Annotated in this window: 56 protein-coding genes, 1 tRNA gene and 2 pseudogenes (2 of these 59 running past the window's edge); 34 read left to right on the top strand and 25 right to left on the bottom strand. The window is 49.0% G+C overall.

The window, feature by feature from the left end; genetic code table 11:
- The 4 genes from EKO24_RS06145 to rsmA all read left to right on the top strand — a co-directional run.
- Window positions 1-774, top strand: partial view of a CobW family GTP-binding protein gene (locus EKO24_RS06145; RefSeq protein ID WP_127027153.1) — the 3' portion only. The gene continues 201 nt to the left of window position 1, outside the view; only the last 774 of its 975 coding nucleotides appear in the window; its start codon lies beyond the left edge, outside the window; it ends in the stop codon at window positions 772-774.
- 236 nt (window positions 775-1010) lie between these two features.
- Window positions 1011-1087, top strand: a tRNA-Asp gene (locus EKO24_RS06140).
- Window positions 1088-1308: 221 nt separating this feature from the next.
- On the top strand, window positions 1309-2298 hold the full coding sequence (pdxA, locus tag EKO24_RS06135) for a 4-hydroxythreonine-4-phosphate dehydrogenase PdxA (protein ID WP_127027154.1): 990 nt from the start codon (window positions 1309-1311) through the stop codon (window positions 2296-2298).
- Window positions 2299-3078 carry a 16S rRNA (adenine(1518)-N(6)/adenine(1519)-N(6))-dimethyltransferase RsmA gene (rsmA, locus tag EKO24_RS06130; protein WP_127027155.1) on the top strand — a complete coding sequence of 260 codons (780 nt, stop codon included), beginning with the start codon at window positions 2299-2301 and terminating at the stop codon, window positions 3076-3078.
- A 122-nt stretch (window positions 3079-3200) separates the two neighbouring features.
- Here the strand turns inward: rsmA and EKO24_RS06125 are convergent, their stop codons facing one another.
- The 5 genes from EKO24_RS06125 to EKO24_RS06105 form a co-directional block, all read right to left on the bottom strand.
- Window positions 3201-3524, bottom strand: a complete 324-nt coding sequence (locus EKO24_RS06125) for a HesB/IscA family protein (RefSeq protein ID WP_127027156.1) — start codon at window positions 3522-3524, stop codon at window positions 3201-3203.
- Between the two features lie 10 nt (window positions 3525-3534).
- Window positions 3535-4644: a cysteine desulfurase family protein gene (locus EKO24_RS06120; RefSeq protein ID WP_127027157.1), complete on the bottom strand. Its 1110-nt coding sequence runs from the start codon at window positions 4642-4644 to the stop codon at window positions 3535-3537.
- Between the two features lie 12 nt (window positions 4645-4656).
- Window positions 4657-5130, bottom strand: a complete 474-nt coding sequence (gene iscR / locus EKO24_RS06115; RefSeq protein WP_127027158.1) for a Fe-S cluster assembly transcriptional regulator IscR — start codon at window positions 5128-5130, stop codon at window positions 4657-4659.
- A gap of 188 nt (window positions 5131-5318) precedes the next feature.
- Window positions 5319-6074: a serine O-acetyltransferase gene (gene cysE / locus EKO24_RS06110; protein ID WP_127027159.1), complete on the bottom strand. Its 756-nt coding sequence runs from the start codon at window positions 6072-6074 to the stop codon at window positions 5319-5321.
- Window positions 6067-6807 carry an RNA methyltransferase gene (locus EKO24_RS06105; RefSeq protein WP_127027160.1) on the bottom strand — a complete coding sequence of 247 codons (741 nt, stop codon included), beginning with the start codon at window positions 6805-6807 and terminating at the stop codon, window positions 6067-6069. Before EKO24_RS06105 ends, cysE begins: the two co-directional genes overlap by 8 nt.
- A 342-nt stretch (window positions 6808-7149) precedes the next feature.
- Between EKO24_RS06105 and EKO24_RS06100 the strand changes: the two genes are divergently transcribed.
- Complete coding sequence (locus tag EKO24_RS06100) at window positions 7150-7944, top strand: inositol monophosphatase family protein (RefSeq protein WP_127027161.1); 795 nt, start codon at window positions 7150-7152, stop codon at window positions 7942-7944.
- 86 nt (window positions 7945-8030) lie between these two features.
- Here EKO24_RS06100 and rimI read toward each other — a convergent pair whose 3' ends face one another.
- The 5 genes from rimI to arfB form a co-directional block, all read right to left on the bottom strand.
- Window positions 8031-8561, bottom strand: a complete 531-nt coding sequence (gene rimI, locus EKO24_RS06095; RefSeq protein ID WP_421743901.1) for a ribosomal protein S18-alanine N-acetyltransferase — start codon at window positions 8559-8561, stop codon at window positions 8031-8033.
- 14 nt (window positions 8562-8575) lie between these two features.
- Window positions 8576-9364: a uracil-DNA glycosylase gene (locus tag EKO24_RS06090; RefSeq protein ID WP_196239997.1), complete on the bottom strand. Its 789-nt coding sequence runs from the start codon at window positions 9362-9364 to the stop codon at window positions 8576-8578.
- A gap of 117 nt (window positions 9365-9481) precedes the next feature.
- Window positions 9482-11026 carry a 2-isopropylmalate synthase gene (locus EKO24_RS06085; protein ID WP_127027163.1) on the bottom strand — a complete coding sequence of 515 codons (1545 nt, stop codon included), beginning with the start codon at window positions 11024-11026 and terminating at the stop codon, window positions 9482-9484.
- A 335-nt stretch (window positions 11027-11361) separates the two neighbouring features.
- Window positions 11362-12102 (bottom strand): CDP-diacylglycerol--serine O-phosphatidyltransferase, encoded by a 741-nt coding sequence (gene pssA, locus EKO24_RS06080; protein WP_127027164.1) that lies wholly within the window; start codon window positions 12100-12102, stop codon window positions 11362-11364.
- 397 nt (window positions 12103-12499) lie between these two features.
- Complete coding sequence (gene arfB / locus EKO24_RS06075) at window positions 12500-12907, bottom strand: alternative ribosome rescue aminoacyl-tRNA hydrolase ArfB (RefSeq protein WP_127027165.1); 408 nt, start codon at window positions 12905-12907, stop codon at window positions 12500-12502.
- A gap of 178 nt (window positions 12908-13085) precedes the next feature.
- On the opposite strand from arfB, the gene EKO24_RS06070 reads away from it, so the two are divergent.
- From EKO24_RS06070 to dtd, 4 genes are all read left to right on the top strand, one after another.
- On the top strand, window positions 13086-14099 hold the full coding sequence (locus EKO24_RS06070; protein WP_127027166.1) for a class 1 fructose-bisphosphatase: 1014 nt from the start codon (window positions 13086-13088) through the stop codon (window positions 14097-14099).
- Window positions 14100-14214: 115 nt separating this feature from the next.
- A complete protein-coding gene (locus tag EKO24_RS06065) occupies window positions 14215-15444 on the top strand; it encodes a pyrophosphate--fructose-6-phosphate 1-phosphotransferase (protein ID WP_127027167.1) in 1230 nt (409 codons plus the stop codon).
- Window positions 15445-15816: 372 nt separating this feature from the next.
- Window positions 15817-16215, top strand: a complete 399-nt coding sequence (locus EKO24_RS06060) for a gamma-glutamylcyclotransferase family protein (RefSeq protein WP_127027168.1) — start codon at window positions 15817-15819, stop codon at window positions 16213-16215.
- 7 nt (window positions 16216-16222) lie between these two features.
- A complete protein-coding gene (gene dtd / locus EKO24_RS06055) occupies window positions 16223-16666 on the top strand; it encodes a D-aminoacyl-tRNA deacylase (protein WP_127027169.1) in 444 nt (147 codons plus the stop codon).
- Window positions 16667-16803: 137 nt separating this feature from the next.
- Here the strand turns inward: dtd and EKO24_RS06050 are convergent, their stop codons facing one another.
- A complete protein-coding gene (locus EKO24_RS06050) occupies window positions 16804-17679 on the bottom strand; it encodes a LysR family transcriptional regulator (RefSeq protein WP_241674412.1) in 876 nt (291 codons plus the stop codon).
- Window positions 17680-17809: 130 nt separating this feature from the next.
- Here EKO24_RS06050 and EKO24_RS06045 point away from each other — a divergent pair, with 130 nt between their 5' ends.
- The 5 genes from EKO24_RS06045 to EKO24_RS06025 all read left to right on the top strand — a co-directional run bounded on the left by EKO24_RS06045 (window position 17810) and on the right by EKO24_RS06025 (window position 23760).
- A complete protein-coding gene (locus EKO24_RS06045) occupies window positions 17810-18694 on the top strand; it encodes a hypothetical protein (RefSeq protein ID WP_127027170.1) in 885 nt (294 codons plus the stop codon).
- Window positions 18691-20286, top strand: coding sequence for a DHA2 family efflux MFS transporter permease subunit (locus tag EKO24_RS06040; RefSeq protein ID WP_127027171.1), 1596 nt, complete (start codon window positions 18691-18693; stop codon window positions 20284-20286). Before EKO24_RS06045 ends, EKO24_RS06040 begins: the two co-directional genes overlap by 4 nt.
- Before the next feature lie 152 nt (window positions 20287-20438).
- Entirely contained in the window at window positions 20439-20849 is a 411-nt protein-coding gene (locus EKO24_RS06035) for a hemerythrin domain-containing protein (RefSeq protein ID WP_127027172.1), read from the top strand.
- Between the two features lie 60 nt (window positions 20850-20909).
- A complete protein-coding gene (locus tag EKO24_RS06030; protein ID WP_127027173.1) occupies window positions 20910-22454 on the top strand; it encodes an efflux transporter outer membrane subunit in 1545 nt (514 codons plus the stop codon).
- A 94-nt stretch (window positions 22455-22548) separates the two neighbouring features.
- Entirely contained in the window at window positions 22549-23760 is a 1212-nt protein-coding gene (locus EKO24_RS06025; RefSeq protein ID WP_127027174.1) for an HlyD family secretion protein, read from the top strand.
- A gap of 58 nt (window positions 23761-23818) precedes the next feature.
- On the opposite strand, the gene EKO24_RS06020 is transcribed toward EKO24_RS06025, so the two are convergent.
- A complete protein-coding gene (locus tag EKO24_RS06020; protein ID WP_127027175.1) occupies window positions 23819-24274 on the bottom strand; it encodes an Rrf2 family transcriptional regulator in 456 nt (151 codons plus the stop codon).
- 207 nt (window positions 24275-24481) lie between these two features.
- Here EKO24_RS06020 and EKO24_RS06015 point away from each other — a divergent pair, with 207 nt between their 5' ends.
- The 3 genes from EKO24_RS06015 (at window position 24482) to EKO24_RS06005 (ending at window position 26476) form a co-directional block, all read left to right on the top strand.
- Complete coding sequence (locus EKO24_RS06015; RefSeq protein ID WP_127027176.1) at window positions 24482-24853, top strand: group I truncated hemoglobin; 372 nt, start codon at window positions 24482-24484, stop codon at window positions 24851-24853.
- Window positions 24854-25102: 249 nt separating this feature from the next.
- Window positions 25103-25273 (top strand): rubredoxin, encoded by a 171-nt coding sequence (locus tag EKO24_RS06010; protein WP_127027177.1) that lies wholly within the window; start codon window positions 25103-25105, stop codon window positions 25271-25273.
- Window positions 25274-25684: 411 nt separating this feature from the next.
- Window positions 25685-26476, top strand: coding sequence for an MOSC domain-containing protein (locus EKO24_RS06005; RefSeq protein ID WP_127027178.1), 792 nt, complete (start codon window positions 25685-25687; stop codon window positions 26474-26476).
- Window positions 26477-26836: 360 nt separating this feature from the next.
- Here EKO24_RS06005 and EKO24_RS23385 read toward each other — a convergent pair whose 3' ends face one another.
- Window positions 26837-26968, bottom strand: coding sequence for a hypothetical protein (locus tag EKO24_RS23385; RefSeq protein WP_277752495.1), 132 nt, complete (start codon window positions 26966-26968; stop codon window positions 26837-26839).
- A gap of 78 nt (window positions 26969-27046) precedes the next feature.
- On the opposite strand from EKO24_RS23385, the gene trhP reads away from it, so the two are divergent.
- From trhP to EKO24_RS05980, 5 genes are all read left to right on the top strand, one after another.
- Window positions 27047-28390 carry a prephenate-dependent tRNA uridine(34) hydroxylase TrhP gene (trhP, locus tag EKO24_RS06000; RefSeq protein WP_127027179.1) on the top strand — a complete coding sequence of 448 codons (1344 nt, stop codon included), beginning with the start codon at window positions 27047-27049 and terminating at the stop codon, window positions 28388-28390.
- 64 nt (window positions 28391-28454) lie between these two features.
- A complete protein-coding gene (rraA, locus tag EKO24_RS05995) occupies window positions 28455-28940 on the top strand; it encodes a ribonuclease E activity regulator RraA (protein ID WP_127027180.1) in 486 nt (161 codons plus the stop codon).
- A 36-nt stretch (window positions 28941-28976) separates the two neighbouring features.
- The gene (gene ispH, locus EKO24_RS05990) at window positions 28977-29924 is read left to right on the top strand and encodes a 4-hydroxy-3-methylbut-2-enyl diphosphate reductase (RefSeq protein ID WP_127027181.1); all 948 of its coding nucleotides are present in this window, start codon (window positions 28977-28979) and stop codon (window positions 29922-29924) included.
- A gap of 225 nt (window positions 29925-30149) precedes the next feature.
- Entirely contained in the window at window positions 30150-30509 is a 360-nt protein-coding gene (locus EKO24_RS05985; RefSeq protein WP_127027182.1) for a rhodanese-like domain-containing protein, read from the top strand.
- A complete protein-coding gene (locus tag EKO24_RS05980; RefSeq protein WP_127027183.1) occupies window positions 30510-30902 on the top strand; it encodes an RNA-binding S4 domain-containing protein in 393 nt (130 codons plus the stop codon).
- A gap of 4 nt (window positions 30903-30906) precedes the next feature.
- Here EKO24_RS05980 and EKO24_RS05975 read toward each other — a convergent pair whose 3' ends face one another.
- From EKO24_RS05975 to EKO24_RS05965, 3 genes are read right to left on the bottom strand one after another with little or no spacing between them, the layout of a single operon-like run.
- Window positions 30907-31239 carry a TusE/DsrC/DsvC family sulfur relay protein gene (locus tag EKO24_RS05975; RefSeq protein ID WP_127027184.1) on the bottom strand — a complete coding sequence of 111 codons (333 nt, stop codon included), beginning with the start codon at window positions 31237-31239 and terminating at the stop codon, window positions 30907-30909.
- Entirely contained in the window at window positions 31230-31520 is a 291-nt protein-coding gene (gene tusB / locus EKO24_RS05970) for a sulfurtransferase complex subunit TusB (RefSeq protein WP_127027185.1), read from the bottom strand. The genes EKO24_RS05975 and tusB overlap by 10 nt, the downstream gene beginning before the upstream one ends.
- 1 nt (window position 31521) lies before the next feature.
- Window positions 31522-31842 carry a DMT family transporter gene (locus tag EKO24_RS05965; RefSeq protein ID WP_127027186.1) on the bottom strand — a complete coding sequence of 107 codons (321 nt, stop codon included), beginning with the start codon at window positions 31840-31842 and terminating at the stop codon, window positions 31522-31524.
- A 267-nt stretch (window positions 31843-32109) separates the two neighbouring features.
- Here EKO24_RS05965 and EKO24_RS05960 point away from each other — a divergent pair, with 267 nt between their 5' ends.
- The 3 genes from EKO24_RS05960 to xseA are packed head-to-tail and all read left to right on the top strand — an operon-like array spanning window position 32110 to window position 35097.
- Window positions 32110-32829: a flagellar brake protein gene (locus EKO24_RS05960; RefSeq protein WP_127027187.1), complete on the top strand. Its 720-nt coding sequence runs from the start codon at window positions 32110-32112 to the stop codon at window positions 32827-32829.
- On the top strand, window positions 32768-33691 hold the full coding sequence (locus EKO24_RS05955) for a flagellar brake protein (RefSeq protein ID WP_241674411.1): 924 nt from the start codon (window positions 32768-32770) through the stop codon (window positions 33689-33691). Before EKO24_RS05960 ends, EKO24_RS05955 begins: the two co-directional genes overlap by 62 nt.
- A 41-nt stretch (window positions 33692-33732) precedes the next feature.
- Window positions 33733-35097, top strand: a complete 1365-nt coding sequence (gene xseA / locus EKO24_RS05950; protein ID WP_162853330.1) for an exodeoxyribonuclease VII large subunit — start codon at window positions 33733-33735, stop codon at window positions 35095-35097.
- Here xseA and thpR read toward each other — a convergent pair.
- The 4 genes from thpR to EKO24_RS05930 all read right to left on the bottom strand — a co-directional run bounded on the left by thpR (window position 35075) and on the right by EKO24_RS05930 (window position 39194).
- Window positions 35075-35626, bottom strand: a complete 552-nt coding sequence (thpR, locus tag EKO24_RS05945; protein ID WP_127027188.1) for an RNA 2',3'-cyclic phosphodiesterase — start codon at window positions 35624-35626, stop codon at window positions 35075-35077. The two genes, xseA and thpR, sit on opposite strands and share 23 nt — an antisense overlap.
- A gap of 125 nt (window positions 35627-35751) precedes the next feature.
- On the bottom strand, window positions 35752-37368 hold the full coding sequence (locus EKO24_RS05940) for a multicopper oxidase family protein (protein WP_127027189.1): 1617 nt from the start codon (window positions 37366-37368) through the stop codon (window positions 35752-35754).
- Window positions 37369-37610: 242 nt separating this feature from the next.
- Window positions 37611-38078 carry a hypothetical protein gene (locus EKO24_RS05935; protein WP_127027190.1) on the bottom strand — a complete coding sequence of 156 codons (468 nt, stop codon included), beginning with the start codon at window positions 38076-38078 and terminating at the stop codon, window positions 37611-37613.
- Window positions 38079-38138: 60 nt separating this feature from the next.
- Window positions 38139-39194, bottom strand: coding sequence for a GGDEF domain-containing protein (locus EKO24_RS05930; protein ID WP_127027191.1), 1056 nt, complete (start codon window positions 39192-39194; stop codon window positions 38139-38141).
- Window positions 39195-39658: 464 nt separating this feature from the next.
- Here EKO24_RS05930 and EKO24_RS05925 point away from each other — a divergent pair, with 464 nt between their 5' ends.
- The 3 genes from EKO24_RS05925 to EKO24_RS05915 all read left to right on the top strand — a co-directional run bounded on the left by EKO24_RS05925 (window position 39659) and on the right by EKO24_RS05915 (window position 44257).
- Window positions 39659-41572, top strand: coding sequence for a DNA repair helicase YoaA (locus EKO24_RS05925; RefSeq protein ID WP_127027192.1), 1914 nt, complete (start codon window positions 39659-39661; stop codon window positions 41570-41572).
- A gap of 193 nt (window positions 41573-41765) precedes the next feature.
- On the top strand, window positions 41766-42452 hold the full coding sequence (tsaB, locus tag EKO24_RS05920; RefSeq protein ID WP_127027193.1) for a tRNA (adenosine(37)-N6)-threonylcarbamoyltransferase complex dimerization subunit type 1 TsaB: 687 nt from the start codon (window positions 41766-41768) through the stop codon (window positions 42450-42452).
- A gap of 35 nt (window positions 42453-42487) precedes the next feature.
- A complete protein-coding gene (locus EKO24_RS05915; protein WP_127027194.1) occupies window positions 42488-44257 on the top strand; it encodes an LTA synthase family protein in 1770 nt (589 codons plus the stop codon).
- An 858-nt stretch (window positions 44258-45115) separates the two neighbouring features.
- Here EKO24_RS05915 and EKO24_RS05905 read toward each other — a convergent pair.
- The 3 genes and pseudogenes from EKO24_RS05905 to EKO24_RS05895 form a co-directional block, all read right to left on the bottom strand.
- Window positions 45116-46555, bottom strand: a pseudogene (locus EKO24_RS05905) (IS1182 family transposase).
- Window positions 46556-47025: 470 nt separating this feature from the next.
- A complete protein-coding gene (locus tag EKO24_RS05900; RefSeq protein WP_127027195.1) occupies window positions 47026-48156 on the bottom strand; it encodes a fatty acid desaturase family protein in 1131 nt (376 codons plus the stop codon).
- A gap of 269 nt (window positions 48157-48425) precedes the next feature.
- Entirely contained in the window at window positions 48426-48794 is a 369-nt protein-coding gene (locus EKO24_RS05895; protein WP_127027196.1) for a hypothetical protein, read from the bottom strand.
- Between the two features lie 174 nt (window positions 48795-48968).
- Between EKO24_RS05895 and EKO24_RS05890 the strand changes: the two genes are divergently transcribed.
- A complete protein-coding gene (locus EKO24_RS05890; RefSeq protein ID WP_127027197.1) occupies window positions 48969-49919 on the top strand; it encodes a LysR family transcriptional regulator in 951 nt (316 codons plus the stop codon).
- Between the two features lie 89 nt (window positions 49920-50008).
- On the opposite strand, the pseudogene EKO24_RS23100 reads toward EKO24_RS05890, so the two are convergent.
- Both EKO24_RS23100 and EKO24_RS05880 read right to left on the bottom strand, forming a co-directional pair.
- Window positions 50009-50116: pseudogene (locus EKO24_RS23100) on the bottom strand (hypothetical protein); the annotation flags it as partial.
- 579 nt (window positions 50117-50695) lie between these two features.
- A complete protein-coding gene (locus EKO24_RS05880) occupies window positions 50696-53260 on the bottom strand; it encodes a chemotaxis protein CheW (RefSeq protein WP_127027198.1) in 2565 nt (854 codons plus the stop codon).
- Window positions 53261-54286: 1026 nt separating this feature from the next.
- Between EKO24_RS05880 and EKO24_RS05875 the strand changes: the two genes are divergently transcribed.
- From EKO24_RS05875 to exaC, 5 genes are all read left to right on the top strand, one after another.
- Window positions 54287-55036, top strand: a complete 750-nt coding sequence (locus tag EKO24_RS05875; RefSeq protein WP_127027199.1) for a hypothetical protein — start codon at window positions 54287-54289, stop codon at window positions 55034-55036.
- 406 nt (window positions 55037-55442) lie between these two features.
- Window positions 55443-56444, top strand: coding sequence for an amidoligase family protein (locus tag EKO24_RS05870; protein ID WP_127027200.1), 1002 nt, complete (start codon window positions 55443-55445; stop codon window positions 56442-56444).
- Window positions 56417-57100 carry a gamma-glutamyl-gamma-aminobutyrate hydrolase family protein gene (locus tag EKO24_RS05865; RefSeq protein ID WP_127027201.1) on the top strand — a complete coding sequence of 228 codons (684 nt, stop codon included), beginning with the start codon at window positions 56417-56419 and terminating at the stop codon, window positions 57098-57100. Before EKO24_RS05870 ends, EKO24_RS05865 begins: the two co-directional genes overlap by 28 nt.
- Window positions 57097-57522 (top strand): YqaA family protein, encoded by a 426-nt coding sequence (locus tag EKO24_RS05860; protein ID WP_127027202.1) that lies wholly within the window; start codon window positions 57097-57099, stop codon window positions 57520-57522. Before EKO24_RS05865 ends, EKO24_RS05860 begins: the two co-directional genes overlap by 4 nt.
- Window positions 57523-57618: 96 nt before the next feature.
- A protein-coding gene (gene exaC / locus EKO24_RS05855) for an acetaldehyde dehydrogenase ExaC (protein ID WP_127027203.1) crosses the window boundary here: on the top strand, window positions 57619-57671 show its 5' end (the start). Its footprint extends 1468 nt past the window's final position; only the first 53 of its 1521 coding nucleotides appear in the window; its start codon is at window positions 57619-57621; its stop codon lies off the right edge, out of view.

Genomic DNA, 57671 nt, shown 5'->3' with positions numbered 1-57671 from the left:
TCCACTTTGGTTGGCGGCTGCTTATGCTGCCAAGTGCGAGGTTCGTTAACGCCGTTGCTTAAAAATCTACGCATGGCTTGGGAGTCCGGTGATAGGGCTTTCGAGCGTGTGATCATCGAAACCAGCGGCATTGCCAATCCCGAACCGGTGCTGGACATTTTGTTAAGGGAACGCTGGCTGGCTGCGCGTTATGGTTTGCAAGGCGTGATTGTCACGGTTTCAGCGGGCATGGGCTCTGATCATTGCGACCGTTTTCCTGAAGCCCTGGCGCAAATTGCTTGGGCGGACACGCTGGTAATGACGCAGACCGATTTGGCAACAGCCGAAGTTATTGCAAATCTGGATGCGCGATTGACGGCTTTGGCTCCTGCCGCAATCCGGCTGACCGCTGTGCAAGGCGAGCTTGATCCCGATGTTCTGCTCAATGTTCCGAAAAAAATCCGGCGGCTGCGAGACGCTGAGTTGCCTGATTTACCCGGTCATCGATTTAACAGCTTCACTTTGCAGTTTGAGCACCCGCTGTCTTCGGACCGGCTATACAAAATGTTGGAATACCTGATTGCCGATTATTCAAAACAACTGGTCCGCTTAAAAGGCATGGTTTATACGCCTGGGCAAAACGAGCCGTTGCTGGTGCAGGGAGTGGCCGGAAAGCTTTATCCGGCGATGCGGCTGCCGGTCAGAGCTACTGATGACGGCGTTGGGCGGCTGGTTATTATTACTCTGGGTGAAGTAAAAGGCTTGGCGGAAGACCTGAAAGCGCAATTACGATAAATAAAAAATAGTTAACATTGCTTGAGCTTTCATATGAACAAGACGGCAATCGCGAATTTCAGGATATTAACGGGTCTTTATTTAACATGGCATTGGATAGTGGATTATTTTCTATAATTTTGATTTTAAAAGTGATTTTTTTATTAGCTGCCGGTGTTGCGGTAAAAAAGTAAAGTTAAGTCATATTTATTCTTGACAGAATAATATGATTTTATAAAATATGCAGCTCGAACTGCGGAGCGGTAGTTCAGTTGGTTAGAATACCGGCCTGTCACGCCGGTGGTCGCGGGTTCGAGCCCCGTCCGCTCCGCCATCCTTACGGCAACATTTTCTGCCGGTATAAAACCCATCTAATAGTTCTGAGCTTGTCCGGTCAATATTTTGAATGTCGGAACGCCTCCGTATCGCTTATTTAATATCCCGACTGCTTTTTGTTCGCGTAGCTTTGATGTTTGCCGCTAAGCCGTGAATATCATTATTTAAGATAATCACCGGAGTTATACGGTAAAATTGTCTTTTTATCTCAATTTCTAAATGACCAACAGGCTACCCGTACCTCGTATTGCATTAACGCCCGGAGAACCCGCAGGCATAGGTCCCGATCTTTGTGTCCAGCTTGCACAGCGGGACTTGCCTTGCGAGATCGTCGTGATAGCCAGTCAGCAATTATTGGAACAGCGCGCAGTTCAATTGGGTTTGCCGATTCAATTTAGAGAGTTTGACGGCGCGTTGCCTGCCAACGCCCAGGTTGCCGGATGTGTGACGATATTACCGGTGGAGCTGGCAGAGCCGGTTCAATCTGGAAAGCTGAACTCGGCCAATAGCCGCTATGTGTTAAAAACCATCACTAAAGCGACCAAAGGCTGTATGGATGCGGTTTTCGATGCGATGGTTACCGGACCTGTCCATAAAGGCATTATTAACGATTCAGGCCTGTCTTTTAGCGGACATACCGAGTTTATCGCGGGCATTACCGGAGGGCATCCGGTAATGATGTTGGCAACGCCGGGTTTGCGTGTGGCGCTGGCGACTACGCATCTGCCGCTGTCGGAGGTCAGCCGGGCCATTACTCATACCCGTTTACGGACGGTTATTCGAATTCTGGATCATGATTTGCGTTCCCGCTTCGGCATTGCCCATCCGAAAATACTTGTGTGCGGGCTTAATCCTCATGCCGGTGAAAACGGTCATTTGGGTAAAGAAGAAATCGATATTATCGAGCCGGTGCTCGACAGTTTTCGCAAGCAGGGCGTGATTTTGCAAGGCCCGTTGCCGGCGGATACGCTGTTCACAGACAAATACTTGGCTACCGCGGATGCGGTATTGGCGATGTATCACGATCAGGGCTTGCCGGTGCTTAAACATATGGGTTTTGGACAAGCCGTCAACATTACGCTGGGATTGCCAATTATTCGAACTTCGGTTGATCACGGTACGGCTTTGGATCTTGCCGGTAGCGGCAAGGCGGATTTAGGTAGTTTACAGTTTGCATTGCAAACCGCATTAACAATGGCTGCACAATAAATGGCACATACTCCGCGCAAGCGTTTCGGTCAGAATTTTCTCCATGACCACAATATTATTCAAAATATAATCTCCAGCATTCAGGCCGCGTCCGGTCAGCACTGGGTTGAAATTGGGCCGGGGCAGGGCGCGTTGACCGAGCCGTTGTTAAAAGAGAACGTGCGGCTTGACGTGGTTGAGCTTGACCGGGATTTGGTGGTTTTGCTGAGGGAAAAATTCAAGCAATACCCCGATCTGCAAATTCACAGCGCGGATGCGTTGAGGTTTGATTTTTCATCGCTGGCTGGCGAGGGGCGGAAACTGCGCGTTATCGGTAATCTGCCTTATAACATTTCGACGCCGTTGATGTTTCACTTGCTGGATAACGCTTATTGCATTGAAGACATGCACTTCATGTTGCAAAAGGAGGTCGTTGACCGGATTTGCGCGGTTCCCGGCAGCAAAAAGTACGGCAGGTTAAGCGTAATGATGCAATATTATTGCTCAACCGAGCTGTTATTCGATGTGCCGCCGGAAAGTTTCGACCCGGCGCCGCAGGTGATGTCGGCTATCGTCAGGTTAATTCCGCATCTTCAGCCGCCCGTTATGGTGGATAACGTGGTCAAGCTTAACCGGGTTGTGACTCAGGCGTTTTCACAGCGTCGTAAAACGTTGCGAAATTCGCTGAAAAAATTGATTGAAGAGGAAGCAATTGCCGCTTTGGGAATTGATCCAACACTAAGGGCTGAAAGCATATCGCTGGCTGAATTTGCGCGGTTAAGTAATCTGCTGCAAGATTAACCGCAAGAAGACGGCACGCGGATGATGCGGATTAGACTGATTTAAACGGATTTCTAAAAGTGGCGCCAGTTGGTTGTCATATGCTTTTAGTCCGTGTTTATCCGTCTAGTCCGTGTTCCATATCAAACAGAAAAGCTCTCGCCGCAGCCGCAGGTGCCTTTGGCATTCGGATTGTTGAACTGGAAAGCTTCGTTAATGCCTTCCCGGCGGTAATCCAGTTCTATGCCGTCGATATATTGCAGGTCGTTTGCGGCCACGATGACTTTGACGTCGAAATTTTCAAATACCGCATCGCCTTCATTTAAAGCGTCGGCATAATCGATTGTGTATGCATATCCGGAGCAGCCTGATTGTTTTACCCCGAGCTTCAAGCCCAGGCCTTTGCCGCGCTTTTCCAGTTGTTTTTTGATTTGCCGGGCGGCGCTTTCGGTTAACGATACAGACATAATGACCTCTTTATCCTTTTTCGATTAAGGATTTTAATTGTTTAATAAATTCTGAAATTTCAGTTTCGGTGTTGGCTTTTCCCAAGCTGATGCGAATTGCACTTTTTGCCTTACGAGGGCTAATTCCCATCGCGGCCAAGACCGGACTGGGTTCTCGCTGTCCGCTGGCGCAGGCTGAGCCGCTGGAAACCGCGATATTTTTCTGATCCAGTTGCATCAGCAGCATTTCGCCGTCAATGCCGTCAACGCCCATCTGCACGGTATTCGGTAAACGTTCCGCTTGCCCGGAAAAAATAGTCAGGCCGGGAATAGCGCTTAAGCCATGCTCTAATTGTTTTCTAAGGTTTAGCAGGTGTGCGCGGCGTTCGGCAAGCTCGGTTTTGGCGAGTTCCGTCGCCATGCCAAAGCCAACGATTGCAGCGACATTTTCGGTTCCGGCCCTAAATCCTTGTTCTTGTCCGCCGCCCAGTAAAACAGGTTTGATTTCCACGGATTTGTCGAATACCAGCGCGCCGCAACCTTTCGGGCCGTAGATTTTGTGGCTGGACAGCGACATCAAATCGACGCCGAGCTCGCTGAAAACTACCGGGATTTTACCCAGCGCTTGCACGGCGTCGGTATGAATTTTGATGTCGTGCGCTTTTAGCCGGTCGGCATAGTGAGCAATATTTTGGATTACGCCGGTTTCATTGTTGGCTAGCATGATCGAAACCAGTCCGGGTTTTAACTGAATAACCCTGTCGATCGCATCTTGCGTGATTAAGCCGTTGGTATCGACATCAAGTAGTGTAAGCTCATGCTCCTGAATTTTTAAATGCAGGGCCGGTTCGATAACAGAAGGATGCTCAATGGCCGATACGGCAAGCCCCGCCCGAGGGGCGAGCGTTGCCAATGCCAAATTATTGGCTTCCGTGCCGCCGCTGGTAAAAACAATTTGCCCCGGCTGAACGCCAAGCAGTGCCGCAAGCTGCTCGCGAGCTGCATTTACGGCGCTGGCGGCGACTCTGCCGTGACGATATAGGCTGGAAGGATTGCCGTAAAATGTTTTTAGAAACGGGAGCATCGCGTCCAGGACGCGATCGTCTATCGGCGTGGTTGCATTATGATCAAAATAGATCATTCAAACCGGGTGCTAGTCTGGATGGCGATAAATTTCAATGGCTTGTTGTGCATCGTGATGCTGTCTCATCGCAACCTCCTGAACTTGGTTTCTTTCTAACAGGTCGGCTAAAGAAATGCCCTTCAAATAATCTTTGATCTGCTCACTCAAGCCCATCCACAGATCATGGGTCAAACAAGCCTGATCTTTTTGGCAATTGGCTTCTCCGCGGCATTTGGTTGAATCAAGCGGTTCGTTGACGGCAGCGATAATATCGGCGATATTGATATCGCTGGCTTTACGGCACAGTTTGTAACCGCCGCCGGGGCCTCGCACGCCTTTTACCATACCTGCACGGCGTAACCGGGCAAATAGTTGCTCCAAATAAGATAAGGAAATGGTTTGGCGAGCCGCGATATCGGTCAGGGTTACCGGCGTGGTCTGACTGTGAAAAGCCAAATCCAGCATTGCAGTAACCGCATAGCGGCCTTTAGTTGTTAAGCGCACAGTAATGTCCTCTATAAATACCGTTAAAGCTGAGTTGAGCGGCTCGTCCGCTCAAACGAAACTTATGCCCTTTGGGTATAAGATAGTGTTACTATACTTAACCTAGCAAAATAGTCAACTATTAAACCCTTAATGGATGCAGGTTTTTATTCAAACGAGGCTATTTTTCTTTATAGAGGTTTCCGGCGTTATTCGTAACTATCCTCAATTTCGCAGCCGTCCAGTTTTGAGATAGGGGATTCCGTATACTTTATGCCGGCGTCGTTAAGCGCTTTTTGCATAGTTTCAATCTGCCTATCCATCGCATGGATATGATCCAGCATGTGATTAATCGCGTAGGCGATCGGATCGGGCATGTCGGTGGTTGCGCCATAAGCATGAAACCCCATCTTGTAGGCAATCTTGTCGCGTTCTGCAGCGGCGGCTTTGCTTTTCGGATCGACGATATGGCCGGGAATGCCAACTACGGTCGCACCGGCGGGCACCGGTTTTAAAACGACCGAGTTTGAACCCACGCGGGCATTCTCACCGATATCGATAGGGCCTAAAACTTTTGCTCCCGCACCTATTACCACGCCGTTATGCAGGGTTGGGTGGCGCTTGCCTTTATCCCAGCTGGTCCCGCCTAAAGTCACGCCGTGATACAACGTGCAATCGTCGCCGATCACCGCTGTCTCGCCGATCACCACGCCCATGCCGTGGTCGATGAAAAAGCGTCGGCCAATGACGGCGCCGGGGTGAATTTCAATGCCGGTCAGCCAACGGCCGGTATGGGCAATAAAACGGGCCAGCCATCTGAATCCTGCCGTCCAGCAAATATGGCTGAGCCGGTGAATGAGGATTGCATGAAAGCCAGGGTAGGTGGTAATTACTTCAAAGACAGATTGTGCTGCCGGGTCGCGATCAAAAACGCAGGCAATATCTTCTTTCAGTCGGTTAAACATCGTTATTCCTCTTGTGGCCTTGGGACATCCGCAAGATGCCCCGAAGTATGTCCAGTTCCTTAGTATCCAGTTGTATCCGGTTATATATTCTGCGCAAGCGCCGCATGATGGATTTTGATTTGGCCGGATGCATGAAGCCAATATCGGATAATGCTTCAGCCATATGGGTATAAAAAGATTCCATTTGCGCGGCCGTGGCCAAAGCTTGCTCACCTTTATCGCCGACAAAAATTTCTTCTTGCGGCGCCAAGCCGGATGTTACAAATAATTCATAACAAACAACTTGTACGGCCGCGGCAATATTCAGCGAGCTGTATTCGCTGTTGCAGGGAATGCGCAGTAAAAAATGGCACAGATCCAACTCATGATTTTTTAAGCCCGAATTTTCCCGGCCGAAAAGAATGGCTACTTTATTGCCGGGCTCACGGATCAGTATTTTCTCCGCGCATTCCCGGGGCGTAATTTCCGGCCAGCTAATCGTTCGGCCCCGGGCGCTGGCGCCAATAACCAATTGGCAATCGGCAACGGCTTCTTGCAAAGTTTCGCAAACGGTTGCGCCCGATAATACGTCGTCAGCCCCGGATGCCCTGGAGGTCGCGTCGGCGCTGGGAAATATTTTAGGCGCCACCAGGCAGAGGTTATGCATCTTCATGTTTTTCATTGCCCGGGCAACGGCGCCGATATTTCCCGGATGCGTTGTTTCGACCAATACGATTTTTATAGTAGACAGCAAAGCGTTGTCCTTGGGTAAAAAAAGAGCCTAAGTTTAGCAAAAGATTTGCTATTATATGCGCTTTTCGGCAATTGCTTGGTTACATGGATGTAATTGAACGCAGAAAATGCACGAGCATTTTCTGTCCTGCATTGCTAGGCCGTAGGGACGTGGTGGCCGCGATTGCTCCATGCAATCTTGCGGCATTCCACCATCCCTGGTAGTCAGCCGCGATTGCTCTATGCAATTTCGCGGCATTTCCTCCTTCTCTGGAGGTCAATGTAGAAAAGGGCTTGGAGCAGTTTTCTACCAACATCCTGCTCTGATGCAGTCGTCCGTGTTTATATATATCGAAATCCGCCTATGCAACCCATGTTAAATATTGCCGTCCGCGCCGCTAGAAGCGCCGGCGACTTGATACTCCGCTCATCTGAAAATATCGATCGTCTGCATGTCGACCAGAAAGGTAAAAACGATTATGCCAGCGAGGTTGACCGTATGGCCGAACGGGAAATCATCAACATTATCAAGACGGCCTATCCCGAGCACAGTATTTTGGCGGAAGAAAGCGGGGCGCAGGAAGGTAATGATTTTGTCTGGGTTATCGATCCTCTGGACGGCACCACCAATTTTCTGCACGGCTTTCCGCAATATGCGGTTTCCATTGCGTTGAAATACAAAGGCAGGATTGAAGTGGGGGTCGTTTACGATCCGCAACGCGATGAATTATTTACCGCCAAACGCGGCGGCGGCGCGATGTTAAACAATCGCCGCCTTCGGGTGACCAAGCAAACCAGCTTGAAAGGCGCATTAATCGGCACCGGTTTTCCGTTTAAAACCGATCTGCATATGGATGCTTATTTGGGAATGTTCCGCGCTATCGCAACCGATTCGGCCGGAATTCGCCGTGCGGGCGCTGCAGCGCTTGATTTGGCTTATGTGGCTGCCGGCCGATTGGACGGTTTTTGGGAAATCGGCCTGATGGAATGGGATATGGCCGCGGGAGTTCTATTGATAAAAGAAGCAGGCGGTGCGGTTACCGACTTTTCTTTTAATGATAAGTATCTGGAATCGGGCAACCTGATCGCCGGTAGTCCTAAAATGCATCAGGTCATGTATCAGCTGATAGAGCCGCATGTTACCGATAATTTGAAATAATTGTTGGGTAGAAAATTCAAGCCCTGGCAACTATAGGCGAAAGGCGAAAGGTGTTTTTCGCCTTTCGCTTTTTCCCCGTGTTCTCTTCAAAAAATTTGCAACGCCAGCATGATGGCGTCTTCGCGGCCGTTTTCGGCTTGATAGTAACCTTTCCTGATGCCGATTTCGTTGAAGCCCATGTCCTGGTAAAGAGCGAGGGCGACGGTATTGGACGGCCTGACTTCAAGAAACATTGTTTCTGCCCGGCCTCGGGCCGTTTCTATAAGATTCTCCAGCATTTTGCGGCCTATGCCTTGTCCCTGTTCGGCCGGCGCCACGCAAATATTTAAAACATGGGCTTCGCCTACAGCCATTGACAGTATGCAGTATCCCAATATGACATCCTGCTCTTCGCAGACCCAGCAGTTATAGTTCGCTCTAAAGCAGTCCCTGAAAATATCCTCGCCCCAGGGAAATTGGTAGCTTGCTCTTTCGATTGCCATCACTTGAGGCAAGTCGGAGCTTCTCATTTTTCTCAAGCGCATTAAGTCTTTTCTACCTACTGAGTCGGGAAATAATTTAGCGTAGAACTCTCTATCGGCATCGTAAGTTATAAAATCTTTTATTTTGTCTAACATTATTCCCAACATGATCAACCTTTAATTTTTTTGTGCCCAAAGGGCATAAGTTTCGTTTGAGCGGACAAGCCGCTCAACTCAGCTTTATATGTTTGCATCGCGAGTTTTAAGTCCGTCCAGGCTTTGCGCTTATCCAGCAATGACCTCAGTAAGTACGCGGGGTGATAGACTACAATAACCGGGGTATCATTTAAAGTATGGATTTTCCCCCTCAATTTGCCGATAGGTTCATCCGTATTCAGCAGCGCTTGCGCGGCAATCCGTCCTAAAACGACAATGATTTTCGGTTTGACCAATGCTATTTGCCGTAATAAATAAGGCTTGCAGGATTCGATCTCGATGGGTTTGGGGTCGCGGTTAGCGGGAGGGCGGCATTTGACAATATTGGCGATAAAGACTTCTTCGCGATCAAGACCGATAGCTCTTAACATTTCCGTTAACAACAGACCCGCCTTGCCGACGAAAGGCAAGCCTTGTTGATCTTCATTTTGTCCGGGGCCTTCGCCGATAATCATCCATTCGGCATTTTTATTGCCCGAACCGAAAACAGTTTGAGTGCGCGTTTTGCACAACTCGCATTTAGTGCATGGGGAGACTTCGGCTTGTAAGGTTTCCCAGTTGTCGGTAGGTTGTTCAGGTTCGGGCGGCGCATTTTCAGCTATAGTGTCAGCTGTTTCTAAGGTCGATTCAATTGTCGCTGAGGGCTCGAATGTCGAGTCTTGCTCTTGAGCAGGGACAGCTCGGGGCAACCAGACATCGATGCCCATGGCTTCCAGGTATTGCAGGCGTGTTGCGTTATCCAAAGCCGACTCAGCCAGTTATTCGCAACGCTGGAGCGTTGCAGGATGCGCTCCCACGCCGGCGCGTGGGAACGATGAGTCTTTTGCCTTGAGCCTTGCGCCTTTCACCTTCCACCTCAATCAGACGTCCCCTTTCTGAGGATGTTGACGTTGATCGGGGCTTTGCAGTTTATTGACGGCATTAATATAGGCTTTGGCCGAGGCGATAACAATGTCGGTATCGGCACCCAAGCCGTTAACAATCCGGCCCGCCTGTTCAAGGCGGATGGTCACCTCGCCTTGGGCATCGGTGCCGTTAGTGATGCTGTTAACCGAATAAAGCTCCAGCGTGGCGTTGGTTTGCACCAGCTTTTCAATGGCTTTTAAACTGGCATCCACCGCACCGCCACCCTCGGCGTTGCCGGTGACTTCTTTGTTTGCCACGCGTAACGTAACGGTTGCGTTAGGTATTTCGCCGGTTTCAGAGCAGACTTTCAGGGCGATCAGTTTAACGTGCTCGTCTTCCGCTTCAAACGAAGCTTCCGAAATCAGCGTTTGCAAGTCTTCATCGAAAATTTCGTGCTTTTTGTCGGCCAATTGTTTAAAGCGGGCAAAAGCTTCGTTCAGTTCTTCTTCGGAAGCGAACTCAAAGCCCAATTCGGTAATGCGGCTCTTGAATGCATTTCTGCCGGAATGTTTGCCCAGCACCATACGGTTAGCGGTCCAGCCCACGTCTTCGGCGCGCATGATTTCGTAGGTTTCGCGGCTTTTCAATACGCCGTCCTGATGGATGCCTGCCTCATGCGCAAACGCATTGGCGCCGACGATGGCTTTGTTGGGTTGCACAGGGAAGCCGGTGATTGACGATACCAATTTTGAACAGGTCAAAATTTCGCGGGTATCAATGCCGGTTTGGCAAGTAAACACATCCTTGCGCGTGCGCACGGCCATGACCACTTCTTCCAGCGACGCGTTACCGGCGCGTTCGCCCAAGCCGTTAATCGTGCATTCAACCTGCCGAGCGCCGTTCATGACCGCCGACAGCGAATTGGCAACCGCAAGGCCCAAGTCGTTATGGCAATGCACCGAGAAAATCGCCTTGTCCGAATTAGGAATGCGGCGGATCAAATTCGCAATCGTCGCGCCGAACTGTTCAGGAACGCTGTAGCCGACGGTATCAGGGATGTTTAGTGTTGTCGCCCCGGCATCGATAACGGCTTCGAGAATCCGGCATAAGAAGTCTTCTTCCGAGCGGCCCGCATCTTCCGGCGAAAACTCGACATTGTCGGTATATTGCCGCGCGCGTTTAACAGCCCTGACCGCATACTCAATGACTTGTTCCGGCTGCATCTGCAATTTCATTTGCATATGGATGGGCGAGGTGGCGATAAAGGTATGAATACGCGATTGGTTGGCGCCTTTTAGCGCTTCGCCGGCACGATCTATATCCTTATCCAGGGCGCGGGCCAGTCCGCAGACCACACTGTCTTTTATGACGTTGGCGACCGATTGAACGGCTTCAAAATCGCCTGGGCTGGCGGCAGGGAAACCGGCCTCAATCACATCGACTCTTAAACGTTCCAAGGCCTTGGCAATCCGTATTTTTTCATCGCGAGTCATTGATGCGCCGGGACTTTGCTCGCCATCGCGCAAGGTTGTATCGAATATAATTAATTTGTCTTTCATAAAAACTCCATTCTCGGCAATTGCTCCCTGCATCGTCTCGGTAATAGCTCCTTGCAGTCGTAAAGCGGCTGTTTTGGGTGCTCTACTTCTTGCCTCCATGCGATCGATGAAGGATTACCAACTGTTAGATTGATATACGGATATAGGGGATTAAATCGTTAATATAGAAAAAGATAGTTGCCCGTCAGGGCAGGAATCTTAAAGGCTGGCATAACCATGTACATAAAGCAGTTCCGGCAAACATTGCGCCGGAAAGATAATTTAGAAATGCATGATTGATTTGAATAAACATGGTCGTGACTATACGCCAATGGCTATGCGGCCTCAAGCAGATTTTACGCTTTACGCCCCTGCAGTTTGCGTTTACGCACGATCAAGGTGATAACCGGGCCTGAAATCGCGTAACCTAAAAATAGCAAGAACAACATCGTTTGCGGTTGCGCCATCACAAAAGCGATGGCCAGCATTGCGGCGATGGCGACAATAAAAGGCACTTTGCCTTTTAAATCGATTTTTTTGAAGCTCCAATAACGGAAATTGCTGACCATCAATAAACCGGTGCTGACGGTTAACGCGAGCGCAAAATATTTGAACAGCTCGATGTCGTATTTATACTCCAGGCAAATCCAGATGAAGCCGGCCAGGATAGCGGCGGCGGCAGGGCTGGGCAGGCCTTGGAAATAATTCTTGTCGGCCGTTGCCAACTGGGTGTTAAAGCGCGCGAGCCTTAACGCGCCGCCCGCCGCATGAACAAATGCGGCAAACAGGCCCAATTTGCCAAGGCTGGAAAATGCCCATGCATACATGACCAACGCCGGAGCCGCGCCGAATGAAACCATATCGGAAAGACTGTCGTATTGGGCGCCGAACTCGCTCTGTGTATTGGTTAGCCGAGCCACGCGCCCGTCCAGGCCATCCAGAATCATCGCTACGAAAATGGCTACGACAGCGGTCTCGTAACGTCCGCCCATCGCCGAAGTAATTGCATAGAAGCCGGAAAACAGGGCTCCCGTGGTAAATAAATTGGGCAGCAAATAAATTCCACGGCGACGAGTTAAGCGTTTTTCTGGAAGCATATTTTAATCAATCCTTTAGGTTTAAGAGGTCGGTAAAGAACATTGCGATGAATTATACAATGAGCCTGCAAACTGCACCTAGCTTAATCAAGGTTAGCGTTAGCCGGAACGGTGAAGGGCTAGCTAAATTTGCGTCAAGGATTGGAATAAAGTCATCTAATCCGGGTACTTCCGGTAGGTTTGAGCGGCTAGTCAAAACGTAATTATTTCAGCGTACCTAATAGAACATGGACGACACGGATTAAACGGATTGTCACTGATTTTAAAAGCGTAATTAAACTGGGCTTGAACTAGAAATCCCTGTTAAATCAGTCTGGCCCGTGCCATCCGTGTGCCGTTTCTCTATGTACTGAATAGTTATGTCAGAACCGGGATGGAGATGCGATGATCAATCGGGTCAATCAAAACTAATATTTTTTCTCAAAGCCTTAAGTCTGCTTTGTTTGGCTTTACTATCCAGGCGTTTTAGTTTCGAGCTCTGGGTCGGCTTTGTTGCTTTGCGCTTTTTGTGTGTAACGGCTACGCTTTGGATCAATGCCTGCAACCGATTTAAGGCATCCTCCTTGTTTTTTTCCTGAGTTCGATGCTGCTGCGCTTTGATAATAATCATGCCCTCTTTAGAGATGTTTAAAGCCAATAGTTTTTCTTTATAAAACTCAGGTAATGAGGATGCGTTAATGTCAAACCGCAAGTGAACGGCGCTTGAAACTTTATTGACATTCTGTCCGCCGGTTCCTTGCGCACGAATTGCGTGAATTTCAATTTTACTATCCGGAATATTGGCCTGATTGGATATTTGCAACATCGATATCAAGTTCTCCGGTTAATTCAGCAGGTTAAATGTAGCGGAACGGCTACTACAAAAATACCAAAGCAATAGCGCTATATGAACGCCATTAATACCGCCTTTTATGATTTGCGATATATTATTACTTTGTAAACTTAAAAGTATTTTTGAATATCTATCATTGGAGCGATAAAGCATGAGCAACCCTGTTACCTTGACCCGGTTCATCATTGAGCAGCAGCGCGAGCTGCCAGGCGCGTCGGGCGCGTTTACGTCGTTATTGAGCGATATTGTGACCGCCTGTAAAAAAATCTCGCATCTGGTCAATCAAGGCAACTTGGTCGGCGTATTGGGCAGTGCCGATTCCGAGAACGTTCAGGGCGAGGTGCAAAAGAAACTGGATATCATCTCCAATGACATCATGATCGATGCGCTGAGTTGGTCCGGACATTTGGCCGGCATGGCGTCCGAAGAAAACGACGAGCTTATTCCGATTCCTCCGCACTATCCGAAAGGCAAATACCTGGCGCTGTTCGATCCGTTGGACGGTTCTTCGAATATCGATCTCAACCTGACGGTCGGCACTATATTTTCAATACTGCGTTGCCGCGAAGGCGCGGAGCCGACGCTGGAAGATTTTCTGCAAAAAGGCAGCGAGCAAGTTTGCGCCGGTTTTGTGTTGTACGGCCCGTCGACGATGATGGTGTTGACGACAGGTCACGGCGTCAACGGTTTCACGTTGGATCAGGACGTCGGCGAATTTATGCTGACGCATCCGAATATGACGATTCCGGCAGACGCAAAAGAATTTGCGATCAACATGTCTAACCATCGTTTCTGGGAGCCGCCGATGCGCCGCTATATCGACGAATGCGTGCAAGGTACGGACGGGCCGCGCGGCAAGAATTTTAACATGCGCTGGATTGCGTCGTTGGTGGCCGAGGTCTACCGGATACTGATGCGCGGCGGCATTTTTATGTATCCGTACGATTTTCGCGATCCGTCGAAGCCCGGCCATCTGCGCCTGTTGTACGAAGCCAATCCGATGGCGTTTATTATCGAACAGGCGGGCGGAGCCTGTTCGACAGGGCGCGAGCGGATTCTCGATCTTAAGCCTAATGCGCTGCACCAGCGCGTTCCGCTGGTCTTGGGGGCTAAGAACGAGGTCGAGCGGGTCGTCGGCTATCATTTGGAAGCGGATAAAAATTAATCGGCAAAGTTTGCTTGGGCGGTTAAATCGTCTCCTTGCCGGAGAACGGGACTAAAAAATAGCTTCCCTGTATGTTAAAATTCCCGTTTTTTAATTTCACTATTTGAGTTTCTCCATGAATAAACCAAAAAAAGTTGCGATTCTCACCGCAGGCGGCTTGGCCCCTTGCTTAAACTCGGCCATCGGCAGCCTGATCGAGCGTTACACTGAAATCGATCCTTCCATTGAAATCATCTGCTACCGTAGCGGCTATAAAGGTTTGTTGTTGGGCGATTCTTATGCCGTGACTCCGGAAGTTCGCGCCAAAGCAAGCCTGTTGCACCGTTTCGGTGGTTCGGTCATCGGCAACAGCCGCGTCAAGCTGACTAACGTTAAAGACTGCGTTAAACGCGGCTTGGTGCAAGAAGGCGAAGATCCGCAAAAAGTTGCTGCCGACCAATTGGTTAAAGACGGCGTTGACGTTCTACACACTATCGGCGGCGACGATACCAACACCGCGGCGGCCGATCTTGCTGCGTTCCTCGCGCAAAACAACTACGGCCTGACTGTTATCGGCCTGCCTAAAACCGTCGATAACGATGTGTTCCCAATCAAACAATCGCTGGGCGCCTGGACTGCTGCCGAGCAAGGCGCGCGTTACTTCTGGAACGTGGTTGCCGAAAACAACGCCAACCCGCGCATGTTGATCGTTCACGAAGTGATGGGCCGCAGCTGCGGTTGGTTGACTGCTGCGACTGCTGTTGAATACCGCAAGATGCTGGACCGTGCCGAATGGCTGCCTGAGCTGGGCTTGAGCCGCGAAAGTTATGAAGTTCACGGCGTATTCATTCCGGAAATGGCTATCGATATTGCTGCCGAAGCGGCCCGTCTGCGCGCAGTGATGGATAAAGTCGATTGCGTCAACATCTTCGTATCGGAAGGCGCCGGCGTTGAGTCTATCGTTGCAGAAATGCAAGCTAAAGGCCAGGAAGTGCCGCGCGATGCGTTCGGCCACGTCAAACTGGATGCGGTTAACCCAGGCAAATGGTTCGGCGACCAGTTCGCGCAAATGCTCGGTGCCGAAAAAACATTGGTGCAAAAATCAGGTTATTTCGCCCGCGCTTCAGCATCTAACGCCGAAGACGTCCGCTTGATCAAATCTTGCGCGGACTTGGCCGTTGAATGCGCGTTACGCCGCGAGGCCGGCGTTATCGGCCACGACGACGATAACAACTTTGTATTGCGCGCGATCGAGTTCCCGCGCATCAAAGGCGGCAAACCGTTCAACATCGATACGCCTTGGTTTACGCAAACGCTGGCGGAAATCGGTCAGCCTAAAGGCGCCAAAGTTTCGGTTGGACATTAAAGCTGAGTTGAGCGGCTTGTCCGCTAACGAAACTTATGCCCTGTGGGTAAAAATCTGATTGCATTGTCCCTACGCTTCGGCGCTGGTCGTTATTACAAGTCTCTATTTCGATAGTCTTGGATCTGGCGTTAGGCGGGCACATGCCGATAGGCAGACCTTCCAGGTTTTTACTGGAGCCGCTCCCGGCGGCTCCAGCACTTCTGACCTCCAGGGATGGAGGAAATGCCGAGAATTGCCGGGAGTAGTCTCGGCCGCCATCCGTGGCAGTCGTAAAACCTGGAAGGTCTAACTGGCCGTATTCTTAACAGGCGGCTGTTATTCCAAGATCAGGGATGCGGACGAGAAACTCCAGGTTCGCGAAAACCACGCATCATGAACTCCGACTATATTTTTGTTTATGGAACGCTCAGGCGCGATACGAACAGCGAAATGCATCGTCTCTTGGTTCGGTATGCCGAATTCGTAAGTGACGCAACATATCGTGGCAAACTTTATAAAATCGATTACTACCCAGGCGCCGTTCCTTCCGATAATCCCGGTGATGTAGTGCAGGGCGAAGTTTATTTGCTTCATCAAGCCGATAGTGTGCTGCCGCTGCTCGACCAATATGAGGAATGTGGTCCCGAGTTTCCCGAACCCAACGAGTACAGCCGCCGTCAGCAATCCGTGCTACTTAAAGACGGACGCCTCGTTAGCGCATGGGTTTATATTTACAACCGTTCCACGGAAGGCCTGAAACCGATTACGCAATACCTTCCTGTTCAGCCTTAATACTTTTATGATTACTATCATTCAACGCGTTACGTCTGCTAAAGTTACCGTCAATAATAAGGACATCGGCAAAATCGATACCGGCATTATGGCGCTGGTCGCAGTGGAAAGGGCCGATACCGAAAAAGACGCCCAGCGTTTGCTGGAGCGTATCCTCAATTACCGGATTTTTGCCGATAGCGATGATCGCATGAACCTGAGTTTGAGGGACATTAACGGCGGTTTGTTGCTGGTGCCGCAATTTACATTGGCTGCGGATACCCAAAAAGGCAATCGGCCCAGTTTTATTTCCGCTGCGCCGCCGGAAAAAGGCAGGGAACTATTCGATTATTTGCAGCAGTTGGCAAAGCAAACGTATTCTAATGTTGCATTCGGCGAGTTCGGCGCCGACATGCAGGTTTCGCTGGTCAATAACGGTCCGGTGACGTTCACTTTAAGAACGCAATATTGACAGGGATAATATAGTGCTCGCGCATTAAATTCGGCATTTCATTCCTTTACCCCATAGCGACTCCAGATTCATATTAAGTTAATAACAGCCGCACGCCACCTGATTGGCAGAAGCTAATTAAGCGGATATTTTCCAGTCTATGCAGACACGGCTTTTTGCTGTTCGGCCAATACGCGTAAGCTATCCAGCACCTGAGGCAACACAATGGAATCGCTATCGCGCGGAAAAACCATATACGTGGGCAATCTAAATTGCGGGCTGCCGGGAACATGAAACAATTTTCCGGCTTTGACTAAAGGTTCAGTCATGCGCATAGGCAGAAAGCATGAGCCGCCGTTGCAGAGGATTAGCTGCACCCCCAGCCAACCGACATTCACCGTTTGGGGAGGGCTTTCCAGGTCGGGGTAACTGCTACTGTGCAACGCATAAAACGCCGGCCCCCAATCCACGTAAATATAATCGTCATTCGGCCAGGGTTTATCGGGATCGGTGGTAAATAGTGCCAGCGTTTCATCGAATAAATGTTCAATCTGGAGGCCGGGGCTATGTTGAGGTGTATACATGATGCCCACGTCCATCCTGCCTTCGATCAAGGATCGCATTAAATCCTCTTCAAAGCCGATTTCGCTGCGAATGGAAATATTCGGAGCCTGCTTTCGCATGGTGCCCACCCATCGCGGTAGCAGTTCTTCCCATAAAGCAATTCGTGTCCCCACTGTAATGCTCGCGCGAAAACGGCTGGGCAAGCCAATGTCATGCCGCGCCTGTTCCAATGTCAATAACAGGGATTTGGCATGGCGTAAGAAACGATGTCCTGAAAGCGTTAACGCGGCGCCGGAGCGATTGCGCACAAACAGGGTCACGCCAAGATAGGATTCCAGCCGCTGTATACGGGTGCTCACTGTCGATTGGGTGACATACAGCCTGCTTGCCGCTTCCAGAAAGCTGCCGTTGGCGACTACGCTCAAAAAAGTTCTGATCTGATCTATATCCATAGCCTTAATATCGGACATATCGATATTAATGTCCAATAAATATCGTTTGTCTAATACACCGATAAATTTCTATAGTAACTGCACCAAAACCGGTCGCCTGAAAAAGCGGCTGTAGGCAAATGATTCCTTTAACCCGTTTGGAGAAAACATGTTTCCTATTCAGCGATCCTTGCCTAATTTAATAAACTGCGGTGTGCTGTCGGTAGTGGTTTTGGCATTGGCCGGCTGTCTGGCTGAACCGATTAACCCGTCAACCGCTAAGCTGCACGAAATTCGCTCGCTTTTGGTGGTGCCCGTGGAACCTCCTCCTCTTGAAGTAATTCCGGACCCGATTGAAGCCCGGTATCCTGTTTACAATCAGTTTGTGTTTCAAATTCTGTCGTCAGACATGATAGTGGAGAAAACAGTCTATAGAAGCCCAGGTGGAGTATTAATCGCCGGTTTAGTTAGCAAGGAAGATACTATGCCCGTGGTGGATCTCCGTTCGACGTCGGATCCAACGCGCCTGGAACCTGTCGCCTCACTCAAGGACAACTGGTCGCCCTCGCTGGTGCTGGCGCAGAAAGCCGTTTCGCAATTGAATGCAAAACAGGTCAAAGCAATTATGAGCGGGCATTATTGTCCTCTGCCTGTCGCGCAAAAAGACCGTAACGCAAATCCCGATAATTGGAATCACGCCATTGTACAGTGGTACAAGCAGGAACTGTCGCCCGTTGATTATCGCCAACCCGGCCTGGAACCCGTCGATGCCGTGTTGGAAGTGGCTATCGGCAACTATAGGATTTTTAACGTGCAAAGCTCGTTGCGGGTACTGGTCAAGCTGATCGATCCCGATACCCGGCAAGTCATCGGGAGAGTCACCGAGAGCACTTATTCTGTTGAAGATTCTCCGCAAACCTTGCTCGCTCATGACGCCGAAAAATTCAAACAGCTCGTGACCCGGATGGGCGCGCAACTGATCAATCGGAATCTCAACGAGCTTGGACTGCCGCTGAATGTAAATATTCAGCTTGCTGAGCCGGAGGATATATGACCGTCGTCTATGCTAAACGCCTGCGCGGTTGGCGCTTCATCCTGTTTAATGCAGCGCTGAGCCTGGGACATATGATCGTGCTGTTCAATGTCGGCTCTTATATTGCGTTGCTGCCGCATGTTGCCGGCGACCTGGGCGGCGTGTTGCCGAGCTTTACCACTTGGGGCCAGACCTATTTCATCATTGCGCTGGGGCTGGCTTTTCCTGTCGCGCGTTGGTTATCCGGCATCATAGGAGGGTATCGTTTGTTTAGCGCGGCATTTGTCGTGTATGCCTTTGCTTCTTATCTGTGCGCGATCAGCCAAAGCCTGGAGCTGTTTGTTCCGGGGCGCATCCTGCTCGGCCTTTCAGGCGGCATTACGCTGTATACAGGACAGGCCCTGTTGTTGAAAGAATATCCGGATCGGCTGAAATTGTTGGGTTTGGGGATATGGGGCTTGGTCACGCTGATGCCTTTTACGATCAGCTTTCCGATAGGCGGCGCGATTGCCGACGAACTGGGCTGGCGCTACCTGTTTTACCTGAATATTCCTCTTGCCCTGGTCATCGCGGCGGTTATCGGTTCATTGCTTGCCGGGCGGGGATTCGAGCCCAGCTACACGCGTTTCGACGAGGTCGGTTTCGTGCTGCTGGTTTTGATTCTCGGCAGCGCGCAGACCATCCTGAACCAGGGCAATGATTTCGACTGGCTGGATTCGCCGTTCCTGGTCTTCATGCTGATCGTTCTGATCGTAGCCTTGCCCTGTTTTATTATCTGGGAGCTTGACGAACCCCATCCGGTATTCAACCTGCATCTTTTCGCCCACCGGAATTTTGCTATAGGCGTGATTTGCCTGTTTACCGGATTCCTGTCGATCCAGGGGCTGCTTTCAGTGTTCATCGTCCAACTGCAAGTATTGCTGGGCTATTCTTCATTCCTGGCCGGCATGGCTTATCTGCCGATGATCCTGCTTGCGGTGCCGGTGACCGTGGCGATGCACAAACTGCTCAAAAACCTGGATGCCCGCCTGCTGGCCTGCATCAATCTGCTGGGATTCTCGTTTACCTTTTATTGGATAGGCCTGTTCGACGAGCCCGGTTCATTCGACCGGATTGCTTGGCCCATGTTACTGCTCGGCTGTTTTCTGGGTTCGTTTTTCATGCCGCTGACCAAGCTGACCCTGCACGGACTGCATGGCATTAAAGAAATACGCGCGGCCGAAGAAGCCGGATTTTTGCGGGTTGTCGCCGGCGCAATCGGCATCACCTTGCAAGGTGTCGTGCTGTTTCGGCAAGCCCCCGTCCATCGGCTTCATCTTGCCGATCATTTCGGGGGGCGGCGCTTTGCTTCCCTCGATGCGCTGCAAGGGTTTTCATCGAAATTAGAGAGCGCAGGGCTTGATACAGCGATGGTCAACGGCAAGCTCCTGGCCGTCATCAAACAACATGCAACCCTGCTGGCATTAAACGACGCCTTCATGCTGACAAGCTACCTGTTCCTCGGATTGGCCGGCCTGGTGTGGCTGGCTTACCCCACCTATCAACCGCTTCATCCAACCGTTAAGGAAGAACTGGCGGATCTTCAGGCGGAAGAGATAGTGGAGGAAATATGATTTGCGTTAGAGCGACTTATAACTGATTGTATTTATGATGAAAAAGTTACGTGGATGCTTATGTTGCAACGGGGGACTGAAATTTATTTTACGGCTTCGCACCGATTGAGACCCGGATTGAATTGCCATCACTTTTATAAAGGAACATGTTTATGAACATCGATAGATTTAAGCAAGACCATGTTGCAATCCTTACAGAGGTAACAGAACTCAGAAAGTTAATCCAAGCCGGCGTTATGCAAAATGCCGACGTGATTGCCAGGAAGATTGTTTCGATAAGTTCGACGATCAAACTGCACTTGGCGGCGGAAGATCGCACGCTCTATCCGAGATTGTTGGACTCGGGAGATCATGATATAGCCCAAATTGGGCAGGTTTATCAAGCCGAAATGGGAGATATTGCGGCCGCTTACATGGAGTTTGCCCGCAACTGGAATATTGAGTCCAAAGTGTCCGCAAATCCTGAGGGGTTTAAAGAAGAGGCCAACAATATTTTCAAGAACCTGCATCAGCGCATCCAACGTGAAAATAGAAGCCTCTATCCCTTGGCTGAGCGTGTCTGACAACACTCGTTGAAAATAAACCGCCTTCACGCCATGCGCAATGACCAAAATGAGGACAGTATGACTCATCGAATTAAGTTATATCGATTGCTGCTTTTTAGCTTCTATGTCGTGTTTATGCTCTTGTTGACGTCCGGTTGCGCCTGGATACCGCCGGGAGATAAGCCCGCCGAGTTCCGGAAAACCCCAGCCATGGAGTACGCGCGGGCTGATAGCGATCCGCATGCTCTTGCCGGACATTGGCCTCATGAAGGCTGGTGGCGGGAATTCGGCAATTCTGAACTCAACGGCCTGATGGATGCCGGGCTAAAGGACAACATCGGCCTTAAGGTCGCTGCCGCCCGGCTACGTCAAGCGCAAGCCCTGATCCGCGTGGAAGGCGCCAGGTTGCTGCCGTTCCTTGATGCCGAGGCGGAATTCGAGAATACCCGTATTTCAGAGCATGGTGTTTTTGCCGTGCTCAACCGTGCGGAGGCGGCGGGAGCAAACATCGTCTTCGGCAGGATTAATCCGTTCAACTTCCGCTACGAATTCGATTTCTGGGGAAAAAATCGCGCCGCGCTGGAAGCGGCAATGGGCGAGGCGGCCGCCGAGGAGGCGGAACAGGCCGAAGTCCTGCTTCAACTGACTGCCGCAATTGCACGGTCCTATATACGTGGATTTGCGCTACGGCAGCAGCTCGACCTGGCTCATACCATGGTTGAGTTGCGGCGCGGCTTGCTCGATATGGACAAGACCCGGTTGAAGTCGGGGCTGGATTCCGCCGATCCGGTGAAGCAGGCGGCTATCGATTTGGAGCAGGCAAACAAGCGCGAAGCGGGTATCCGGGACCAGCTGGATATGCAGCGGAACCTGCTGGCCCGGCTGATCGGTAAAGGCCCCGAGTCAACGCAAAATCTGTTTGCCGGCACAACAATTAACCCGGAACAGATGCGTTTGCCTGAGAAACTTCCGTTGGAGTTGCTTCGTCATCGGCCGGATCTCGCCGCGGCCCTCTACCGGGCCGAAGCGGCGGCGCAACGGGTCAAGGTAGCTAAAGCCGGCTTCCTGCCTACCATCGACCTGACCGCGTTTGCCGGCGTGAATGCCCTCAGGTTGACGAAGGGCGCAAGTTCCCTGGCTAACCTGCTGTTTTCAGGTTCCAGTTTTTCCTACGGGATCGCACCCGGCCTGCGGCTCCCGTGGTTCGAGGGCGGGCGTTTGCGCGGCGAGCTCTCGGCGCAACGGGCGGAGTACGACGGCGCAGTGGAGCTTTACAACGACACCTTGCTGCATGCCGTGCAGGAGGTGGCCGATAGCCTGAGCCGTTGGCGGGAGACGCAAGCGATCCTTGAAGCGCACGGCCGCCTGCTGTCTGCGCAACACGAAAACCTGGGACTCGTTGATCGGCGTTATCGCAGCGGCCTGGATGACCGTAGGGCGTTGCTGGTACGGGAGCATGCGCTGCTGGATCAGGAATACGTCTCGAAGACGCTGGAAGCGGATCGGCGGGTTGCCGTCGTCGATTTGGTGGAAGCGTTAGGCGGCGGGTATGTGAACGATCTTAAGACGAGCGGGCAGAATCCCGAACCCAAACAGTTCCGTTGGTTGCCGTGGGAGATTTAAGCGAAGTCTTGGGCGGTTCCCCAACGCAAACAGCAAACGAAAAAACTGAAAACGTATGCATAAATAAAACAAGGTATCGACGATATAAACACTTATGAAAACTCATCCCAAGAATATTCGCATCCGCCGCAACCGTTACCTGTTGTTGGTTGCGCTAGCGCTGGTTGCAGGCGCTTTGATTTATGCCGGTTATTGGTGGCACTACTGCCGTTTCCGGGTTGTAAGCCGTAATGCGTTCATTACCGGCAATCTCATTCCGGTGGAGGCCGATGCGACAGGTATCGTTACGCAGGTCATGGCTGAGGAAAGCCAATACGTGAACAAGGGCGACCTGCTGGTTCGTCTCGATGAACATCGCGCACAGACCGCTTTGGGCCAAAGGCGGGGCGAGCTGGGCCAGGTAGTCCGCGAGATCGGGGCTGTTTTTGCGACGCGCCGGCAAATGTGTCAAAAACTGCTGGCTCATTCGGCCCGCTTAGCCAAGGTGCGCCACGATGTGCTGCGACTGCGGCAGGCGTTGCCGAACGGTTCCGTATCCGAACAGGCCATGCAAAATGCCGAAGACCAGATGACGGCGCTCGAAGCCGAGATGCGCGAGGCCGAGGCGGAGCTTAAATCCGTAGAAGCGAAAGTGGGCGGTACCGACAGAGTCCTGCACCCCGACGTGGAAGCGGCCAAGCATAAATTCATCGCCGCCTATCTCGACTATTCGCGGCAGCAAATCCATGCTCCCGTTTCAGGCTATGTGTCGATGCGCAAGGTTCAGGTCGGAAACCGGGTTCAACCCGGCGACCCGCTAATGACGCTTGTTCCGCTGGACCATCTGTGGGTGGAGGCGAATCTACGGGAGACCGAGATAGCGCAAATACGCCCCGGCCAACCGGCGGAGATTAGCGTCGATCTGTACGGAAAGGACATTGTCTATCATGGTGCGGTGGAAGGTTTGGTGCCGGGTACCGGCAGTGTTTTTGCTCTACTGCCGCCGGATAATGCATCGGGAAATTTCATTCATATCGTGGAGCGTGTTCCGGTGCGCATCGCATTGCGGAAAGACGAGATACTGAAAAACCCGATTCGCCCGGGACTTTCCACCACCACCTCGATCTACGTCAAGGAGTCGGAACACCCCCTGGCTGCTTCGCTTGCCGCGGTTTCGAGCCAGGAATATGGAACGGACATTTTTGTCGATGAACTGGCCGACGCGGAAGCCAAGGCTCAAGCAATTATCAGCGATAATTTGCTTCAAAAAAACGAGCCGATAGAGCCGAATTGTAAGCCTCCCGAGCCGGCAGCCGCTTACCGATGATGTCGATTTTATCCATTAATCGAAGCAAATGCTTTGAGCCGGGCAAATCGATTTTGCGTCAGGTGGACGGCGGTTTATCTACGGACAGCGTTGACAGATCGGCTTTGAAGCCGAAACGGGCCGCATCCGCCAGCGTATATTTGTCCAGCACCGCCATGAATGCGCGTTGCGCCTCATATAAAGTAGCCTTCAGGAAGCAGTCGCGAGTGAGCCGGCACTGGTTGTTCGGGGCATCGAAGCACTCGACCAGGTTCATATTAGGTTCGGTTGCTCGTACCACTTCGCCCACGCCTATCGTGTAGGCGGGGCGGGCCAACTGGATGCCGCCGCCTTTGCCTCGTGTAGTCATAATGAATCCCTGGTTGACCAGGCTATTCGTTACCTTCATTAGATGGTTGCGGGAAATTTCATAATATTCCGCAATCTCTGAAATTGTCGCCATGCCCGGTTCCGGTAAGCGGGCAAGATGAATCAGTAAACGCAGTGAAAGATCGGTAAATTGCGTAAGTTGCATATTCTATACTCCTTTAAATTAAAGGTAATTTTAAATTAATCCTTAAAAAACTAAAGGATAGGCTTGACTGATTTTGAAATCACAAATAAGATGTATTTGAAATGCATCTTATTGTTATGCTTCGTTCGCGCCATCTTCTTCCCCCTCATAGGACGCGGCTCTTTAAGATGCATTCTAAACACCTTTTTAATTATTTGGAGAAATAACATGTCACAAGAGTCTTTGTACGAGAAACTGGGCGGCGAAGCTGCCGTCAATGCCGCTGTCGATATTTTTTACCGCAAGGTGTTGAGCGACGGCCGCATCAGTTCCTTTTTCGAAGGCGTGGATATGGAAACCCAGGCCGCAAAACAAAAGGCATTCCTGACCATGGCTTTCGGCGGGCCGCATAATTACAGCGGCCTCGATATGCGTCGCGGTCATGCCCATTTGGTCGAGCGCGGCCTGAACGACAGCCATGTCGATGCGGTAATCGAAGACCTTGGTGCGACTCTTCGCGAGTTGGGCGTAACAGAGGAGCTGATCGCCCAGGTTGCCGCTATCGCCGAAAGCACGCGAGACGACGTGCTGAGCCGTTAATCTTAAAAAAGCTGTTGAGCAGCTTGCCTGCTCAAACGAAACTTAATGCTTGGGTATAAACACGGAATAGCACGGATGAACGGTATTAGCTTTTCCCGGCATCATGATTTGGTTTTTCGGTATGTTCCCAGCCTGCGGCCGTTTACGGCCTGAGCTTTAGCGGTAAATTTTTTTCCGGCAGCGGATGGTCCTGATTGTTCGTTTGCTGCCGGAAACGTTGCTACAACTGACTTATTCAGGAGAATTATCATGTCCGGTTTTAAAAAATATCAATGCAGAGAATGCGAGCATATCTATGATGAAGCAAAGGGCGACCCCGATAGCGGTCTTGCACCCGGAACCCGCTGGGCCGACATACCGGACGACTGGGCTTGCCCGATCTGTGGCGCGCCTAAAGATTTTTTTAAATTAATGGAATAAGCCGTATTTTTTGTGAAAATAGGCGCCGTTCAATAAATCACCGGTGTTACGCATACAGATGATAAAAAGCGTCGTCCACGAAAAGTACAAAAAGAAAGCACGAAAATTTGTTCCCAAACTCTTGCGGCCATTGTTATAGACAGCTTTACGGCCGTCCCTGATCTAAGGGTAGGCAAGCAGGCCACTAGGCAGACCTTCCAGGTTTTATACGACGGCCAGGGATGGCGGCCGAGACTGCCGGGAGCGGCTCCGGTAAAAAACTGGAAGGTCTGACGGGCAAAGCTCTGGACCGCGGGACCTGTCGAAAGTACGATCTTACATGCCGGCGAAAAACCTACGGCTGGTATTTTTTCGTGCTTTTCATGGATACTGCGCAATATCAGTAAATTAAACTGGAAGATGGAGAAACCGATGCCACGCGTCGTTGCCCTATATCGTTATCCCGTTAAGGGTTTCACGCCCGAAACATGCGATAGTTTAACTGTTCTCGATCAAGGCCGAATCGTTGGCGATAGGGTTCTCGGCTTCCGCTTTGCCAATTCAGGCGTGATCGGCGATGACTGGAGCAACAAGCACCAGTTCATTGCGCTGGTCAACACGCCCGGCATAGCGCGCCTCCAGCTTCGCTTCGACCACGGGACGCGTAGATTATGCATCAGCCGGGAAGGCGTAGTTTTGGTTAGTGAGTTGCTTGACGAGCAAGGCCGCAACAACATTGTCGCTGTAATCGAGAATTATGTGCTCAAGCTGGATGAAAACCCGGTTTCGTCTCATCCGGGCCGGCTCCCGCTACGGCTGGTTGGGGACGGCGTTACGCCCCGGTATCAGGACAATGAGGCTGGCCAAATAACATTGCACAGCCGTGCAAGTCTGGCGGCTGTCGGCGTTGCCGTCGGCGATAACGGGCTCAACGAACTTCGCTTCCGTTCGAATATCGCCATCGACGGACTGGATGCCTGGGAAGAGCAAGGCTGGGTGGGGCGGAAAATTCGCATCGGCCGCGTTAATTTCGACGTTGTCGCACCGAAGAGCAGGTGCCTTGCTACGCACGCAAATCCCGATTCCGGCGAACGGGACTTGCCGATCCTGCAAACGCTGACTCGCACCTTTAGTCAGAAAAAGCCGACTTTCGCGGTCGCGATGGTTACCTGCGGGGCCGGGGGGATGATTCATGTCGGCGATGAAGTCGCTCTGCTCGATTGAAAAAGGCGGATTACGCTATATATCGCTTTGGACAATCGCATTATGGCTGCCTGGCTTTAAACTCAAGTGAGGGTGACGATACGCCGTACAGGGCCGTTTGGCGAGTTTATAAGTCGGTAAACTCAATCTTGGATCGCTGCGCAGCTATCTGCTAAAGTCACCAAACTTATTCCAGTATTAATTGCCCCAAAAGTTTTTGCGCGTTTTTCATTGGAAGATTGGCAAAACTTTCGTGGGCGGTAGAGACGCGGTTTACTGCGTCTTTTGAAGGTGCTCCGTATAATCCTAAGAATACTGCGAATTCAGACGCGATAAATCGCGTCTACAGTTTAGACTAATATTCGTGAATGATCGTTTGGCCTAATCATCATCTTCTTCATAGGATTGAGCTTTAACATTATCGGGAATTTCCGGCATTTTGGCCGACCGCAACAGAATTAACGCGCTGCCCAAAACAAACAGCACCGCGACTATAAACAATACTATCCACATTCAATACGCCCCCATTTTTGGCTTGCTTAAGCCGGTTGCGATAGAATACGCCCACACAGATCATTTACCTACTTCAACATGAAACAAGTCGAACTACTTTCTCCCGCCGGAACCCTTAAAAATATGCGTTATGCTTTTGCATACGGCGCCGATGCCGTTTATGCGGGATTGCCTCGCTACAGCTTGCGGGTGCGCAACAATGATTTTCTTGCCGATAATCTGGCCAAGGGCATAGACGAAGCCCATCGGCTGGGCAAGAAATTTTTCCTGGCGACCAATGTGATTCCGCATAATGCCAAGGTTAAGACCTTTATTAAAGATATTACCCCGATTATCGCGATGCAGCCGGACGCTTTGATCATGGCCGATCCGGGCTTGATCATGATGACCCGGGAAGCCTGGCCGGACATGCCGATACACCTGTCGGTGCAGGCCAATACCGTCAATTATGCCTCGGTCAATTTCTGGAAAAGCATGGGCGTCGAGCGGGTCATTTTGTCCCGCGAGCTGTCCTTGGATGAGATTGAAGAGATTCGCCAGCTTTGTCCCGACATGGAGCTTGAAGTGTTCGTGCACGGCGCATTGTGCATTGCTTATTCAGGCCGCTGCTTGTTATCCGGTTATTTCAACCATCGCGATCCTAACCAAGGTACGTGCACCAATTCCTGCCGCTGGAAATACGATACGCTTCCCGCCGAAGAAAATGCCGAGGGCGATTATCTGCCGGTTGGCGGCGCAACGCTGTCGATGTCCGACATCAGCAACGCCAGCTGCGGCGGTGCGGAAAGGCATCCGTTGGCCGACAAGATATATTTTCTGGAAGAAGAGGGGCGTAAAGGTGAATTATTGCCGGTCATGGAAGACGAAAACGGCACTTACATCATGAACTCGAAAGATTTGCGAGCCATCGAGCATGTGCAGCGTCTGGTCGAAATCGGCGTGGACAGTCTTAAAATCGAGGGCCGTACCAAATCGCATTATTACGTAGCGCGAACTGCGCAGACCTATCGTCAGGCGATTGACGATGCATTGGCCGGGCGCGCGTTCCAGCCGGAGCTGATCGGTGTCCTGGAAAATCTTGCGAACCGCGGATATACAGACGGTTTTTATCAGCGCCACCATACCCATGAGCATCAAAACTACCTGACCGGTTATTCCAAAAGCCATCAGCAGCAATTTTGCGGAGAAATCAGGAGTTATGAGCGGGAGACCGGCTTGGCAACGATTGACGTGAAAAACAAGTTTTCTGTCGGCGACAAACTGGAACTGATATTGCCTGAAGGCAATCAGGACATTACCGTTGAACGCATGGAAGGCATGTACGGGCAAGCGATGGAAGAAGCCTCGGGCGGCGGCTATGAAGTCAAAATACCGTTGCCGGAAATACGCGGCGATCATGGCTTGCTGGCGCGCTATACTTGAGATAGGTACAAGGTTAAAGCTTGCCGCCTTGTGCCTCTACTTTTCTCCTTTTGAGACTTAAATTATGACTTTCACTACTGCCGATCTTTGCGATGCGCATTCGGAAGACAATCACTTCCAGATTGCTGAACCGCTGCTTAAATCATACGGTGGCCGTTCAAGATTTTGCGGCCAAATCACGACAGTTAAAGTTTTTGAAGATAATGTCTTGATCAGGTCCGTGCTGGAACATAAAGTTGAAAACAGGGTGTTAGTGGTCGATGGCGGCGGTTCGCATCGTTGTGCGTTGTTGGGCGCCGATCTGGCAAAACTTGCTATTGCCAATGGCTGGCAGGGGGTCGTGATTCACGGTTGCATCCGCGATTCTGAAATTATCGATCAACTCCCTATAGGGATACGCGCGTTGCATACCCATCCCTTAAAGAGCCATAAAAAAGATCATGGCGACCGCGAGTTGGTGGTCACTTTTGCCGGCGTCAATTTCAAACAAAATCATTTCTTATATGCTGACGGCGATGGAATTATCGTCTCAGAAACAATGTTGAGTTAAAATAACTTCAAATTAACCCAGTGAAGAAGTCAAGATATGCAAATTGTACTCGCTAATCCCCGTGGATTCTGTGCCGGTGTAGACCGGGCTATTGAAATCGTCGATCAGGCCATTCAGGCTTTCGGTGCGCCGATTTATGTTCGCCACGAAGTTGTCCACAATCGCACGGTTGTTGACGGACTTAAAGAAAAAGGCGCTATTTTTATCGAAGATTTAACGGATGTGCCGGTCGGTTCTTATCTGATTTTCAGCGCTCATGGCGTTTCCAAGCAAGTGCAGAAAGAAGCTAAAGAACGTAATTTAACGGTTTTCGATGCGACTTGTCCGCTGGTTACCAAAGTTCATTTGCAAGTTGCCAAGCATGCTAAAGAGGATCGCGAAGTTATTCTGATCGGTCATGCCGGACATCCTGAAGTTGAGGGGACCATGGGGCAATATGAGCGCTGTACGGATAACGGCGGTATTTATCTGGTCGAAACCCCGGAAGACGTTAAAAACCTGGAAGTAAAAAATCCCGATAATCTGGCTTACGTTACTCAAACAACTTTGTCGATGACCGACACCAAGATTATGGTCGATGCGTTGAGAGCCCGCTTTAAAGCGATACAGGAGCAGAAAAAAGACGATATTTGCTATGCGACGCAAAATCGCCAGGATGCTGTTCATGAGCTGGCTAAAACGGCGGATATTATTCTTGTCGTCGGATCGCCGAATAGTTCCAATTCCAACCGCTTGCGCGAAATTGCCGAACAACTCGGTAAGCAGGCTTACTTGATCGATACTGCAAAAGATATGCAGAAAAGCTGGTTTGAGGGTATTGCTGTCGTCGGCGTTACCGCCGGGGCTTCCGCTCCGGAAGTTCTGGTCCAGGAAGTTATCAGTCAATTAAAAGAGTGGGGCGGACAATCGACTGTGGAAATCCAGGGCATAGAAGAAAAAGTAGTATTCTCTTTGCCTAGAGAATTAAAGAAACACATCAATTAACACTCTTCGTTACAGGGAGGCGTTCATTTAAATGAGCGCCTCGATCTGTCTTCGGCACTGACGTAACCTGCGTCCGGATTAAAATTGAGAAAAAACTGCCGTTTTTATCTAAAATAGCCGCTGCCAGCAAACTAATCTGAATATATCGATAATGACAGGGCAAACTAGCTTATAAGAAATCCGCTCCTTGTTATTGCTAACATTACTTTTATTTTAAAGATGATTATGACACTTACTGCAATGGACCTTGTGGCTCAAGCCAAACAAAATATTGTTGAAATTGATGTTAATGAAGCAAAAAACTCCTTGGGGACAAGTCTTGTTCTCGACGTCAGGGAACCTGTTGAATATGCTGCCGGCCACTTGCCGGGCGCGTTCAATATATCTCGCGGCGTATTGGAATTTAAGATAGGTTCGCATCCCGATTTTCAGGACAAACAAGATGCCCATATCATTGTTTATTGTCAGTCCGGCGGTCGCTCAGCATTGGCAACGGAAGCATTAAACAAGATGGGATACAATAATGCCGTCAGTATGGCAGGCGGATTCAAAGCATGGACCGAAAGCGGTAATGAAGTCGTCTAAATGCCCGAACTGGAAGTTATCCGTTTAGATAAGTGGTTATGGGCCGCGCGTTTTTTTAAAACGCGCTCATTAGCGGCTGAGGCTATTTCCGGCGGTAAAGTTCATGTTAACGACCAGCGCGCGAAGCCTGGGAAAGAAGTTAAAGTCGGCGCCAAGCTTGCCATCAGTAAAGATAATTATCGCTGGGACATTACAATTACCGCGATTATTAGCCAACGGCGGTCCGCTAAAGAAGCCGTCCTGATGTATGAGGAAAGCGCTGAAAGCCGTGTCAAACGCGAACAGCAAATTATCCAAAATCGCGAGCAGCGGGAATTATTCGACTTTAGCGGCAGGGATCGTAAACCGAACAAGAAAGAAAGACGGTTGATTCACCGCTTTAAACAAGGGTAGAGCGTTATAAACAGGTCGGCGGTTTAGGCAAGCCGGCCAGCTTACAGGCATATTTTAAAGGGCCTTCGGGAAACAATTTATGTAAATAGCGGCTATTGCCTTTTGCTTCTCCAAGCTCTTTGGCAATTGCTTTAGTAAAAAGCCTGGCATTGGGCAAATGTTTAAATTGTTGATAATAACGCCGAATGAACCAAATAATTTCCCAGTGGTCATCGTTCAGCTCTATATTGTTTGATGCAGCCAACTGTTGGGCAACATTTTCATCCCAATCTGCCGCGTTTATTAAAAAGCCCTGTTCGGTGAGTTCCAAATGTAACTCCGCATCTATCACGTCCATGACTGAATAACCGCGTTATTAACCGTTAATTCAACCAGTCCGGCGTAGTCTATCACCTCAATCTCTTCAATCAGCTCATCCTTGGCAATGCCTCGTATGACAATGTCATCCGCTAATACGCATAAGCGATTGTTGCTTAATTGCCGCTTTAACACAGCGTTTATATTGCTGTTTTGTAAAACCCGCAGAACGGCATTTTCAAGAAATACCACAACATCGTCCGGATCAATGCGCTCTAAAATAGCCGCTTCAATAGGCGACTGAAAAATAAGGTGCAACATGCTAGGCGCTGTCAGTCAATTTGAGTCCGACAATTCCGGCAATCACCAGGGTAATCGACAGCAAACGGTACCAGTCGGCCGATTCCTTAAACAAAATAATACCTAATATAGCGACGCCAACCGCCCCCATGCCGGTCCAGACAGCGTATGAAGTACCCAGCGGCAGGGTCTTGATTGCCAGTATCAGCAAATAAAAACTCAAGCCGCCGGATGCCATTGTTATTATGCTGGGCCATAATTTGCTAAATCCTTGATTATATTTGAGACTTAAAGCAAATATTATTTCCGCGACGCCCGCGGAAAATAAAAGTAACCACGCCACACACACCCCTTTTCTTTGTGCTTAGATACCAAATATTCTACAATATATTAAAGTTAACGGCATTTAAAAACATTTTAGATAAACCTTTACCGGTAAACTGAAGAAAAAATCAGAAGATAAGCTACGAATTCACCCGATAGCGCTCGCGTTTGAACGAAACTATTCAGTATCTAGGCAGCAACCTTTAATAATAAGGAGTGAGTTTTGGCGCAATACATCATGTTTTGCATTCAATGAAAATAATCAATAACCAACTAATACATATTAATGAGTGATATATCTTCTTTTTCCATCCAGAATCCCAAGCAAATAATCAATCATTTATCGTTATTAGTTAAAAATAAATGTTTGCTCACTGCTCGTTTTGGCGCAAATAATGAGTCTTATATCACTACCTTGCTCGGCGTCAATGAAGCGAATAATTCAGTCATTCTGGATTACGGTTCGAAAGAAGATTTAAACCAACGCATCCTCAATGCCGGCAGAGTTGCATTCGATACTGACTATAACGGCATTAAAGTGTCTTTTACCGGAAGCGCTCTTAAAAAGATTACTTATAAAAACGATCCGGCTTTCAGCATGCCGATTCCTAAATCTCTCTATTGGATGCAGCGTAGAGAGTATTACAGGGTAAAATCGCCGATTTCAAAAGCCAGTTACTGCCAATTAATCATAGAAGGCAGAGAGCCGGTTAATCTTAAATTGTACGATATTAGTCTCACTGGTTTTGCAATGCTGAATGTTTCCAGAGAAATTTCCGATTTACTGGTTCCGGGCTCATCAATTCCTCAAAGCAAACTGATACTTGCCGAGACAGGTGAAGGAATGATTTCTTTCGAGATCCGGGCCAAATATATAATTAACCCCGACAAGCTTCAAAAGATTCAAAAAATAGGCTGTAGATTCATTGACTTGGCGCGGCCGGTTGAAGAAATTATTCAGCGTTATATGCACCAGATCCAACGGGAAGACTTACAGAAAGAGTGATAAGAGCCGCTCGGTTAAAATACCAGACGCTCTTTATAATGCTCATCGGCTGTTTTATACGCATCAAAGTACTTATGGCTACCGCCCGTTGCTCGACAATCAACTAAAGAAACTGCCATTACCCATGAGCGACGACACCTCTTTTTCAGTCAGCAACCGAAGGCAAATAATTTACAATTTATCGATACTGCTTAAGAATAAATGCCTGCTCAGTGTCCGTTTTGGCGAAGGCAAGGCGTTCTTTCTTACCGCAATACTTGAGATTGACGAGAAAAATAATTCCATCGTTTTTGACTACGGCCCCAAAGAAGCTCTAAACCAACAGCTTCTTAAAGCTCCTAGAATCATTTTCGAAGCCGATTTTGCAGGCATCAAAGCTTCTTTTAAAGGAAGCAACGTACAACAAATTCTTTATAACGGGGAACCGGCGTTTACGATGCTTATCCCCGAGTCAATCTTTTGGATGCAACGCAGGGAATACTTTCGAGTAAAATCGCCGCGTTCAAAAGGCAGTTATTGCCAATTAAACCTGCAAGGACAGGACCCCGTTAATTTACTGCTTTATGACATTAGCTTGACTGGTTTTTCGGTACTTAACACCTCAACTAAAATATCCGATTTATTGATACCGGGAACCCAATTGGAGAAATGCAAGCTTGTACTTTCAGGGGCAGGTGAAGACATTATCGCTTTTAAGATTTGCTCTAAACTTATCATTAATCCCGATAAAATTGCCGCGCTCAAAATTCAAAAAATAGGCTGCTTGTTTACCCAAATAACACCTGTATTTGAGTCGGTCGTCCAGCGCTATATCAATCAACTTCAACGAGAAAGCATACAAAAAATGCATGAACAAAATTAAGTTCATTACCATAAGAAAACACTTTCAACTCGCGTAAAGTAATGGATATAACTTCTACCTCGGCTTCTCCACGACGCAATATCATTACCGTTAGCCAGCTTAACCGCGAAACCAGCCAATTACTCGCCGAGCATTTTTTGTCTGTTCTGGTTGAAGGCGAGCTATCCAACTTAAGCACCCCGGCTTCCGGACATATTTATTTTTCGCTGAAAGACGCTAATGCCCAGGTTCGTTGCGCAATGTTTCGTACCCAACAACGAAGGCTGGCCTTCAAGCCGGAAAACGGCAAACAGGTTATTGTTAAAGCTCAAGTCAGTCTTTATGAGCCCAGAGGCGATTACCAGCTTATCGTCGAACATATTGAAGAAGCCGGTGACGGCGCTTTGCGTAGGGCCTTCGATGCACTGAAGCTTAAATTGTCCGGGGAGGGTTTATTCGACGCCGCTCACAAGCAAGCTTTGCCGACGCTGCCGAAAGCAATCGGCGTTATCACTTCACCGACAGGTGCCGCTATCAGGGACATACTGACGGTATTGAAAAGGCGATTTGCATTGATACCGGTTATTGTTTATCCGGTTGCCGTGCAAGGCGATAACGCAAAATATGAAATTGCCAAGGCGATAGCCACCGCTAACCAGCACAAGCACTGCGACGTTATTATTCTCGGACGCGGCGGCGGATCGTTGGAAGATCTTTGGGCATTCAATGAAGAGCTTGTCGCCAGGGCCATTCACGACAGCGAAATTCCGATTATTTCAGGCGTCGGACACGAGACCGACTTTACCATTGCCGATTTTGTTGCCGACCTGCGCGCGCCGACGCCTTCGGCAGCCGCGGAGCATGCCAGCCCCGACCAGCAGCAATGGCTGTCGCGCTTCATGTATCTGGAGTCCAGGCTGCAACAGCAAATGCAACGAAAGTTGAACCAGAAACAGCAGACTTTGGATTGGCTGTTCAAGCGCTTGGAACAGCAACATCCCGGCCAGAGACTGGCTAGAAATGCGCGACGAATGAACGAACTGGAAGCCAGGCTTAACCAGGCCATACAGGCAAAACTCCGCCATATAGCCGGCACGATTGAAGCCAAAACGGCCAAGTTATGGCAGCATAATCCTGCGATAGCGATAAACAGTCATAAGCAACGGCAAAGCTATCTAAGCAAACGGCTTACTTCCGCAATGGACCATAAGCTGGAAAAGCTTAACCAGCGTTTATTAAACGCCAGTCAAACCTTGCATGCGGTCAGCCCGTTGGCAACGTTGAACAGAGGGTATTCGATGACCGTCAATCAGGTTTCAGGGGAAATCATCCGCTCCGTCGAACAACTCAAGCTTGGCGATACGGTTCAAACCCGCCTCGCGCAAGGCAGGTTCAGCAGCCAAATTACAGGTATTGACCGGGATTAGCGCCCGGTTTGATAAAAGGCCATTGCTGTATGACTTTATAGAAAACTCCTTCCGGCTCGCTGCAAGATTCAACGAGACAGAAGGCTTCGGCTTGCCAGGTGACCGGTTCAATTACCGTCTGCGGTAGATGCCTGACATGCCGAGCCAAGGTGATATGCGGCGTATAGGGCCTTTCATCGGTATGTAGGCCGAGATTTTCCGCCGCTGCCCGCAATTGGGACGCCAACATGACTGCCGGCTCCGGCGCGGGTTGACGGCATGTCAGGCATAAGACTTTGGGTTTACTCCAGTAATTTAGCGCGTCAAAAGTCAATGTAAAAGGCTGAGCGTTAATATCGGCGGCGGCCAGCTTAATCAATGCTTCAGTATCTTTGTCAACAGAACCCAGGAAAACCAGCGTGACATGGAAATTGTACGGTTTTACCCATTTTAACGTTTGCGCGGAAACGGATTGCGTTAAACGGCTTAGCGTTTTTCGGGTCTTATCGTCAGGCCATAAAGCAAAGAATAATCTTGACGTATCGGGCATGGCTTTAAATTATCGGGTTACGGACAAAATTCTATCGGCAACAGGCGGATTTTGGTAATTTTGATAGGGTGTGAGTAGATGTGGATTTTGCTCTAAACGACGCGCCGTCCGTGGCGCGTTGAGGCTTATTTAACAAGGAAATCCCGCATCATGCCCATATCCTCGTGCTCCAGATTGTGGCAGTGATACATGAACAGTCCTTTAAAGTCGTTGAACGGTTTTAGCAGCGTAACCTTTTCGCCCGGCATCACCAGGACGGTATCTTTCCAGCCGCTGTTGATGAATCCCGATGAAACAGTGGCATAGCTATCCTCGAAGCCGGGGCTTATTTCCCGTTTGACGATCTGGAATTGCTCGCCATGTATGTGCATCGGATGCGGCATATTCATCATGCCATGCATACCGCCTCCGCCAAAACCATTATCGAACTCGATGAGTTGCAGGCTGTTAAGCGGAATAATTTCATCGGGCTGAACATCGTCCATTTTATAGGAACGGCCGTTTAGCAGCGCGGACATGTGCTGCATCGATAATGCGATGGTTCTGGGCTGGCCGGCATTCGCGGCATTCTTGGCCTGTAGTGCAGTGATCGGGGTCAAGGTTTTGGGTAGGATATTATCGCCTTGCTCCTTTTTGGCGACGCGGATTTTTAGAATCGGATAGTCCGATCCTGAAGGCAAGGTGCTGACGGACATCATGCCTCCCCCCATCATGCCCCGGTGTCCGCGCCCTCCCATCATTCCGCCCCCCATCATGCCCATGCCGCCGTGAGTCGACGCATTAAATTTGAGGCTGCGTAATGTCAGCTCGGTACCGACAGCCCGTCCGCTAAAGTCCATCCACGCATCGATTCTTTCTCCGGGCGCGAGCATCACATAAGGATATTGTTCGGGCTTTTCCAGCAAGCCGCCGTCAACGCCTATGACGGTGATAGGCGTGTTGTCACCCCACGCCAATTTATAGATACGGGAACTGGAGCCGTTGACCAGCCTGAACCGATAAGCGCGTGTCGCCACCGGTAATACAAAGTCGGGCCTGCCGTTGACCAGGATATGGTCGCCTAAAAAGCCCTGCATGCGCTGCATCATGTGTCCCGAATAAGCCAGCTGGTTTTGGCCGTCAAAACTGCGATCCTGAATCACCAACGGCACATCAAGCTCGCCCTTGGGTAAGTTCAATGCCTGTTCTTGATCGTCGGTGACGATTAACAAGCCCGCCAGGCCGGAATAGACTTGCCGGGCAGTAACGCCATGGGCGTGGGAGTGATAAAAATAGGTACCCGCCCGATTCAGAATCTCAAATTCATAAATATAACTTTCGCCGCGATTAATCGCATACATCGGGTTGCCGTCCATATTGGCGGGAACATGTAGGCCATGCCAGTGCAGAATCGATTGTGCCGGCAAATTATTATTAAGGATCAGCCGGACTTTTTGGCCTTTCTTGAAACGCAAGGTAGGAGCCAGATAGGTCCCTTCATTATTATCAAGCACAGTTGAAGGTCCGCTTAGGACCTTGCCGGTAATTTTCCAGATGCGGGTTTTTTCGCCGTTTAAAATAGCGACATCGGCTACGTTCATAGCCAATTCGATTTCAACGTCGGGAAGAAAATCGTCGGACGGCCTGTTGGTTCTGACGAATCCGCCTGTCTGTGCCCAGCTCGGGTAGGTGGCTGCTCCGGCGATACCGATTGCGGCATATTTTAGAAACTTGCGGCGTTGAGAATTAATCGTGGTTTTCATCTAGGCTTCCCCCAATTCAACTGATATTAGCATGTCGTAATATGCGACTTTGTATCATAGTTTTTGCAATATGCGTTAATTGGGATTGAGTTGTTTGAGCGGTGAAAATATACAGTCTAACCGGCACTGCCGGGCATCGCATTATTAAGCAAAAAATCTACGTAGCGGTAAGGATGACGGCTTGCAGCGAAACGGCGCTTGCTGTTCGCGGCGAGTGAAGACTCGGATATCAGCGCAGATATTTATTCGTGATTGAAAAAATAGGCCTTGGCTTTGATCTTTAATTGCTTTGCCAAACGATAGACAGTGGTTTCGGTGACTTTCGCATGCGCCCATTGCAGCCAGCGAGTGATGGTCGTATACGTGATTCTCAGGAAGGCAAAAGTTAACAGTTGCGTTTTGGTCAGCGCAAACACTCGGGCTATCAACAAAGTGCCAAGTAATTTAGCCAATATTTCCAGCAGGATACCTTGCAGAATCAAGCCATTTGCCAGCAACCAAAACGCGGCAAGATTGATCGGCGTAACAATCAGTACCGGAATGGTAAAGGCTACTAGCGCCATGTTTGCCGTTGTCTGGCTGAGCCATTGTTCAAATCGTTGCAGGTTCAGCCATTGGGATAATAAGCGTCCAAATGCCGTTAATAAATCCCAGAGCCATTCTTCGATAATCAGGAAAATAGCTAAAATGGAAAGCAGCGTTTTTTTCATAGTGTGGCCTGTTTTTGTAAGTGCTGCATTATTCACCGTTAAAGCTACATTTCCAGCGTCTTAGATGAAATTTTCAGACATGACTTGGTTTCTGCCGTTTTCTTTCGCTCGATACATCGCCCTGTCCGCGCGTTCGATCAAGCTTTCGACGGTGTCGTTTATTTTAAAGCAGGAAACACCGATAGAAATGGTCACCGTTCCAATCGATTTCTTACTACCTTTCAGTTTTAACGGATACTGGGATAAAGAAGTTCTTATATTTTCGGCAACTTCCAGCGCTGTGTTAATCTGCGTATCGGGCATGATAATGGCCATTTCCTCGCCGCCATAGCGTGCTGCATAATGCTGTTCGTTAATATGGTGCTTCATCAGGTTAGCCGTATAGCGCAATACGTTATCCCCCATCTGGTGTCCGAACGTATCATTGACCTGTTTGAAATGATCGATGTCTAAAATAAGCAGGCAAAGATCGAGCGCGTTGTGTTGGTGAGTTTCAACGAATTCGTTCAGTTTCTGATCGAAAGCACGGCGGTTTAAAAGACCTGTCAAAGCATCCGTTTTTGCCGTTTCGCGTACTTGCGCGAGCTCTTGACGCAGCCGCTGCATTTCCTTCTTGCTCTCGTCCAGTTGCGCTTTCAACGCCATGCTGGTTTCGGCAAGACCTTGGGTTCCAACGATAATTTCGGCTAAAACTATTTTAATTTCAGCCAGGTTCTGGTTGTTTTCGAGTTTTTTACTGTGGTTCTGGAAGTCTATTGTGGCTGCGTTGGCTTGTTCGCCGGTGGTATTTATGATGTCGCCGGTTTTATTAATAAGCTGTAGCAGAACGTGATTTATTCTTTCCAGGGAATCGATCGAGGTATCGCAGATATATTTCTTGAAGAGTGCAACGCTTAATTCAGTCGTAAAATCATCCTGCTTTGCCAGGATTTCATCCAAGTCATTGTTTAAGTCAATGTTTCTACCAAGAATATACTCATAGAAAATGGCAAAATTCAGCGGATTGGTTGCGATTTTATTCTTCGACATGAAAGGAAGTATTTGCCGCAAATATTCCGCGTTTTGTTCCAACTTGTCATCGTATTGAGGAAGAAAGGTTAAATCATTAATTTTCATCAGCGTTAGTCGGCTACTCTCTATTTCCAAGTGTTTATTTCCATGGGCTAGTATCTTCTAATTCAATACCTAAGCAAATATATATTACTTTAAAATTCAAAATGCATTCCGGCATCATAAAGCTGAGTTGAGCGGCTGGTCCGCTCAAACCCTACTTATGCCCTGTGGGTATAAATATCTACGGAGCCACACTCTACATTGTACGCGGGATGAGCTAAATATTGATAATCCATAGTTAAGCAAGTGGAACTCTAATGACAAGCCGGGCGGGATGTAGTTTTAACGCGGGCCTATTCGGCAGTGCGGTTATAGGGGTAAGTTCGACCATATAGGTTAAGACCTCTATCTTTAAAATTTCAATCTGGTATCTTTGTTGCTTGGATGGCTTTTTTAAATTCAGTTAAAAAGTGAATTGCGCTTTAATTGAATTAAAATAGTAAATAAAAGTAGTACAAGAGACGCAATTGACAGACTCAAAACATTTTTTCAGCAGTGACGGCGGGTTAGCGGACGTAATCCCCGGCTATCAGCCACGGGCGGCCCAGCTTGAAATGGCCGAAGCCATTGCCGATGCGATCGAAGCCAATCGGCATTTAATCGCCGAAGCCGGAACCGGAACCGGAAAGACTTTTGCTTATTTGGTGCCTGCCATTTTATCCGGCAAAAAAGTTATTATTTCGACCGGCACCAAAAATCTTCAGGACCAGCTGTTCAACAAAGACTTGCCGGTCATTCGCAAGGCGATGAAGACTCCGTTCGTTGCTGCATTGCTCAAAGGCCGCAGCAATTATTTGTGCACCTACAGGCTGAAGAATGCGTTAACGTCCACGCTCGGATTCAGCAAAGAAGATGCGGCGGCCTTGGCAAAAATCAAATCCTGGGCGAAGCGTACGATAATCGGCGACGTTTCGGAAATGTCCGAAGTGGCCGAAGCCGACCCGGTTTGGTATCAGGCGACTTCGTCGATAGACAACTGCCTGGGCCAGGATTGTCCGGATTATGCCGAATGCTTTTTGGTCAAGGCCCGGAAAAAAGCGCAGGAAAGCGAAATCCTGGTCGTTAATCATCATCTACTGTGCGCGGACTGGTCGATTCGCGACAACGGTTTCGGCGAGTTGTTGCCCGACGCCGAGGTGGTCATTATCGACGAGGCGCACCAGTTGGCCGATACCGCATCGAATTTCTTAGGCATCACCGTCAGCGCCAAGCAGATGAATGATCTGGCCAAGGATGCGTTGATGGAATATTTCAAGGACGCGACCGACATGCCGGCCTTGCGTACCGCCTGCGAAGATTTGGAACACGAGGTTAAGGACATGCGCTTGGCGTTCGGCATTGAGCTGAAACGCGGCGATTGGCAGGATATTGAAAACAATCCCAAAATAGCGGCGAGCCTGGCAGCGGTAAAAGACCAGTTGCAGCGCTTGTCCGATCAACTGGAACTGGCCTCGGTTAAAACCAAAGGCCTGGATTCGTGTTTTAAACGCGCCGACGAACTGCTGCAGCAGCTAAAAATTATTCTGGACGATAACAGCGGCAAATGGATACGCTGGTATGAGACCTACAAAAGCACGTTTACGTTAAGCCGGACGCCGCTGGATATTGCCGCCGAATTCCGCTCCTTTATGCAGCAACATCAGGCGGCCTGGATCTTTACTTCGGCGACGCTGAGCGTGGCGAACCGCTTCGATCATTTTGCCAATAACCTGGGACTGGGCAATGCGGCCAGCGAGAGTTGGGGAAGTCCGTTCGATTATGCCAATCAATCGCTGTTTTATCATCCGAAAGGCCTGCCGCAGCCGAACGATCCTGCGTTTATCCCGCTGATTATCGAGTTTGCGGTGCCGGTGTTGCAGGCCAGCAAGGGCAGGGCGTTTTTCCTGTTCACCAGCCATCGCGCGTTGAAAGAGGCTGCTGAATTGTTGGAGAAAAAAGTCGATTTTCCGTTGCTGATCCAGGGCAGCCGTCCCAAGGGCGTGTTGCTGGAGCAGTTTAAGCAGGCCGGCAACGCGGTGTTGCTGGGCACGTCGAGCTTTTGGGAAGGCGTCGATGTCCGGGGCGAGGCCTTATCCTGCGTGATTATCGACAAATTGCCGTTCGCCTCGCCCGGCGATCCGGTATTGAAAGCGCGGATGGACGCAATGACCAAACAAGGACGCAACCCGTTTTTCGAATACCAATTGCCGTCCGCGGTGATTGCGTTAAGGCAGGGCATAGGGCGCTTGATCCGTGACGTGACCGACCGGGGCGTATTGATGGTTTGCGATCCGCGCTTGTTGAAACGGTCTTACGGACAAATATTTTTGGATAGCGTGCCGGCGATGAAGCGTACCCGCGATATAGCAGATGTACGGGCGTTTTTTCAGGATGAACCGTAGAAACAGAAAATAGCCTGTGTTGCGAGATCGATCGGAGTACAGGTTTTGCCTGCCGGAGCAAGCGGAGCTTGCACCGCTATTCTCTGCTTAAATGCAACATCAATATTTAACGATGACCTTCTGAACTCACCACTCGATAACCGCCATTCACGGCTATCATCCGCTGAACAAATTATAAGCAAGAGACTAAATAATGAAATTACTGGCAGTAGAAACGTCAACCGAAGCCTGTTCGGTAGCGCTGTTTATTGATGGCGAAGTAAAAGAGCGCTTTGAGTTGGCGCCGCAAAAACATACCCAACTGATTTTGCCGATGATCGATTCATTAATGACTGAAGCCGGCTTAAAACCGCAGCAGTTGGATGCGCTGGCATTCAGTCGCGGCCCCGGATCGTTCACCGGCGTACGCATCGCGACCGGCGTGATTCAGGGCATTGCTTTGGGCGCCGAGTTGCCGGTTGTTCCTGTCTCCACTTTGGCGGCCATTGCACAGGACTTTTTCGATCATAATGACGAGAATGTCGCGTTTGTTGCGATGGATGCGCGGATGGGCGAGATATTCTGGGGCGTTTACCGGCGCGACGACCAAGGCTATGCCGAGTTGGTCGGCGACGAAGCGGTGACGCCTGCCGATGCGGTTGAGTTTCCCGACCTGACCGGCGTAGGGATCGGTTCAGGCTGGGGTGTTTACCACCAGCAATTAACGGCGCGTTTGGCCGAGTGCGTCAGCCGTTATCAAACGGATATGTTACCCAGGGCCGGGGCAATAGCCCGCTTGGGGGCGAGAGATTTTGAACTGGGGCAGGGCGTTCCGGTAGAACAGGCCATGCCGGTTTATCTGCGCGATAAAGTGGCAAAGAAAGAATCGGAGCGTCAATAAGCATTTTACCAACCTGAGTTCATTATTTATTAAGTATGATTAAATTCATTCTGCTGCTCGTCGCTCCGTTAGTCTTAAAAGGTTTATACGTTGATGATTTTATTTATCATTACACAACGACCCGGCTATTAGGCTTCTGCCAGGTTTTGGCGAATGATGCGATACTTTATTCCGGTTTGGCATTACTGCTCTATCTGTCGTTTTTGCCGCAAGTTAATCGATTATGTACTGCGCTGCTTAGAGTATTAGCCGTTATTCTATTTGCCGTTTATATAATCGATTACTTGATTATTGTTAACTTCAATACGCATCTGGCGGTTGGTGACGCAATAAAATATGCCGATTACTCCTATAAATATATTCAGCAAATATATGGAATAAATAATATCGGTTTTTTATTTATTATTGCCGTTATTGTTATTCCATTGATTCTATTTTCTTTTAGTAAACGGAAAATAACGAGCCGGCGTTACCGAAAAATACCTTTATTTATTATCGCCGCTTTGCCATTAATCTCGGGTTTTTCCGATAACCAAAAATACGCTCATTCGTGGATTTATAAAAACGTTATCGACTACAATTTAACTATCCTTTCGGAATCGTCGGCTTACAGCGATAAGTTTTTAAAAGCTTTCAATTTTAATGAGCAATCGTATTGTTCGGTTGAAACCGGCAAGCAAACTGAATTGAGCAGCTTGCCCGATCAAACCCTACTTATGCCCTCTGGGTATAAAAATATTATTATTTTGATGGTGGAATCGCTTTCGACTTACCAAAGCCAATACTTTTCAGGTATTAATAACTGGACGCCGAACATCGATTTAATTGCCGGCCAAAATCAAGCTTTCAAGAATTTTTATGCAAACGGTTTTATAACCGAGGATGGCGAAATAGCCTTATTGACCGGATTGCAGCCGATTTATCCGCCATCCAGTTATTCGGACGACGGCGGTACCTCATTCCACAGTTTTTTTAGTATCCCAAATTCATTACCAAATATATTAAAGAAATACGGATATAAGACCGAGTTTTTAACGACCGCCGATCTTGAATTCGGCAATACCGGCAACTGGGCTAGGAGCATTGGCTTTAACTATATTGAAGGGCACGACCAGCCCGAGTACGACAAATGGGAGCGCTTTCATTTTCAGGCGGCCCCTGATGAAGCGCTGTACGTAAGAGCATTGGACAGGGTTAAGCAAAATAACGGCAAGAAATTTTTTATTTTCATAAAAACCGTCAGCAGCCATCATCCTTATATTAATCCGGAAAATAAAGATAAATCCGAGTCGGAAGCGATCAGGTACACCGACAAACAAATAGGCCGCTTCTATCAACAGCTTCAAGCCGAAAGGTTTTTCGATAACGGGCTATTGGTTATTGTCGGCGACCATCATTCGATGACGCCGTTAAAAAAAGCCGAAGTCGATAACTATGGGCAATTCAAGGCCGCCGCCAAAGTACCTTTGATTATCGCCGACGGCGTCAATGCCGGCGTTGAAAACAATCAATACCAGCAGATCGATATATTCAACAGCTTGCAAGGCATGGTTTCCGGCCGGCAATGTTATACGGATTGGAATGGGATTTTATTGGGCGAACATAAAACGCCGCCGAAATACATTGCCCACCGCCGCGGCGATAATCGCGACATCGTCAGTATTTTTACCGAGAACGAAGATTTTTTGGTTAAGTTGGATGGTGATAGTACGAGATTGAGCGGTAACGAACCTGCAGAACCATCTATCAGGCAGATGCTGATCGATAAGGTTAATGCGTTGCGTATTGCACGTGTTAGCGGGTAGGTTTACAAGTAAATTGGTTCATGAGGTTTCGAACAGGGGGGATAACGACGAGCGCAACGCGTGGGAACGAGACATAGTGAACACCAGATATTCGTTACAAGCGCCCGGCAGCCTAGCGGTAAAACCGGGTGCAGCGATGGAATTTGACCCGATAACCGACGGCGATAATGGCTTCAAGATTATATACTTGATGCGGTATTGCTTGTTGTTGGAGGCAGTTATCAAGTATTTTTTGACGACTCGATCTTCCGTCAACTCTCTTTTGGCAAAGATATTTTTTAAATGCAGGCTGATATTCTGTTTGTTGGTTTGGAATAGCTCAGCGAGTATTGCTTAGGTTAACCAGACCGATTCATTCTGCAAATCTATTTCGATACGGGGTTGGCATTATCGGTTTGGTAGAGTACAAAGTTGCTGAGTGGGGCGTTTAAGTTCATGCCTGAAATATCTCTTTAATAAATTTATAGATTTTGGGATTTCGCTTCAGTAAACCGCCAGCCACTTTCAATATATAAAACAATTGAAGAAAAAAAACTTGCTTGAGAGAACTGTGTAGGTATTAGACTCAAGCTTAGGGTTCCGATCATGGCGGGTTGTCTTGGTACAACTCCCTTTAGCCGGGTGGCGGTGTTCAGTATATTCTATGTATTGAATCTGATGTTGATTGGCTGTTTTCGACCCAGGCCGTGTAAAAACGCCCGAAAAATGAAATGGTCGGCGTTTAGCGCAATTCACTCAAATTAACTCATGTGATGATCCGATTCTGGATCGGCTAACTTTTAAGTTTTATTGATTGCTACTGTTCAAAGCCCCTTGTTAGCCAGAGTTATACGACGAAAAAAGCACACTCAATGGCCATCAGGCCATCATGGCTTCCATCAAGATGGTGGTTCCCATTAGATTCATCACCCGCTTCATATTGTAAGCCAGTACATGCAAGCTCATCTCCGTGCCGACGTTTTTCAGTGTCTTGGTCAAAAAATGAGTTGATCCCATCCAGGCCTTGAGCGTGCCAAACGGATGCTCCACGGTTTGCCGCCGGATGCGCATGCTGTCGGGCGCCTTGTCCAAACGTGCCTGCATCGCATCGAGAACCTCTTCATGCTACCACCGGCTCACTCGCCGATAGGGGCTTGGTGTACATTGAGACTTGATTGGGCATTGGGGACAATAAGAACTCCAGTATTTATTGAGCGTTAATCCGTGTTCAACGGTGGAAAATCGCCAGATCAAGCGCTGGCCGGCCGGACATCGATATTCATTCTGGGACGCGTCGTAAATAAAATCGGCCTTATCAAATCGTCCGTCAGCCTTGGCTCCCGAGGTCACACACTTGGGGACGAAAGCGGTAATGCCGGCTTCATGGCATTTGCGGACTTCTTCGCCGCTAAAGTAACCTCGGTCAGCCACCACATTGAGACCAGAAACGCCCAGAGCGTCTTTGGCTTGCTGGGCCATGTTCGCTAACTGGCTGCGATCATGACCGACGTTGGTGACTTCGTGAACCACAATCAGATGATTTTTGGTGTCGACCGCAGTCTGGACGTTATAGCCCACCATACCACTGCCGCGGCCGCTGGTCGCCATGGAGCGCGCATCCGGATCGGTCAAGGAAATCTGCTTATCCGGGGTCTTTTGCAATTCGGTTTCGATGGTATCGAGTTTCGCCATTTGTGCTTTCAACTTATCGAGCTTTTCTTTCAAACGCTGGACTTTAGCTTCGGTAAAATCGGCAGGCTCTTGGCGGTCAGCTGTTTCCAGAGCCGACAGATAGCGTTCTATGCTGGCTTCGATTTGCTCTCGGCGTCGTTTGATCTTGTTGGTCGTGAAGTTGTTGTCGCGGTTGTTGACGGCTTTGAATTTGCTGCCATCGATGGCCACCGTCGCTTCCGTCAATAAGTTGAGCTGTCGGCAAAGCATGACAAATTGGCTACAAACTTTACGGATAGCAGGGCCATTGTCCTTGCGGAAGTTGGCGATGGTTTTGAAGTCCGGCGTCAAGCGTTCCATGAGCCAAATCAGCTCCAGGTTACGTTGGCTTTCACGCTCCAGTCGGCGACTGGATTGAATGCGGTTCAAGTAACCGTAGATATAAAGCTTAAGCAGGACGGCGGGATGATAGGCGGGCCGTCCGGTTTTTAGGGGCGTAACCCTGGTAAATCCTAATGATCCCAGATGCAGTTGCTCGACAAACACATCGACAACGCGAACAGGATTGTCGTCACTCACATAATCTTCCAGTTGCTCAGGAAATAAGGTGACCTGGGTTCGGTCTGCACTTTGAATGAAGCGTTTCATCTGCACTCCCGGTTGATGGTCGTGACCCTATGTTAACAGATGAGGCGTTTTTACACAGCCTGGACCCAAAGCGGGCATTCAACAATTCTGGCTCCCTGTGGCAGATAACTGAGTAGAGCAGACGTTCGGAGGCACTTTACATCGGCCAAATCCGACGTTGAGCTTGTTGATTACTAATCGGCTGTAACAGGGTTCGACCGGCCGTTTGACAATTCAGGCGATTGGCGGCGGCAAGCTCGAATGAAGCAAACAAATCTGCTCATTAACCCAGTCTTTAAGTTCTATCACAAGCTTAAGGAGAGAGTAAAATCGCATGCATGAAGACAGTATTTCGTTTAGCGCGGCCTAATTTTTGGGCAAATTGATCGGATTGATCAAATTTTGGATAGTAGCTGATATAAAATAAAAATCAATAACTTATGTTATTTTTTTGTGCATAATTCTGGTGTAGGACTTGAAATTTCACAGTTTCAAGCACCCGCCTCCGCCGGTTTCAACATTGAGGTTTTACCGACCATAATGTCGACGGCTTTGCGCAGCCTTTTGAATACCGAATCCTGGCAGTACGGAATACCGTGCTTCTCGCAGAGGGCCTTAACCTGCGGTTGCAACTTCTGATACTGGCTGAGTGGCAAATCCGGCCATAGGTGATGTTTGATCTGGTAGTTCAGCCAACCGTAGAGGAAGTCGTTGGCATTGGAGCCGGTCGGATAGTTGACCGAGCCGAGTATTTGGCGCAGGTAAAATTCGCCCTTGCTGTGCGCCTTTTCATCGAAGCTCATCACATCGTCGCCGGCATGGTTGGGCATCATCACCAGAAAGCTGTGGATGTTGGTCAGGATTTCCGCCAATACGGAATTCAATAACACACTGGTCACGGCAACACTTCCTAATGGCAGAAATAGCGCCGGCAGCAATACAAAGCGGTAAGCGACATAGGGCAGAATGCTTTTTAACCACAAGCCTCGGCCCTGTGGAGTGAATAAACTCCAGGCGTCGATGCGGGTCATCGTGGGTGCGGGCTGATGCTGGTGCCGATATTCGTTAAGGCGTAATTCTTTGTGGGTGCGTGGGGTGTAATAGCTAAGCTTCCAAACGCCCGAGAAAAATGCCATGATCGCGTAGCGTAACCACATCGGTAATTTCGACTGTCGCAGCCATTCCATGTTGTGCTGGGCATTGTTGGGATCGGCCGTCTCGCCAAGGCGGTAGTGATGCAGGACGTCGTGTTCGTGGTGCCAACCCGCCGGCGTCATCCAGTCCGGCCAATCCAGAAAACGGCGCCAGCCTTTAGCGAAGCCTTTGCTTTGGTAACGCGTACTGGTGCTGTCGATTTTGTCGTAACTGCGATGCTGGATCGGATGCGCAGCTTGAGTCCAACGGGTAAAACTACCCTGACTGATCAGCAGCGCGGACACGAGATTGGGAGCTATCCATGCCGTCGCATACCCCAACAATGAACAGGCTTGGCCCCAGCGCTCCATCCGCTTCATATGGCGAAAATCTTCCGGTCCCATGTCGGCCTGCGCTTGCAGATACAGCTGTTTAATATCTTTGGCTAGCTGTTCTCGGTTGACTGTCTGGTAACTATTCAGGCTCAATTAGGTAGCCTCGCTGAAGTTCAATTGGAAAATATTCATTTCATTTATGCAATGTTTGATTGCGGAAACAAAAAAAAGCCCCTCGACTAGAAGTAGAGAGGCTGGATGGTTTTGATCTCAGAATCAAAGATTCCGAGACCGATCCCTTTACTTCGAAGAATCAAAAAGTCCTGAGAAGGATCGACTTCGACTGCTACGGTGGTCACTCGCTCAAACGGCTAATGAGGAGGTAACCGACGGAGTGACCACCACATAAAGTGTCTAAGTTCTTAAATGAAAGATTTCAGATTGGCAAATCCTTCGCGAGCTGCTTTCAATTCTTGCGCAGCACCTGGAAAATCCGATTTTCTCGCGGCATCGCGAGCTTTTCTCAGGATTTTTTGCACTTTGGTGCGTTCAAAGTCAAATTTGTAGTTGGCGTCCAGTTCTTTAGCTTTTTCGCTAGCGTCTGCGATTAAGGTAGTCAGTTGTTCTGCATTACCTGCAGGAACGGCCTCTAAAGCGATTTGGATTTTGGCGTCGACTTCTTTCAACGAGTCAGACACGTTAACTTTGGCTTCCGTGGCGAAAGTTGCGCCGGAAAAGCCCAGCATGGCGAAAAACAGAGCGAATGCGATAAATACTTTTTTCAATGACATGATTTAATCTCTATAAAAATAATGGGGTATTAAAATATCTTTCAGGTATGACGTTTGACTTCCTTGTTGTCTGCTCCTCATAAAGTGTCAAACATCGGAGTTGTATTAAACTATTGATTATTAGGATTGAAAAGCGCTAAAATTCGCTCATACCTATCGAATTCATCGATCAATATGACCCCAAACCCCAAAATTTCGCTGGACCAGTTGCGAGCGCTTGTGTCAGTTGTGGATGCGGGCGGCTATGCGCAGGCTGCTGACCAACTCCACAAGAGCCAATCCACGATGACTTATGCGGTGCATAAACTGGAACAGTTGCTGGGCATTAAAGTCTTCGAAATACAGGGCCGAAAGGCAGTGCTGACCAGCGTCGGTCAAGTGTTGTATCGACGAGGAAAGACACTCATGGAGGAAGCCGTGCGTCTGGAACACGTGGCGGCCAGCCTGGCGGCAGGTTGGGAGCCAGAATTGCGACTGGCCGTGGACACCATTTTCCCCACTTGGCTGTTGTTGGAAGCCTTGGCGCGCTTTTCCGATGAACATCCCGAAACGCGCATCGAGCTTATCGAGACGGTGCTGAGTGGCACCGATGAAGCATTGCAGGAGGGCCTTGTCGAACTGGGTATCGGTCCGACGGTGCCGGCGGGATTTGTCGGCGATCCTCTCATACGAGTGCGCTTCATCGCCAGCGCCCACCCTGACCATCCACTACATCAGTTGAGAGGGCCGCTTACGATGGCGGATTTGCGTCAGCACAGGCATCTGGTGGTTCGTGACACTGGCCGTGAGCGAACGCGCACAGTCAGCTGGCTCAATGAGCAGCGCTGGACCGTGGGCCAGCAGGCTACCTCGATTCGTGCCGCTTGCCTAGGGCTAGGTTATGCTTGGTATGCTGAGGATCTCATCCGTCTGGAACTCGACACCGGAAAGTTAAAACCGCTCCCGCTGGAGGAGGGGTCGGAACGCTGGTCGACCCTGTACTTGATCTTCGCCGACCGCGATGCAACAGGTCCTGGCGCCTTGCGGATCGCTGAAATCCTTCGCGATCAATTGGCCCTACGATGTCCCCAATCCTGCCTGACGGATACCATCCTAGGGCGGAATACTTCGCCGCCGAACGGTTAGTCAAAGGCAGCAAGGCCGGTCTGTGATTCCAGCAGAACGCCATACCGCCTTGGGTGTTCCGTCATCCTGAGCGAGCACAGGTGAAAACTTCAGAGCCCCGCGTGGCCGCGAAGGGATTGCGGACCGATGCCTAACTTCTGATGAGCCAGCATGTCAGCCATCTTAAAGCCGATGCCGTGGATATCTAATGCCAAGCGATAGGGATTTCGCGCACTTTCTCGATTGCCTGCTCACCATAAGGTTTTGTAAATTCGTACCGAACGCGAGGTACCGACGCCATGCGATTGGAGAAAAAGGGCGGCGGTTTGTAGGAAGGCAATAAAGAATCATACCGGGTAATAAAGTCTCATGCTGGCTAGGCAATAATGTTTCATACCATCGCAAAATCAACGACATAAACACCTGTGGTTGATCGGGTATGCAACGAAACCACGTTTTCAGTATGAAACTTTAATTTTCAAGCGATTTTTGTTGATGTGACGAAATACGGCTTGCAGCCGTTTCCAGTATTAATCTTTATTGCCTAACTACACGGTTGCCACGGCATTGGCATCGACTTGACCCTCGCTTCCGGGCTATCGCGGCCATTTGAGTGTCTGCTTGCCCGCAATGATGAACTTCCGCTTTTGGCCGATACCCGTTATTTATAATTCATCAAATAAATGTTTTCTGGACAGGTTAAGGGCGGTAGCAAGTAGCCGGTATATAGCTTGCGGAATCCGGGACTCCGGGATACAGATCGTCCCGTATTCCACTATGCTACATATACACGTTCCCTATCTACCCCTCACCGCCGACAAAATCAAATCCTGGTTCAACACGATTAACATTTTGCCGGTCGTATTACTTTCCGGGATGTTGACCAGCGATTTGACGTAGCCGCCATCGCCGCGCAGCAGTTCGCCGACCTGTTGAACCTGCGATTTTTCAAAGCTTGGAATCGCATCAAGTCCGTCAACCAATAAGCCGATCGGTCCTGTTTCGGTCTTGACGACGACAATCGCGCCGGCGGTGTTTTCCGGTTCATCCGGCTCGATTGGCGTGTTGGTCAAAATCCGTCCGTCGATGACGATGATCGGGGTTTTTTCGTTTTTACCGTCGGGGCTGTTGTACAAGACGCTGCCGACGACGTAGGATTTGGTGCCGGGCAGCGGGTTGATCATTGATACTTCTATCGCTTCGACCACATCGGCGGAATAAAACGCGTAAACCTCCGAGCCGATATAAAACGTTGCCAGGTCGACAACGTCGCCGCTTATCGGCTCTTGCGGATAAGAGATGGCGACGCGTTGCTCCGTGCCGGCGGTCTCGGATTTCTCGCCAATCGGGATAAATACGAACGCGGCCACGTCGTTATGGTAATCGCCCGTGGTTTTAAATTCGCGGTATCCGCGCGACGAGTAACAGCCGACCGCGTAGTATTTTTTGTTATATAGCACGATTTTGGATTTGCCGGTGCCTTCGTGCAGTTCAAAAAATTCGGGATCTATCCACAGCACGTCGCCATTCTGGTAATTGGAACCTTCGGTCGATGCAATGATGCGGCCGCTGGGGCGTTCGACAAACAGGCCGAAAGAGCCGGGTTTGTCGGGCAGGCAGTCTTCAAGCATGTGTTTGAATTCGGGCGTGGAATCAAACACGATGCCGATACCGCCAACCACTTTGTTCATGTCGTCAATATGGCGGATCGCGGCGTTGTAGATATAGGTCGGTTTATCGCCGTACAGCCAGGACTCGTCAAAAGGCGAGACGCGGTATTCTTGCGGCGAACGCAGGGAAAATGTTTCCTGCGCATAAGAGAAGGGCACTTGCCGGCCTACCGCGTCGAGCGGGTCGCCGTGCAGGTTGGATTCGGCCACGATATTGCCTTTGATGTCGTAGATAAAAAGCCGCGTGTAGACTGTGTACAGTTTGTTGATGTAGATCAGTATCTCGGTGATTTTGGCTTTATCTTCCGAGCTCAGCCGACCTTCGGAAACAATACGCCGGATTTCCGAGGTCAGCGCCCACCAGCGGCAGTCATTGCTGCGCTCGTACAGGTTGCGATCCATAATGTCGATCATCAGCCTGGCGATGGATTCGGCGTTACGCAGTTCGGAGGTGATCATCGTGGTGTGCAGCTTGCTGCTTGAGTCGGCCAGGGCTTGAGCTGTGCGCGCGCCCATGGAACGAAGTTGTTTCAAAATCGCTTTCAGCGATAATAAGTTGCCGTGTTCGTTAGTCGCCATGACTTGGCCGTTCCAGATTACGCGATGCAGGAACAGGTTGATGTTTTCGGCCGCATCGGCGATCAGGCTGGACAGCTCGGTCGACAGCGAGTCGCCGTGGCGGAGAATTTCGGCGTTGATTTCTTTATCGGATGCGGAGAAGCCGAATGCAGAGTGCAACGGAATCATCGCGTGTCCGTACCATTCCTGCCCGGCATAGCCTTGATAAGGCCGGCCGCGGTGCGTTACCGATAAATATTCGCGTCCGGCAAAGTCGAGCATGCCGTAGGTATTGCCTTCGGGGACGGCTTCAATGACGCGGCCAATCGGCACATGATCCTGGTCGCTGGTTGCAATGACCACTGAATCGGCATTCAGCAATAACATGACGGCTTTGTCGCCTTTCTTTTGCAGGCTGCGAAAGATGCCTTCCATTTCGTTGTCAAAACGAAACGACAGGCATAAAACGCCAATGACGGTGTCGTCAACCAGGTCGACGATGCGTTTTGAATAAATAAGAGCTCTGTCTGTATCGGGTCTGAGGCTGGTCTTGCCGAAGGTTTCGACATAGTCCTCTATCGAGTTTAAGGTCTTGCGGATAAGCGGATCGGAAATGCTTTGAACGTTTGTAGAGCCACTGCGGTCAAGCCGGGCCAGAATACGGCTGTTAGTGTCCAGAATGATAATATCGTCGTATACGGTATATTTTGCACAATACTCATCAAGCAGTTGGTTGATCGAACCGATATTGGTTCTCTCGCCGTTTGCAGAGGCCTGTACAAAATTGCATATGTCGGCGTTGGTCGCCAAAAAGCCGATGTCCGCTGTACGCTCATACAGGTTGCGCACCAGTATATCTATCGAAACTTGTGCTTTGGATTCAAGCTCAAGGCAGGTTTTTTTAATTTCTTCGCCGACCAGTTGGCTGGTCAGTTTGTTTTCAAGATCGGCAAAGCCTTTTTTTGTGGCTTCCATTGCCGGGAGTATGGTTGCTGCTTCTGCGGGGCAACTGATTTCTGCAATAGCGGAAACTAATCCCCAGGTTCCATTTAAGTCGCGGAGAATTTCCTTGCACTGGGAAACACTCCGGATATAAGGAGAAAAAGTTTCGAAACGTTCAGCTTCTGACAGCATGTAGTTATCCTTAAGTGGTGTGTTAAAAATGAAACAAGATATTGGCAATATTTAAGCAAGATGTAAGCCACTTGTACTATAAGCTAACGAAGGCAAGGCTTAAAAGATGTTGCTAAAGCTGTGCTTGCAACGAATGCACCAAAATGGTGCTTGGAATGGATGCAGATTGCTAATCCTGTGCGGATGTTTGAGTACGATGTACGGAATGTTTCAATCGCCTGTTTGTGGTTATCGATGATATTAATCTTGTTAATATCATCGGTAGCCGAAATTTATTCATGCTTTTATAAAAATGTGACCACAGATAACATTAATTTTTATCTAATTAAAGATATTGTGGCTGAGTAAAGCAAAATTAAAGTGGGTGTTGAAATGTTAGATTGTTCTTTGTCAGTAAATGGATGGCATAGGTCAAATTCAAATAGTGGCCGCCACATTGGGATGAGGATGCCGGTCTTATTTTTGCCTTTATTCGCTAACACATTTTAATTAATAATGTTAGTTGTATGGTTGCAAATGGAAGTAAAAAATGGTAAAAGAAAAATATATTTTTTTTAATTTTGATGTGCGGGATTTATCAACCATATTTATCGAAAAGCTTTGATTTATATAATGTTTGCGGCCAACAAAGCTCAATTTAATAAAGAAAGTTAGTATTAACGAAGCGCAATAACTTAAACAAAATTAGCAATACTCAATCCCAGATTCAATAACTGTAATGAATGGATCGTTACAGTTCTTTTCACAAGCGGTGGTAAATAGCCAATATTGCGAATTTTGGCTGTTGACATGTTTTTTACAGGGGGAATAGCGGACACTCTAAATACGCTTTAGCCTGCGTTTGAGCCATTAAATAACGATACTTGCTTTCTGGCTGATTTATCTAAATATCACTCTGCATAGCCATGAGATAAGGGGGGGCTTGATTAGGCCGAATCGGAACTTATAAAAAACCAGTGTTTCTGTTTGGTTTCAGAATGCTGAGATCGGGATAGTAATTGTTGATTTAAAGTTATGGTGCGTAATATGAAAAGAAACAAGATAATTAAGACTTTCAATCTGGACAAAATAATTGAACTCAAACAGCTTACCGCCTTTCATGAGGCGGGACATGCAGCGGGTATTCACTTAAACAATAAAGCCAGATGCTTACCGCCGCTATCTTTTAAAATTGTCTTTAAAGAAACGAGCCGCGTAAGAGACGCGGATATCCGGGCTTATCAAGCTAGCCATCATGATTGCAGTGCCAGTGTGGAAGGCGGGCGGTTAATTAAATTATTTCCCTTTATTAATGGGCCAATATGTGAATTAGCAGAGCATAAAGGTTCTATATTGCAATGGGAAAAGGACTATAGAGAAAAACTTGAAGCAGATATTATTAACTTGCTTATTGGGCCGCTGGCTGAAGCTAAATATGTTGCTGAGACCGATGATGAGCTTTTTAACTATAAGCTAGTGAATATAAATGCGTTAAAAAATTATGGGGGCAACTCGGATATTTTTTTGATTTATAGATATTTACAACATTTATCTACCGATAAACAACAAAGAGAAGAAATATTGGATGCGTTATTTATGGAAGCTTTTAATTTTGTCAATAATGATGAAAATTGGGCAGCGATAAGTAAATTGGCTCGTTATATTCTTGAGAGCAATAAAAGTACTATTTGTTACGAAGAAATTATCTTAATGCTTGACCAAGCGATAGCTCATTTTCAACGTCAAGTCTCTTTTATGGCGCAGCATCATTATTGGGGATGGTTCAAAGAGGCATGAAATTTCCAAACATTAATAATCCGTATTTCACATTCTTAAAAGATAAACTTAAGCCCAGCCGGGGCTTGTCATATGCATCAACTTAATAAAAGTCGTCATTCCGGGCAGGATAGCTTGATAAGTTTTACTGCCCGGAATGACTTTATACGGTTTGCGTAGTATTTTTCACTTTTTCAAAATCATGTTTTTAATCGTTCGATTAGTTATTTGAGCGATTGATGTCATTTCACTTTCTTTGTTGTCCGGTCTACGTAATTAGGCTTATTGATCTTTATCGTATGCGAAAGATAATAAATAGCCTTTTCAGAAATTGTTCAAATTACCGATTCGGCGACTAAGCTTAGCGCGTTTTGATCTGATTACGCTTTCTGATTCTATCAATAGCTATTAACAATCAAGGGCAGCTATGCATCAGACTTCCCGGCTTCTTCCCCCTATTGTCACCAAAGTGTCAGGAGAAATCAGGCACGTAGGCGTAGAGCTTGAATTTTCCGGGCTGACTTTTGAAAACATTGCCCGACTGATTCAAGAACAGTTCGGGGGACGTGTTATCGCTAACACTGCTTACGAAAACACGGTGGTAGATACGAGTTTAGGCGATTTTAAAGTTGAACTGGATTTTCAATATTTGAAAGAAAAAGGTCGCTATAAGCATGAATCCGATCATTTTCTGGATCAGCTCGATGGATGGTCGGAGATTATTTTGCGCATCGCAGCGGAGCAACTTGTGCCTTTCGAGATCGTCTCGCCGCCGATTCCTATCGATCGTCTCGGCGAACTGAACCAATTGATTCAACGCTTACGGGAGTCGGGCGCGCAAGGTACTGAAACTGGCGCACTGTATGCTTTTGGCTTGCATTTCAACCCGGAGTTGCCCAGTCTGAATATTGAAACAATTGTTTGTTATCTGAAGGCTTTTCTGTGTCTTTATGATTGGCTGGTCCATCATAGCCGGATCGCTCTGACCCGTTCGATGACCGGCTATATTTCCCCGTTTCCAACGGACTATATCCGCCAGGTGGTTGATTTGGACTATCGTCCCGATCAGGACAGATTAATCGATGATTACCTGATAGCCAATCCTACCCGCAACCGGGCGTTGGATATGCTGCCGTTATTTACCTATCTGGATAGAGCCAGAACGCTGTCGATCATTGACGATACTCGCGTTCACCCCAGACCCACCTTGCATTACCGCTTACCTAATTGCCAAATCGATAAGCCCGGCTGGAATATTGACGTGGATTGGCGTAACTGGCTAATGGTCGAAAGGCTGGCCTGCAACCGCGAGCGCTTGGATGCGATATGTCAGGCTTATATAAGGTTTTTGGATAGGCCTGTCGCAGAGCTGTTTCAAAATTGGCAAGAGATGGTTGACGAATGCCTGAAACGCAATTGCAGCCTGTAATCGGCGTGACAGGACCTGGCAAAGGCGGAGATCGTGCCTGGTATTTTACTCGTTATGCGATTATCTGGGCGGGCGGCAGACCGTTACGGCTTACGCCTGAAAATTCGCATTTGCATGAGGAATTAAACGGCATTGTGATCGGCGGCGGAGACGATATTCATCCCACGCTTTATGAATCGGAAGTATTGCCCAATAGCCGCTATGACAAGGAACGGGATATGTTTGAATTACTCTATATTGAAAAATCCTTGAAACAGGATATACCGATGCTGGCCATTTGCCGCGGTGAGCAGTTGCTTAACACTTATCTGGGCGGTAATCTTCATCAGGACCTCAGTAAACTGCGCCGGCATACATGTAACCGCTGGACAGTCTTGCCGGTGAAAACCCTGGTGGTGGAGCCGGACAGTCGTCTCAATGCATTGCTTGGAACTACTCGTTGCAGGATTAACAGCCTTCACTCGCAAGCTATCAATCAGTTAGGGAGCGGCTTAAGAATTGCCGGCCGTGATCTGGATAATATCGTGCAGGCCGTCGAAGATCCGGTGCGGCCGTTCGTGATTGGCGTTCAATGGCATCCCGAATATTTGCTCTACCTGGCCTATCAACGCAATCTTTTCCGAGCGTTGGTTGAATCGGCGCGCCACGTTATATGATGGCTTATTTTAGCTTGTTCGGAGTCAGTTTCTTGGCCGCGACGCTGATTCCGTTTTATTCGGAAGTCGCGTTGGTCGGTTTGCTGGCTGCCGGCTACGATCCTGTGTTGCTTTGGTTATTCGCATCGTTGGGCAATACCTTGGGCGCTGTCGTGAACTGGCTTCTAGGCCGTTATCTCTTGCATTTTGAGCATAAACGCTGGTTTCCGTTCCCTGCCGCAAAATTGCACCGCTACCAGCGCTGGTACCGGCATTTCGGCGTTTGGTCATTGTTACTTGCTTGGTTGCCGGTCGGCGGCGATGCGTTAACATTTATTGCCGGGGTCATGAAAGTGAATCTTGGTATTTTTGTAATTTTGGTGGGCTTGGGCAAAAGCTTGCGTTATGCGGTTATTATTGCGTTGTCGGAACAAATTTTATGATGCTCGAATAAGCGCCTGTAAAACAACGAAGCTTATTTGTGATTGGCCAACAATGATAGAATCAAAAGCCTCCACATTTATCTTTAGGTAAAAGCCATGCTTTATATCGAACCGAATCAGCCAGGCAGTAAAGTCGAGTTTAAATCCCG

The sequence above is a fragment of the Candidatus Methylobacter oryzae genome, from assembly GCF_003994235.2.
GTDB lineage: Bacteria > Pseudomonadota > Gammaproteobacteria > Methylococcales > Methylomonadaceae > Methylobacter_A > Methylobacter_A oryzae.
Note: the sequence above shows the minus strand (reverse complement) of the source record. Positions and strands in the feature narration are given on the sequence as shown.

Coding starts and splice junctions, on each gene's coding strand:
- pdxA (WP_127027154.1), top strand. CDS start 1,309: ATGACCAACAGGCTACCCGTACCTCGTATTGCATTAACGCCCGGAGAA.
- rsmA (WP_127027155.1), top strand. CDS start 2,299: ATGGCACATACTCCGCGCAAGCGTTTCGGTCAGAATTTTCTCCATGAC.
- EKO24_RS06125 (WP_127027156.1), bottom strand. CDS start 3,524: ATGTCTGTATCGTTAACCGAAAGCGCCGCCCGGCAAATCAAAAAACAA.
- EKO24_RS06120 (WP_127027157.1), bottom strand. CDS start 4,644: ATGATCTATTTTGATCATAATGCAACCACGCCGATAGACGATCGCGTC.
- cysE (WP_127027159.1), bottom strand. CDS start 6,074: ATGTTTAACCGACTGAAAGAAGATATTGCCTGCGTTTTTGATCGCGAC.
- EKO24_RS06100 (WP_127027161.1), top strand. CDS start 7,150: ATGCAACCCATGTTAAATATTGCCGTCCGCGCCGCTAGAAGCGCCGGC.
- rimI (WP_421743901.1), bottom strand. CDS start 8,561: ATGTTAGACAAAATAAAAGATTTTATAACTTACGATGCCGATAGAGAG.
- EKO24_RS06085 (WP_127027163.1), bottom strand. CDS start 11,026: ATGAAAGACAAATTAATTATATTCGATACAACCTTGCGCGATGGCGAG.
- pssA (WP_127027164.1), bottom strand. CDS start 12,102: ATGCTTCCAGAAAAACGCTTAACTCGTCGCCGTGGAATTTATTTGCTG.
- arfB (WP_127027165.1), bottom strand. CDS start 12,907: ATGTTGCAAATATCCAATCAGGCCAATATTCCGGATAGTAAAATTGAA.
- EKO24_RS06070 (WP_127027166.1), top strand. CDS start 13,086: ATGAGCAACCCTGTTACCTTGACCCGGTTCATCATTGAGCAGCAGCGC.
- EKO24_RS06065 (WP_127027167.1), top strand. CDS start 14,215: ATGAATAAACCAAAAAAAGTTGCGATTCTCACCGCAGGCGGCTTGGCC.
- EKO24_RS06060 (WP_127027168.1), top strand. CDS start 15,817: ATGAACTCCGACTATATTTTTGTTTATGGAACGCTCAGGCGCGATACG.
- dtd (WP_127027169.1), top strand. CDS start 16,223: ATGATTACTATCATTCAACGCGTTACGTCTGCTAAAGTTACCGTCAAT.
- EKO24_RS06050 (WP_241674412.1), bottom strand. CDS start 17,679: ATGTCCGATATTAAGGCTATGGATATAGATCAGATCAGAACTTTTTTG.
- EKO24_RS06045 (WP_127027170.1), top strand. CDS start 17,810: ATGTTTCCTATTCAGCGATCCTTGCCTAATTTAATAAACTGCGGTGTG.
- EKO24_RS06040 (WP_127027171.1), top strand. CDS start 18,691: ATGACCGTCGTCTATGCTAAACGCCTGCGCGGTTGGCGCTTCATCCTG.
- EKO24_RS06035 (WP_127027172.1), top strand. CDS start 20,439: ATGAACATCGATAGATTTAAGCAAGACCATGTTGCAATCCTTACAGAG.
- EKO24_RS06030 (WP_127027173.1), top strand. CDS start 20,910: ATGACTCATCGAATTAAGTTATATCGATTGCTGCTTTTTAGCTTCTAT.
- EKO24_RS06025 (WP_127027174.1), top strand. CDS start 22,549: ATGAAAACTCATCCCAAGAATATTCGCATCCGCCGCAACCGTTACCTG.
- EKO24_RS06020 (WP_127027175.1), bottom strand. CDS start 24,274: ATGCAACTTACGCAATTTACCGATCTTTCACTGCGTTTACTGATTCAT.
- EKO24_RS06015 (WP_127027176.1), top strand. CDS start 24,482: ATGTCACAAGAGTCTTTGTACGAGAAACTGGGCGGCGAAGCTGCCGTC.
- EKO24_RS06010 (WP_127027177.1), top strand. CDS start 25,103: ATGTCCGGTTTTAAAAAATATCAATGCAGAGAATGCGAGCATATCTAT.
- EKO24_RS06005 (WP_127027178.1), top strand. CDS start 25,685: ATGCCACGCGTCGTTGCCCTATATCGTTATCCCGTTAAGGGTTTCACG.
- EKO24_RS23385 (WP_277752495.1), bottom strand. CDS start 26,968: ATGTGGATAGTATTGTTTATAGTCGCGGTGCTGTTTGTTTTGGGCAGC.
- trhP (WP_127027179.1), top strand. CDS start 27,047: ATGAAACAAGTCGAACTACTTTCTCCCGCCGGAACCCTTAAAAATATG.
- rraA (WP_127027180.1), top strand. CDS start 28,455: ATGACTTTCACTACTGCCGATCTTTGCGATGCGCATTCGGAAGACAAT.
- ispH (WP_127027181.1), top strand. CDS start 28,977: ATGCAAATTGTACTCGCTAATCCCCGTGGATTCTGTGCCGGTGTAGAC.
- EKO24_RS05985 (WP_127027182.1), top strand. CDS start 30,150: ATGACACTTACTGCAATGGACCTTGTGGCTCAAGCCAAACAAAATATT.
- EKO24_RS05980 (WP_127027183.1), top strand. CDS start 30,510: ATGCCCGAACTGGAAGTTATCCGTTTAGATAAGTGGTTATGGGCCGCG.
- EKO24_RS05975 (WP_127027184.1), bottom strand. CDS start 31,239: ATGGACGTGATAGATGCGGAGTTACATTTGGAACTCACCGAACAGGGC.
- tusB (WP_127027185.1), bottom strand. CDS start 31,520: ATGTTGCACCTTATTTTTCAGTCGCCTATTGAAGCGGCTATTTTAGAG.
- EKO24_RS05960 (WP_127027187.1), top strand. CDS start 32,110: ATGAGTGATATATCTTCTTTTTCCATCCAGAATCCCAAGCAAATAATC.
- xseA (WP_162853330.1), top strand. CDS start 33,733: ATGGATATAACTTCTACCTCGGCTTCTCCACGACGCAATATCATTACC.
- thpR (WP_127027188.1), bottom strand. CDS start 35,626: ATGCCCGATACGTCAAGATTATTCTTTGCTTTATGGCCTGACGATAAG.
- EKO24_RS05940 (WP_127027189.1), bottom strand. CDS start 37,368: ATGAAAACCACGATTAATTCTCAACGCCGCAAGTTTCTAAAATATGCC.
- EKO24_RS05935 (WP_127027190.1), bottom strand. CDS start 38,078: ATGAAAAAAACGCTGCTTTCCATTTTAGCTATTTTCCTGATTATCGAA.
- EKO24_RS05930 (WP_127027191.1), bottom strand. CDS start 39,194: ATGAAAATTAATGATTTAACCTTTCTTCCTCAATACGATGACAAGTTG.
- tsaB (WP_127027193.1), top strand. CDS start 41,766: ATGAAATTACTGGCAGTAGAAACGTCAACCGAAGCCTGTTCGGTAGCG.
- EKO24_RS05915 (WP_127027194.1), top strand. CDS start 42,488: ATGATTAAATTCATTCTGCTGCTCGTCGCTCCGTTAGTCTTAAAAGGT.
- EKO24_RS05895 (WP_127027196.1), bottom strand. CDS start 48,794: ATGTCATTGAAAAAAGTATTTATCGCATTCGCTCTGTTTTTCGCCATG.
- EKO24_RS05890 (WP_127027197.1), top strand. CDS start 48,969: ATGACCCCAAACCCCAAAATTTCGCTGGACCAGTTGCGAGCGCTTGTG.
- EKO24_RS05880 (WP_127027198.1), bottom strand. CDS start 53,260: ATGCTGTCAGAAGCTGAACGTTTCGAAACTTTTTCTCCTTATATCCGG.
- EKO24_RS05875 (WP_127027199.1), top strand. CDS start 54,287: ATGAAAAGAAACAAGATAATTAAGACTTTCAATCTGGACAAAATAATT.
- EKO24_RS05870 (WP_127027200.1), top strand. CDS start 55,443: ATGCATCAGACTTCCCGGCTTCTTCCCCCTATTGTCACCAAAGTGTCA.
- EKO24_RS05865 (WP_127027201.1), top strand. CDS start 56,417: ATGCCTGAAACGCAATTGCAGCCTGTAATCGGCGTGACAGGACCTGGC.
- EKO24_RS05860 (WP_127027202.1), top strand. CDS start 57,097: ATGATGGCTTATTTTAGCTTGTTCGGAGTCAGTTTCTTGGCCGCGACG.